Origin of the sequence: Bacillus sp. 165 (assembly GCF_017742235.1) — a bacterium.
GTDB lineage: Bacteria > Bacillota > Bacilli > Bacillales > Bacillaceae_G > JAGHKQ01.
The window spans coordinates 1-57283 of sequence record NZ_JAGHKQ010000008.1 but is presented as its reverse complement, the minus strand read 5'-3'; the positions used below and the strand labels follow the sequence as shown (position 1 = coordinate 57283).

Here is a 57283-nt window from a genome sequence, read left to right as displayed (position 1 = left end):
AAATGTGCGTACCGTTGGGACACGAAGTGCAACAAATATGACAAACAGGATAACGGCAAGGGCACCGCCCTTCATGATGAGAACAATAGGCAGACTTGTTGCCAAAATCAGAGACGTCACTGCGTAGGAAACAGGGATTAATCCCATTGAAGAAAGCATTAATAAGCTCATCACGCGACCCATCATGTTCTCTTGCACAGTGGTTTGAATGACAGCCATCAGAGGAATAGAGGCCATCGCCAATGTTATACCAAATACAGCGCCAGCGGTTAAGGCGTGCCACAGTTCATGGCTGAAACTCAGCAAGAAAAAGGAGATGCCTGATAAAAACAGCATAACAAGGCAAAATGCACCTCTTTTTTTGCGGACATTCAAAATTCCGACCAGCATGGCGCCAACAGCCATGCCGCCCCCGACAGCTCCTTCAAGATAACTAAAGTGCAGTGAGTTTCCATTCAATACTGTTTTAACGAAAATCGGAAAGCCGATTTGCATAGGTCCAATAATAAACAGATTTAAAAAGGCGCTGCATATGAGTAAGGTTGTCAAAAAGGGAGACTTTTTGACATACAAAATACCTTCTTTAATAGAGGTAAGCATGCCGGATTGATCTTGTTCTTGTTTATCTGCATGTGTCGTTTGAATTTTTTGAACCAATAGGGCTGCCAAGATGAGAAATACAATGGTTAAGGCAAAAACTGTTTCGTAGTTGCTGAATTTGATAATAATTCCTCCGAGCATGGGCCCTAGAATGAGCGACGATTGATTTGTCATTTGGGTAATGGAATTTGCTTGTGTTAGCTGTTCTTTTTTTACAAGCTCTGGTAAAATGGAGCCGTCCGCTGACCAAAAAAACGCATCGGATATACCGAAAAACAATGCAAACAGAACAAAGGTGTGCAACGTAATATCTCCTGTCAGCAGCCAAATGAGTATGGAGGCGACAAGGAGCACCCGCATCATGTTGGAATAAAACATAATATTTTTTTTCGGAAACTTGTCCGCAAGTGCACCGCCTAAAATCATAAATAACAGTCTAGGAACACTCGAGGCAATAAAGACAAGACCAAGAGACGCTTCTAAGTCCAGCTTTTTGACAATATACCATGTTTGCGAGAAGGTAAAAAAGGCAAGAGCAATACTTGAAAATAGCGTGGCTGTCCATAAATACAGAAAGTGCACGTTTCGAAACAGTGTTGGCCCCTCTTTTGTCATCTGTAATGTTTTATTTCGCTGCAAGTCCTCCATATTTGAACCTCTCTTAAAGAAAATCTGTTAACCATTCTTGTTTATTCCGATTTTTTTAAACAATTTCTCATTAATTTTATAAAAAAAGACAGGGTTTGCCCAGCGTGTTTTTGGTGTGAAAAAAGTGCTTGCTGCAAAAAAAAGGAGCACGAGAAATCCTCGTGCTCTCTTTTTCATTAAAACATGCTGGAGCTGTGCATAGGTTGGAGCTTTGCTTTCGGATCCATATATGCTTTGGCGTTATTTACTGCTGTTGGTGCCTCACCGAAGCCGCATGCAATTAATTTTACTTTACCGTCATATGTACAAATATCTCCAGCAGCATAAAGCCCTGGAATGTTTGTTTCCATTTTTGAGTTTACTACGATGCTATTTTTTTCGATTGTTAGACCCCAGTCTTTAATTGGGCCTAAAGAAGAAACAAAGCCATAGTTTACGATAACATCGTCCACATCGATGGTGATTTTTTCTTCTGTTTTCACATCTTGGATGACAACCTGTGTAATGTTGTCATTGCCGATAAGCTCTACCGGGATGTAAGGAGTTTTTACGTTGACTTTGGAGTTCATTAGTGTTTCTACGCTGTGTTCATGTGCGCGGAACTTGTCGCGTCGATGAATAAGTGTTACTTCCTCTGCGATTGGTTCCAGCATCAAAGACCAGTCAACTGCGGAGTCACCGCCGCCGAATACTACAACTTTTTTGCCTGCAAATTTGTTCATGTCATCTACGAAGTAATGAAGGTTTTTCTTTTCGTACTTTACAGCGTCTTCAAGCTCTAGGCGACGTGGTTGGAATGCTCCATTGCCGGCTGTGATAATCACTGTTTTAGAATAATGAGTATCTTTATTTGTTACCAGCTTGAATATGCCATCCGCTTGTTTTTCTAATGTTTGAACAGCTTCTTCTAAACATACTGTAGGCTCAAACTTTCTCATTTGCTCTTTTAAGTTGTCAATAAGTTCTTGTGCGCGCACTTTTGGAAAGCCTGCTACATCATAAATGTACTTTTCTGGATACAGTGCGGATAATTGACCGCCAAGCTGCGGCAAGCTTTCAATAATTTTGACGCTTGCTTGTCTCATGCCGCCATAGAAAGCGGTAAATAAGCCTGTTGGGCCGCCGCCAATAATTGTAATATCATACACTTTCTGGTTTTCAGTCAACGCCTATTCCCCCTAATTGGTACGAATTCTTATATAAGAAATGATAACATATTTTTCAGAAAATACACTAGTAAATGAAGCGTGGCTACCGTAAGATTGCATATATTTGAGAAAAGTACGAAAAATATAGGACAGGAATAGAAGAGAAGATATTGTTTTTTCTAAGAATACTGACAATTCGCGATGTGCTTGAAAAAAGAATAAAAAAAGACTAATATAGTGTAGGGATTATTTTAATTTTTTATGACAAATTTCTTACATTTTTTTAAACTTTATCTCGAAATAAAGTCGAAATTCGGAAGTTTGTAGGTATGTTCGTGATAAAGTGAACAATGTTTTATTATTCCAATTATCATAAATTATAAAAAAGGGTTGTGATTAAGGGTGAGAAAGCCAAAAATCGTTATTCTCGGTGCAGGTTACGGTGGAATGATTACTACTGTACGTCTTCAGAAAATGTTATCAGTAAATGAAGCGGACATCACATTAGTGAACAATAACAGCTATCATTATCAAGCAACGTGGCTGCATGAAAACGCAGCGGGAACATTGCATCACGACAAAACTCGTATTGAAATCCGTGAAGTAATCGATTCAAGCAAAGTAAATTTTGTACAAGATACGGTAGTGGATATTAAATCGCAAGAAAAGCGCGTAATTTTATCAAACGGCGAATTAGAGTATGATTACTTAGTAGTAGGATTAGGATTCGAATCCGAAACATTCGGCATTAAAGGTTTGAAAGAGCATGCATTCTCTATCGCAAACATCAATGCTGCTCGTCAAATCCGTGATCACATCGAGTATATGTTCTCACAATATCCAACGCAAAGAAGTGAAGAGCTGTTGACAATTGTTGTCGGCGGTGCTGGATTTACAGGAATCGAGTTTGTGGGTGAATTAGCGAACCGTGTTCCTGAGTTATGTGATGAGTACGACATTGATCGTGAAAAAGTACGTATCATCTGTGTGGAGGCTGCGCCAATGGTACTGCCTGGATTTGATCCAGAGCTAGTAAACTATGCGGTGAGCCACTTGCAAAAGAAAGGCGTAGAATTCCGTATTGGTACAGCAATTAAAGAATGTACAGAAGAAGGAATTATCGTTGCTAAAGATGACAACGTAGAAGAAATCAAAGCTGCAACAGTGGTATGGGCTGCAGGTGTTCGCGGTAATGCGATTGTGGAGCAATCTGGTTTTGAAGCAATGCGCGGCCGTGTGAAAGTAGACGAGTTCATGCATGCACCTGGTTATGATGATGTGTTCATCCTAGGGGATGCAGCGTTAATCTTCAATCCTGAAAACGATCGTCCTTATCCGCCTACTGCACAAATTGCGATTCAACAAGGCTATACTGTTGCACATAACCTTGCAGTACTTGTTCGCGGTAAAGGCGATATGGAAAAATTCACGTTCGATAACAAAGGTACAGTTTGTTCTTTAGGCCATGACGATGCAATCGGCGTTGTATTTGGCAAAAAACTGACTGGCTGGAAGGCTTCCTTCATGAAGAAGGTAATTGATAACCGTTACCTATTCTTACTTGGCGGACCTCTGTTAGTATTGAAAAAAGGTAAATTAAAAATGTTCTAATAACCATTAAGAGCAGAAGCAGTGCATACTGTTTTTGCTCTTTTCTTTAATATGCGGACAACGGTGTTTCGTCGATAAAAAGGGTGAACTCGCCGATATGCTGAGAGTTATACCGATAAATGAGGCAAGCACGCCGATATAAGGAAAACTGTGCCGATATCAGGGTGGGTGTCGCCGATATGCTGAGAGTTATACCGATAAATAGAGTAAGCACCCTGATAGAATTGAAATCGCGCTGATAACATGATAAAACAGGTGAGACGATGAGTAAACGAGGAAATGTATGGTTGGCCGTCAGTGGATTGGTGATAGCAGAAGATGGACGTTGGTTGGTTGTAAAGAAGAAATACGGAGGATTGAAAGGGAAGTGGTCGCTTCCGGCAGGCTTTGTAAATGCCAATGAAACGATTGACCAAGCGGTTCTGCGGGAAGTAAAAGAAGAAACAGGTATTGAAGCGGATGTGCTTGGTGTCATTGGCATTCGATCTGGTGTCATTCGGGATGAAATCAGTGATAATATGGTGGTATTTTTATTAAAGCCACAGCATGAAAATATTTCACTGCAGGAACGAGAATTGTCTCATGGGGCATTTATGAAGCCGGAAGAGATTATCGATGACGAACAAGCATCGGTATTACTCCAGTATTTATTGAAAGCGGTGCCAAAGCAAGCGTTTCATATGAAAACAGATGTGAACCCGGGTGACCATTTTGGCTATACTTCTTACCATTTATTTCTTCCGTAAAGAAGAATTGACGATGTCTCATATGGTCTTGTACACTTAAAGGGAGTTCAAGTAGGGGGAAAAGAAATGAGTATACCGGTATTATTGATTTCCATGATGCTATTTTTAGTTCTGTTCTTCGGAATCGGATTTTTGTTAAATATGATTTTGCGTGGGACTTGGGTGATGGTTGTGCTATATCCTCTTGTATGTGCTTTTATTATTGATAAAGTAAGCATTACTGATTACTTTTTTGATACAAACCACGCATTCTCGTCGCTGAAGGCTGGTTTTATGCACCTTGGACAAGCCGACATCCTTATTTTAATGACGGGTTTAGTCGGGGCTATACTGGCAGGCGTTACAATTAAAATGCTTCGTCAAAGAGGATATCAAATGTTTTAAACTCCCTAGAATAGGGAGTTTTTTTATTGTAAGCAGAGTAGCATAATTTGTCGTTGTGTTTTGCTTGACTCTCTCTATAAATAAGTATAACGTCGTAATTAATTAACAATATAAAATTTACTATTTTGAACAGTACTAAATAGTATGGTACGAATATGAACAGAAAAGAGGTGATAGGAATGAATGAAAAGCATGAAAAATCAGAGAAAACAGCGGAGGTGCTGCGGTCCTTTTGGAAAATTCAGCGATATTTTCGCAAGTGGGCGCAGGAAAGTATAGCAAGCAGCGACTTGAGTATACCGCAGTTTTGGATTTTACAGATGGTACACACAGGGAAGGTTGTGCCGCAAAAGCACTTGGGTGAGCGTTTGATGTTTCCGAAAAGCACGGTGAGTACGAGTATCGAGGGTTTAGTAGAGTCAGGATTATTAAAGCGAATCATTCCTGAAGAAAATCGCCGGGAGGTACAGCTGCAATTGACAGAAGAAGGGAAACAAAAAGTACGGCTTATTCATGAGGATCCAAATGGAATATATCAAAAAATGAATCACGTATTAGCGCAGATGTCTGAAGAAAGAATCGATATGATATTGGCACTTCAGCACCAGTTATATGAAGCGATGATACAGGAAGAAGGAGGGGATAAGCGTTGTTAAAATTATTTCGAAATTTGAAACCATTCACGGGACTTATTGCTGTTGTTGTTACCTTTGTCTTTATACAGTCGATGGGTGATTTGTATTTACCGACATTAATGTCGGATATTATTGACACCGGAGTGATAAAAGGGGACACGGATTATATCTTGAAAATTGGTGCCTTTATGCTACTTGTGGCTGCCGGTGGAGCTGTTTGTGCGGTATTTGCCAGCTATTTCTCGTCTAAGGCGGCCATGGGATTCGGAAGAAATTTGCGCAATAAAGTCTTTTCACGTGTAGAGTCATTCTCACTTCAGGAGTTTGATACGGTCGGGACGGCTTCGTTAATTACTCGGACTACCAATGATATCACGCAAGTGCAGCAAGTGCTTATGATGCTGATGCGGATGGTAATTAGTGCGCCCATCATGTTTGTCGGCGGAGTTATTATGGCGGTGACAAAGGATGCCAAATTATCGCTTATCATTGTGGCAATCGCTCCGATTTTAGTGCTTACTATTTTCTTAATTATGTTTAAAGCATTGCCTCTTTTTAAAGCGATGCAAATCAAGATTGATAAACTGAACTTGATTTTACGCGAAAGCTTGACCGGGGTTCGAGTGGTCCGCGCGTTTAATCGGGATCCTTATGAACAAACGCGCTTTGAAAAAGCAAACTATGATTTAATGGATGTTTCTATTAAGGTCAACAAAATTATGGCATTTATGATGCCAATGATGATGTTGATTTTAAATTTAACAACAGTTGGGGTGTTATGGTTTGGCGGAATACGTATTGATACAGGTCATATGCAAATTGGTGATTTGATGGCATTTATGCAATATGTAGCACAAATTATGTTTGCGCTTATTATGGCTTCGATGATGTTTATTATGGTGCCGCGTGCCTCGGCTTCGGCAGCCCGTATTAACGCAGTTCTTGATATGAATCCAAGTATTTCTGATGCAGCTGTTACAACAACAGCTGAAGCCAATCGTGGCTACCTTGAATTTGATAGTGTGACATTCAGCTATCCGGGTGCTGAAATGCCAGCATTATCCAATATTTCGTTTCGTGCTGCACCTGGCCAAGTAACCGCTGTTATTGGAGGAACAGGTTCCGGTAAATCTACGATGGTGAACTTGATTCCACGATTTTATGACATTGATGCAGGAACAATTCGTGTAAACGGTATTGATGTGCGAAAAATGAAGCAGAAGGAATTACGCTCCTATATTGGTCTTGTTCCGCAAAAAGCAGTACTATTCTCCGGAACAATTAGTGAGAACATTCGCTACGGCAAAGAAAACGCAACGGATGAAGAAGTTTGGCATGCTGCTAAGGTAGCACAGGCAGCAGACTTTATTGAGGGAATGAAAGAGGGTTACGACTCACAAATTACACAAGGCGGAACAAACCTTTCCGGCGGCCAAAAGCAGCGCTTATCGATTGCGCGCGCGCTCGTGCGCAAACCGGACTTATATATTTTAGATGATAGTTTTTCTGCACTTGATTTTAAAACGGATGCGAAGCTACGAGCTGCGTTGAAAAAAGAAACGCAAGAAGCCACGGTACTTATTGTTGCTCAACGTGTAAGTACAGTACGGGCCGCTGATCAAATTATCGTACTTGATGAAGGGAAAATAGAGGGAATTGGAACGCATGAACAATTGCTAGAAACATGCAGTGTATATCGTGAAATTGTCCAGTCGCAATTGTCAGAGGAGGAAATTGCATGAGCCAAGAAAAACAACGGCCGCCTCAAGGAGGCTTCAGCCCCGGGTTTGGACCTGGCGGGGGCAATATGATGATGCAGGGCGCGAAGGTGAAGAATTTTAAAGGGACGCTGCGCCGTTTGCTTACTTACTTGAAGCCGAGACGGATGAAGTTAATCGCTGTCTTTTTTACTGCTATCTTAAGTACGATTTTCTTGATTGCCGGCCCAAAGTTGATGGGGAAGGTGACGACAAAGTTATTTGAAGGCGTCATGATGAAGCTTCAAGGTGTGCCCGGTGCAGAGATTGATTTTGGTTATGTTGGGAACATCGTACTTTTATTGATTGGACTTTATGTTATTAGCTCATTGTTTAGTTACGTACAGCAATACATTATGTCAGATGTTTCGCAAAAAATTGTATATGATTTACGGACGGAAGTAGATGAAAAGCTGGCACGGCTGCCGCTGAAATATTATGATGAAAACCCTCACGGTGACACGCTTAGCCGGGTAACTAACGATATTGATTTGATTGGTAGCACATTGCAGCAAAGCATTACGCAATTTATCACTTCTATTATCACGATTATTGGAATTATTATTATGATGCTAACTATCAGTCCTACTCTGACATTAATTAGTATAGCAGCGATGGCCCTTTCCATCTTTGGTTTAAAGCCGATTATGATGCGTTCGCAGAAGCATTTTGCTAATCAGCAAAAATCACTCGGTCAATTAAATGGTCATATTGAGGAAATGTATACAGGACATCACATCATTAAAGCCTTCGGGCACGAAGAGAAGGCCAAAGTGCAATTTAATGCAGTCAACGATCGGTTATATGATGCCGGGTGGCGCGCGCAATTTATTTCAGGTGTCATTATGCCAATGATGTCATTTGCGAGCAATCTCGGCTATGTATTGATTTGTATAGTTGGGGGCATTTATGTAACGAAGGGTTTTATCACAGTAGGAGATATTCAAGCCTTTATCCAATATTCAAGACAGTTTTCACAGCCAATTGCCCAAACAGCAAATATTGCAAATATTATTCAATCCACAATCGCTGCAGCAGAACGTGTTTTTGAATTGCTTGATGAAACAGAAGAAGTAAAAGAAACAGCAACTGTAACGAGATTGCCGCAAGTAAAAGGGGAAGTGACATTTGAATCTGTTGACTTTGGCTATAAGGACAGTGCTTTAGTTATTCAAGGTATGAATATTGATGTAAAGTCGGGGCAAACTGTAGCGATTGTAGGGCCAACTGGCGCTGGAAAAACAACCTTGATTAACTTGCTGATGCGTTTTTACGAAGTGAACAGCGGCACTATTAAAATTGATGGGATTAATATAACAGATATGCCCCGAGAAGCCTTGCGTAAAACCTTTGGGATGGTGCTACAAGATACATGGCTCTTTAACGGTACAATAAAAGATAATATCGGTTACGGCCGTCTAGAGGCAACAGATGATGAAATTATAGAGGCGGCTAAAGCTGCTTATGCTGATCATTTCATTCGAACATTGCCAGATGGGTATGATACCGTGCTAAACGAGGATGCATCGAATATTTCGCAAGGACAACGCCAGTTGCTGACGATTGCACGTGCCATTTTGGTAGATCCTGCTATTATGATTTTAGATGAAGCGACAAGCAGTGTTGATACGCGGACGGAAGTGCATATTCAACAAGCAATGAACGCAATGATGCAAGGGCGCACGAGCTTTGTTATCGCGCATCGTCTATCAACGATTAAAGACGCGGATTTAATCTTAGTGATGAACCAAGGGACGGTAATTGAACAAGGGACTCATTCTGAGCTACTTGCTCAAAACGGGTTTTATGCAGAGTTGTATAACAGCCAATTTGGAGAAGAAGCGCCGGCTGTATAGAGGGGACATTATCAGTAGTGGAAAAAGGTTTGGCTAATATTCTATCACAAAAAAGGAGATGCGAGGCATCTCCTTTTTTGTGATACTTTCTTTGTGGTACTCACTAACAGTATGCTTTTCAGAAAAACTGAGCACGGTTAGTTTTTCGTGCTCAGTTTTTTGTTAATTCTTCGGCTCAAGACCGATTGAATTCAAGAAGTACTTTAAATCTTTTTTACCGATTGTTTCTTGTGGCTGCTGTATGCTTAACGCATCAGGACCTTTTGATAAGAAGTTTTTCTCAATAAAGCGAACATCTGTCTCGTTTACAACACCATCTTGGTTAATGTCTTGCTTAACAATGGATGCATCTTGAGTACCATATGCATTAACAACACTTTGTATATCTCGGATATCTATTACTCTATCTCCATTCACATCGCCGGCAAGGCCGAGGTTTAGAAGTCCACCAATGAATTTACCATAATAAGAACCTTTAAGCGGGACTCCAGGATACACGTGTGCATATGTTTTTAAATGCCCTGGTACGTCTACAACAACTGTATATTGTTCGTCAGTTGCCGGTACGCCTAAAATTGTGAATTTTCCGCGGTTGTCGATAGTTCCTTTATATTTCTCGCCGCTTGGAGATACTGCGTATACCTTTGCACCGATTTTGGAGTAATCATGTGGAAATGTTAATGTCAGACCCCCTGCCAGAGTGGTTTTTGTAAATGCTTCTGGTAAAATGTTGCCTTCTATTTTTGTATGCTTCGATACAAAATCAAAGGTAGCTGTACTGTAATATGGGAGAGATGTCGTCGTTGATTCGCCTGCTTTCGTATAAGTGGATGTAGTCACTTTAAAGTCCGCATATCCGTAATACCACTCATCTCCTGTTACTTTAAACGTCACATCTAGGAACGGCATATCTCCGTTCAGGCCGGCAAATTCGTCCCCGTTTAATGAAGCTCCTACTGTTACAGAGGAAATAAAACCAGATCCTTTCAGCACCGGCTCGTTCACTACTGCTTCTAATCCATTTTGTTTCGCGTATGTTACTGCCGCTTTATTTAATTTTACATTTTTGAATGTGAATAGAGTAGCATCATATTGTACACCATATGCTCCTGATACAAGGTCCTTCACATTATTGAGGCTGAGTGTCATCTTGACGGTATCGCCCATTTGCGCTTCTTGCTTGTTGTAGCTAGAAGTAAGATACTCTGTTCCTTCTTTCACGTAAATATACTTTTGATAATTTACGTTCAGTGCTACGTCAGAAGCAGCAAAACTTAAATACAACGGACCATTTTCGATATCAGTTGATTCTATGCCGAACTCTACATCTCCGTTTTCTGCTACTGGCGGCCATACGGATCCATAGTACGGACGTGTTCCTACAGCTGTATACATTTTGTTAGCAGATTGATCGTACTTCAATCCTTTTGATTGTAATAAGGGGATAGAATCATCTGTTACTTTGCCATGTGTCCAGAACGCTTTCTTGCCGAATTCTTCTGTGTACATGGAATCATTGATTTCGTATACGCCAGGTTTGTTGTCAAAGCTTACTTCTGGTTTTGTGTTATCTACAAGCATAAGAGAGCCAGCTGTATATGATTTTCCTTGTGCATCATGTGTAATCATTTCAAGCGTATACTCTCCTTCAGGGACCTCAATCCATTCATCTGAAATTGGGTGGACCGGGTCGCCTGTAAACGGACGGACAATTCCTGTAAAAGCAGGTGCAATCGTGTATGGCTGATCAGGTTTCGCAGTTTCTATACTGAAGGATTGCACGAATCCAAACACATTTCCTGTTTTGTTGTCCTTCAAGATGATATCCGCTGTTTTCATTGGACTTTTTAGTTTGAATGGTGCATACACCATTGGAGTCCAGTACTGCCATTTTGGTGTATTATTCGACATTGCCGGTCTCTCTGTTTTGAAATACTCAATTCCGCGATCTGTTACACGGATGGCAAATGGAATTTGGTATGTTTCATCTGGGTTGCTTGCATTAGTCACATGAATGTATCCTTCATAACGACCTTCTGCCGCACTTTGAGGAACTGTGATCTTCGGCTGCATGCTTGCTGTTTTGCCGCTGGCAATTGTGATGCCGCTTGGCACGTCTAGCTTGATACCGTTAGCTGCTGCATCTTTAATCCCTGTGCGCTCCCCGTGATACTCCACTTCTACGTTGAATGTTTTGTCTTCTTCACCGCGGTTTTTGATAACCATCTTGCGGCTGTCTTCGATCGAGCCATTTTCCTCTTTGTAATGGCTTCCGAAAGAAATCGAACCTGTTTCATTTGGAATTTCTACGATTTGATTGTTTTCCACATTTTCTGTCGTATCCATGACTTTGATAGAGATATCGGTGTGCACTGCATTGTATGCATCAATGCGTCCCGCACCTTGCTCGAATACGGAGTTATCCCCTTTTAAGTCTACGGAAGTATTCATTAAAGCTGCTTTCACATCAAATGGAGAATATCCTGGATGCGCTTGTAAAATCAAGGCCGCTACCCCTGCGACGTGAGGAGTTGCCATGGACGTTCCTTGTAGACGCGCGTACGCATTCATGTAATCAACGCCATCTTCCGGGCTGTTAATATATTCAGGAATTGTAGAGAAGATGGCTACTCCTGGTGCCACAACATCCGGCTTAATATCGTACGTGCTGCCTACTGGGCCGCGGGAGCTGAAGCTTGCAAGGCTGTCGCCTTTTGTTTTCATGCTTGCTACTGTTCCGAATGTAAGAGAAGCGTTATCACCTAATGCTTTTAAGCGCCCTCCTTCTGCTTTTGTTAAGCGGAAGGATGGAATAAGCCCCATCGCTTCTCCTAAGTATGACGGGATTTCCCCCTCAATATTATTATAAATAATAACTGCTTTTGCACCTGCTTGTGCTGCGCTTTTGATTTTATCAACAAATGCAATTTCGCCGCGTTCGATTAAGGCGATTTTGCCAGTCAAGTCTTTTCCTGTAAAGTCTTCTGGTTTTCCAAGTCCTGCAAATTCAACAGGCAGAGATTGACTTTGCAAGTCTTCCAATTTATCTGAAAAACTTTTGCCTAACAGTTTGATATTTTCAAATGTTTGCTCACCTGCAGTCATAGTTGTAAATGTTGGAATGTCCATCGCAAAATCACTTGCGCCAACCGTAATACCAAGTGCGGATGTTCCTGGAGCATGTAACGTTTGTTCATTTGGACCATTGTTTCCTGCCGCTACAACCGCTATTACACCAGACAGCATCGCATTATTAATCGCTACAGATGTCGCATCTAGTGGATTATTTGCGCCACCACCTAATGAAAGGTTAATAACATCCATACCATCTGCCACTGCTTTATCGATACCAGCAAGAACACCGGAATTCGCTCCAGATCCGTAAGGACCAAGGACACGATAGCCGTATAGATCTACATCAGGGGCTACCCCTTTTACCGCATAGTCCACATTATTTTTTTGTTCTCCGGCGATTGTACCCGATACGTGTGTGCCGTGCTCTGTATAATAAGCAGAGCCTGAAGATGGATTGATTTCTGGTTTCCCAGAAGCTTTCCAATCTTGGTAGGTTGTCTCCATTGGATCTGCATCGTTATCAACAAAATCCCATCCCTTAACCATATCAGGTTCTACTGCTTTTGGATCACCAAAGCTAGAGCGGAATCCTTGATAGGCATATTTTAAATCTGGATGGTTGTAGTCAATTCCTGTGTCTAACACACCGACTTTAATGCCTTTTCCAGTTATTTTTTCTGCATGAAGCTTGTCCACCCTGATTTGAGGAATGCTGTCCATCATTTTAGACTCAGAAGCAGATTTTGTTTCTGCCGGAAGATCAAGCTGGATCGTATCGTCCTTCCATACGCGTTTCACTACGCCAGATGCCAATAAACTTTCAATTTCTGTTCCCGGGATGGCCATCGCTACCCCATTGAAAGCGGAACGGTATTCTCTCGTAATCTTAGATTCTTGTAACTGCGCGCTTGCATCTCGTTTGTTCTTTAATGCTTGGAAGCTTTGTTTAAACTCACTATGTGCTTGTTCGACTTTAGCAGCCGCTGCTTTCGTAGTCATGCGCAATCCTTTGGCAGCTTGCTTCATGACTTCTACTTTCGCTGGATCTTGATTAAATTCAACAATGACATTTTCTAGTCCGGGATTTTTTGTGTCAACGTTTGGAGCGATAACAAAGCCTGGCTTTATATCAGCCTGCTCTAGTGCTTTTCTTTGTTCCGGAGATAGATTCATAAGAACCTTTTCTACGTCTTTAACTTGATAAGGTACATTAGACGAACTTTTTGCGAAGACGTTATAAGGCATGCCAGATGTTACAATAAGACCGGCAGCCAAGGCGCCTGTCAGAACTTTAGTGGATGTATTCCCTTTCATGTGCTTCTTCCTCCTCTATTTACAGTACGGTTACTCCTGATTGCGGAATAACTTGTTTACAATATAAATTATAAGAAGGAATAAATAATCTGTTAATTGGGAAAATTCTTATCATTTCAAGTCGTATTTTGTTGTTTTTTCGAAAATAAATATGAATGTCGAACGAAATATGGGTGAAAGTGGGGAAAGACAAGGGTTTTAGGCTATTTATGAGGTTGGGAAAATTGTTGTGAAATTCTCTATATTTTATAATAAGCCTATATCAAGATTTGTGTCGGAAAAAGGTACCTATATCGAGCGGGGGAATTAAAAGGAAAAGCAGCTGCTGTTTACAGCTGCTTTTACATTTAGAGATACAAAAGTATAAAGGACGCCTGTCTAGCTTCCATGGTCTCCTCCCGTCTGCAGACTAACCTGGATAAAGGAAAAGCGCCTTTACCGATGAGGAACACTTCTTTGAATCTTCCTCGAAGGCCTTTTGTATGTGGGTTGTTCTGCCTAGAGAACCGGGCGGATCATGTCCCGTTTTCTTATTTACAAATTCTTTTTATCCTGCTTACGTAAGCTTTACATTGTTCCTTGACTATTAACATAAAAAGCTTTCTGTTAAAAATAATTATAACAGGTTTTTAATAATACATATTGAATGAGATAATTTTATAAACTATACGGATTTTCCATCATCAAAAACCATCCGTTTTAGAAGCCGGTTCGATACTTGAAGGTATTGGTTGGCAGAATCTAGTTCTCCCTTCTCTTGGTAGTGGGCTGCTATAATGTCAGCGTACTCGACTGCCCTGCGAAACTCCATGCATTGTTCCATTGTTGGCAATCCATGTTTGACTAAATATGGGATTAGTTTTTTTTCTTCGCCCATTGTTTGCAGATACAATATCATCAATTTAACATATTGAAGAGATTTTTGATCTGAGAAGGTATCTAGCTCCTGCTGTAGCAGATTAAGGGCCTGTTCGTTCTCTTTTAAATCTATAAGTGTCTGGATATAGTCGAGCAATGAATTATAATAGGTGATTGTATGCTTTTGTTTTAATTGAACAGATTGTGAGTAATAATTAAGCGCCTCTTGAAGATTGCCTTGTCGGTGATACAAAAATCCCAAATTGTGCGTGGTGATTGCCTTCGTATACGTATCTTGAAGAAGTTCCCCGTCGCTTAAAACAGGCAGTAGTATTTCCTCCGCTCTTTTAAACTCATTGCTGTATATTAAATTAAAAGCAAGAGTAATTTTGACATGCAAAATACGAAACATATTCCCGGTGTTTTGAAAGATCCGTAATGCTTTGTAGGCGTAGTGAACAGACAAGGAATAGTGATGCAATTTTCCGTGTATTATAGACCGAAAGTGATAATAATCAGTAACCTTTTCACTGTATTGCTCCGCTTGTTCTTCTAATATCCCCAATATTTCTAGTGCTTGTAAGTATTGTAGCTTTTGCCCGTGATAGACACCTTGGAGGAAATCCCATAGATAGCGCTCAAAAGGGGAGTACTTTGTTACTTTATTTTTCATAGCTTCGGATGCTTGTTCAAACTCTGTTATCCGGTTCAAAAATAATAAATAGCGAAGTGTATATAGTTCATACAAATAAATCATATCGGTACATAGAATATATTCCTTATGCAGCAGCAATTCGTTATATAAGGTGTCTGCTTTTTCCTTGTGTATTCTTTCTATAGCATCGTACAACTGATTGAGCTGGCTTTTTAACAATTGTGTTTTTTTATTTTCCTCTTCAATAGAGATTCCCAGCCGTTCACAAAGCAATTGTAATGTTTTGAGGTTGACCTCTTTTGAATTGTTTTCAATTTTACTCATGTGAGTAACAGAACAAATCCCCTTGCACAGTTGTTCCTGTGTTTTATTTTGTTTTTTTCTATGATAGTAAATGATTTTTCCGACCGACATCCAGTATCCCACCCCTTCGTTGTCCTATTTTTATAATGTATTATACTACCTTACCTGCGTATTTTTATAAATATTTGCAAATGAAAATATTTACATCTAAATTAACGCATCTTTTCTGAAAACCCTATATACAGCATAAGGGAAATGAGGATTGCTTGCTTATGAGGTTAATTTGAAGCTAATAGCTGCTACCGATAGCTTTGATTTAGGAGTTTTGTTGTTTGGATACTAGCTAAGTTTATATTAAAAAAATATTATATTTATTCATTATTTGTTGTGTAGACAGTCCTTTTGTTATTTGGTTTAAGTCGATAAATTTGCAATACAATTGCGCTTGACAAATGAAGAGGAGAGTAAGGTGTTTGCATTGTTTCATACCGAAACCGCTTGCCCGTTCTGTAAAATCCATATGGAAAGGAAAAGGTAAGGAGGCTAGGGTGAAAGAATATGTATAATTATGAACTATAAGAAGTAATGAAAAAGATATAACTTTCTACATATAGCATCTTTCGTTCAGATTGGTGCTGTAGTTCATGTAAGAAAGGGGGAATGGCACGTGAAACATTATTTAGCATTTGATATAGGCGGAACACAAATCAAGTACGGCATTGTAAGTGAAGAAGGAAAGGTCGTTACAAGCTTTCAAGCGGATACAGAAGCACATAAGGGAGGACAATCTGTCGTAGAAAAAGTGATCCGGCTTGGAAACGAGCTGATGCAAGCCTATTCGATAGAAGGGATTGGAATCAGTACACTAGGTTTGGTTGATGCAGATAACGGTGTCGTTTTAGGTGGATGCGAGAATATTCCTCATTATGCAGGAATACAGCTGAAACAGTTGGTAAGCGGAGCTCTCGATGTTCCTGTTGAAGTAGAGAATGATGTGAATTGTGTAGGGCTTGCAGAATCTTGGATTGGTGCAGGGAACAATGTAAACAATTTTATTGCGCTAACAATCGGAACAGGAGTAGGCGGTGCAATTATCATAAATGGTGAGCTGTATAGAGGAAGGGGATTCAGTGCGGGAGAATGGGGTTATATGATAGTAGAAGGAAAAGCATTTGAGCATGTAGCTTCCATAACAGGGCTTTGCCAACTGGCAGCCCACTATAAAGGAGAGAATGTGCAAAGCGGCAAAGAAGTATTTGATTTGTATGACCAAGGTGACGAGAAAATTAAACTTGCCGTACAATTATTTTTTAAGCATCTTGCTATTGGAATCAGCAATTTAATCTACATATTCAATCCAGAAAAGGTAATCATCGGCGGCGGTGTTACGGCGCGAGGAGAAGTATTTGTACAGGAATTGAATGTAGAAATAGAAAAATATTTACTGCCGGATTTTCAGAAGCAGACAGACATTGTGCTTGCGTCCTCTTCCAATCATGCCGGTATGATTGGTGGGGTACATCATTTTATCAATAAGCAAGCTCTGCAAGAAAAGACCCAGAGAAATGTCTAGGCTTTTTCTTCTTCCGGCTGTTTCTGTTGAGAAGCAGAAAGTTGTTGCTTTAATTGCTTGTTTTCACTTTTTAGCTGCATTACTTTTCTTAAATTCAGCATGAATGCAACAAGCCCTCCAAGTAAAGCTGAGACAAGGATAATCAAAATTAAGGGCCATTGCTGAGAACCGAATATATAATTGAATTGTACGGGATCACCATTGATGACAGCTAAAACAGCGATGATAAGAGCAAACACAAGTCCTAGAATAAAATAGCTTTGACCTTTCATACTTTTCGCCTCCTGTTGGTTTTAAATCCCATTATATACATTTTACATACAATAGGCTAATACATAACTTTATCTATAAGCTGTTATACCAATTTTATTATGGAAGAGTGAGAGATATGAGAAAACCTCGAATTGGAATGATTGGGCTAGGAAATATCGCACAAAAGGCATATTTACCGATTCTTACAAAGGAGACAGATTGGACGTTTACCGGTGCCTATACTCCTAATAAGGAGAAAAGAAAGCGGATTTGTGAGCAATATCGTATCCGAGATTTTGAAAATTTACCGTCATTAGCACAGGAGTGCGATGCTATATTTGTACACAGCTCTACAGATTCACACTATGATGTGGTTTCAGAGCTTCTTAAGAAAGGAAAGGATGTATATGTGGACAAACCATTAGCCGCCTCGCTGTCTGAAGCTGAAAAACTGGTAGAACTCAGTGAGAAATATGGAAGAAGACTTATGGTGGGGTTCAATCGCCGCTTTGCTCCTATGTATGTTAAAGCGAGGCAACAGGCGGATAAAATCAGTTTAATCCGCATAGAGAAACATAGAATGAATAGCGTGGGACCATATTCTTACGACTTTACAATGTTGGATGATTACTTGCACCTGGTGGATACAGCCCGCTGGTTAGGAGGGGACCTTGCGTTATTGCATGGTACGGCTCATGTGAATGATAAAAAGCAATTGGTATATGCACAGCATTTATATGAGTCCTTAAATAATTTGTCAGTGTTTACAAACATGCATCGTCGAGCAGGGACAAACTTAGAGCAAATAGAGATTGTAACAGAGGGGGCTGTAATTCGTGTGAAAAATATGCACACGATGGAAGTAGAACAAGACAATGCAATATCTACAGCACTTGCTCCATCCTGGGACACAACATTAAAGCAGCGGGGATTTGAAGACGCAGTAGGGCACTTTATTCAATGTGTAATAGGTGATAGCCGCCCTCAAGTGGATGGAGAAGAAGGGGTGAAGTCACAACAACTGCTGCATCAGATGCTACACCTTATGCATGTAAAGGGTAAATAAAAGTTTTTTTGAATAATTCACTGTCATTCTGGTCAACACTAATGATGAAGGAGTGTTGAAAACGAGAATGACCATTTTGAAAACGTTCTTTATTCGTATTGTAATGACAATATTATTTGGTATAGCTCTTCTTTCCACCTTTCAAGGCGTTTCAGGCGTACAACCCGTCGATTTACAGCGGTGGTATAACGATAAAGGATACAAACTATGGGAGTACATGAAGGAGCTTCCACTTTTTAGTATGGATGGACATACGACAGAATTAGTTGCACGAGCAGCGACGATGGAGCAAAGTGCAATGCAAACTACAAGAGGTCCTACCTTAGAGGAAAAAGATTGGTCGAAGTATCGATCGGTAACTGTTACAGCGACTGGATATACAGCAGGAGCGGAATCGACAGGAAAGCACCCCAGTCATCCGAGCTACGGTGTTACGTATTCAGGAGTAAAGGTCAAACGGGACTTATTTTCAACTATTGCTGCAGATTTAAAGGTGTTTCCCATTGGAACCATTTTATTTATTCCCGGATACGGGTACGGAGTAGTTGCAGATAAGGGTGGAGCCATCAAAGGAAACGCACTTGATTTATACTACGAAACGGTGAAAGATGTGTATCAGCAATGGGGCAAACGCCAACTGAAGGTCTACATCATAAAAATAGGAGATGGACGATTGACAGAACAGCAATTGCTGCAGATGAATGAAGATGAAACTATGCAAGTATTTCGTCAACAATACCTAAAGAAAAAGTAAGAACAGAACGCCTGCGTTCTGTTCTTTTAGTGTTTACGAGAAAGTAAGAAGTCATGCACAGAATATGGAGATTAGTGCAATGACTGTGGAACCGATGCAAAAATCGGTGGGAACGGTGCAAATACCAGTGGGAATGGTGCAAATACCGTGGAAACGGTGCAAAAACCGTGAAACCGTTGCAGTTATTGCAAGTTTGCTGTAGTGCGAGTTATTCAGTGAAGAAATCAATGGTTTGCAATATAGATCTCAGGCCTTTTTTGGTATAATTTCATAAAATATTTGTGAAAAAGGTGAGGAGATGGAGGAGTATCCTGCAGAGTATTATGAGTTTTTTATCAAATTTAATGAAGGTGATTATTATACATGTCATGATCTGTTAGAAGAGATGTGGCTTGTAGAGAAGGATAATTACTTTTTAAAAGGATTACTGCAAATGACGGTGGCGCTCTATCATTACGGATATGGGAATGTAAAAGGAGCACGTTTAATGATGGGAGCGGCTCATCGTTATTTGCAACCGTATCTTCCGAAGTATTGGTCATTAGAGCTGGGTCCTGTCTATACCTTTATTGAAACATGCTTATCTCGTATGCCAAAAAATATTGATCGTGTACCGTTTGAACAGGTATGTGAACTTCCCTCATTACCTGAGTTGTTTTTGTATATGGAAGAATCGTAAATTGTCGCAAATATCTTGAAACGGGACTATAATGAAAAAGAACTAATTTGGAGGTGAAGTTTGATGTTTCAAGTAAAACAACAAACAGAAAATCAAGCATATGAAGCTGTGATTATCGGTCTGTTTGAAGGTGATGACCGCAGCGAAGCGTTTCGTACAGTGGATGATGCGCTAGAAGGTCAACTGCAAACATTGATCGACGAAGGTGATGTATCTTCTAAAAAGAAGACTATTTCCAAAGTACATAGCTTAGGAAAAACAAATGTAAAGCGTTATTATTTTGTCGGTCTCGGCAAGCAAGAAAGCTGTACAACAGAAACGATGCGCCAATCCCTCGGAAAATTGTTTAAAACATTGAAGAGTGCAAAGCTGGTACATGCAGCTGTTTTACTAGACTCCTTTGTAACGGATAAGATTGACACATTGGATGTCGCTCATCTATTCGCGGAAACATTTGCGCTTGGAACGTATGAATTAGAGACATATAAAACAAACAAAAAAGAGCGTAAAGAGTTAGAAAACATCACTGTTATCAGCCAAGAAGATAGCGAAGAGCTACAAGCAGCGCTAACAGTAGGGTATGTACATGGCCGTGCAACTAACTCTGCACGTACTCTTGTGAATTTGCCACCGAACAAATTAACGGCAACTGACTTAGCAAACTATGCAGTGCAGCTTGCAGAAAAATATGACATGGATTACAAAGTGTTAGATAAAGAAGAAATGGAAGAGCTGGGCATGGGTGCTTTACTTGCGGTGAACCAAGGCTCTGCAGAACCGCCGAAAATGATTGCTTTACTGTATCAAGGAAAAGAGGAATGGACAGATGTAATCGGGTTTGTCGGAAAGGGTATCACATATGACACCGGCGGTTACTCGCTTAAGCCTCGCGAAGGCATGGTTGGTATGAAATCAGATATGGGCGGTGCAGCAGCTGTTCTCGGCGCGATGGAAATTATCGGTGAATTGAAGCCGGAGCAAAACGTGGTTGCGGTTATCCCGGCAACGGATAATATGGTAAGTGGAACAGCATTCAAGCCAGACGATGTAATCACGTCTATGAGCGGAAAAACAATTGAAGTATTAAATACAGATGCAGAAGGACGCCTTGCGCTGGCAGACGGCATTGCGTATGCGAAAAAGCTTGGCGCTAATTACTTAGTAGATGTAGCGACGTTGACAGGAGGCGTAATTGTAGCTCTTGGTAATCACACAACTGGAGTTATGACAAATAATGAAGCATTTTTTGAAAAAGTATTAGAAGCAGCGCTTGAAACAGATGAACCGATGTGGCAATTACCGATTTTTGAGCGCGATAAAGAGCGTGTACGAAACAGCAAATTTGCAGATTTGAATAATTCCCCTGGACGCGATGGTCACGCAATTATGGCAGGCGTATTCCTAGGTGAATTTGCGGAAGATACTCCTTGGGTGCATTTGGACATCGCAGGTACGGCAACATCTAATGGTGCTCATGATTTAGGTCCTATTGGTGGGACGGGAGTCATGGTTCGTACATTGGCCACGCTTGTAGAATACTTTGGAGAATAAAATGAAAGCTGATGGCTCATGCCATCAGCTTTTTTAGTGTGTCATCGTTACGCCGATATATTCAAAGCTTTGCCGATATACCGAATTATGGAATCAGTCGTTGACAGTCGCGCGGAAATGCGCTGGCCTCACGAACGTTGGACAGATTCAGAAACTTATACACCAAGCGTTCTAAGCCGATAGCAAAGCCTCCATGAGGAGGAAAGCCGTATTGGAATGAGTTGATATAAGCACTGAACTGCTCTGGCTGCAAGCCTTTTGCTCGAAATGATTCTGTCAGCATGCCGTATTCATGAATGCGCTGCCCCCCTGATGTGATTTCCATCCCTTTGTACAATAAGTCAAAGGAATCGGTTAAAGCAGGGTTGTCTTTATTGGGCATGGTGTACATCGGTCTTGTTTCGGTTGGATATCGAGTAATGAATACAAATTCACTGTTGTGGTTCTCTTGTACGTACTTCCCAATCAGCTTTTCTCCTTCAGAATCTAAATCCCCAACCGGTGATTCTTTTTTATAGATCGTTTTCAGCAGCTCTTGTGCTTCGGATAACGTGATTTGTGGAATCTTGTTGATGTCCGGAGTTTCTATGCCGAGCTGCTTCAGTTCCTTTTGAAAATGAGATTGAACGGCCTCGAACATATGGCGAAGCAAGTTCGTTTCGAGATCCATCAGCTCTTGAAATCCTTCAATAAAGCCAACCTCTGCATCTAACGAAATATATTCATTTAAGTGCCGCGAGGAATTATGTTCTTCCGCACGATATACGGAAGCAACTTCAAAAACACGTTCAAATCCTGATGCTACCATCATTTGCTTATAAAATTGGGGTGATTGAGCCAAGTAGGCCTCTTGACCGAAATAATGAAAACGAAAGACATTAGCACCGCCTTCTGCACCTTGAGATACGATTTTCGGTGTGAAAATGCGAGTAAAGCCTTGGTTTGTCAAATATTCGCTGAATGCTTCGGCAAACTTGGACTTGATTTTGAAAATAGTATTGATCCGTTCATGGCGAAGTGAGAGCACACGATGATTCAATATGTGATCTAAACCAGCGGCTAGTGAGTTTTTATTTAACTCAAATGGCAGAGGAGCAGAGGAACTTACAGTTTTTATGTCCTGAACAAGCAGCTCTATGCCAAATTCTGTTTGCTTTGCAGGCACAATTTTACCAGTAATCTCTACTACACTTTCTGTATCCACCTTATATCCTGCAAATTCCTGCTCTAGAACACATTGTATAACACCCGTTCTGTCTCGTAATAAAAGAAAGCTAATGCTGCCAAGGTGGCGGATTCGTTTCACCCAGCCTTTCACTAGTACTGTTTCTTGCTCTTTGCACTCCATAATGAGCGACCGTTTCATACATAACTCCTCCTATAGTTGAAATGGTTAAAACATCGTTAGCATCATCGTCATCATCCACGGCCGCTCACCTCCTTCAAAATATAAAAACCCGTCCCCTAAAAAAGGGACGGGATAACCGCGGTACCACCCAAATTGTCAATTTGACCACTTAGCCCTGTAACGGCGGGAACCGGCTGCCTCTACTTCATGTTCAAAACAGCACTCACAGGTGTCGTTCAATCATTCTGCATCACGGCCTTTTCAGCTTCCGGCCGCTCTCTGAGGAGCAGGGGATGATTTACTCTTCCTGTTCAACGCTTTTAATATTTATATAACATTTTATTTAGTGTTGATGAAAAATGCAATAGAGAAAAGTGTTTTTTTTCAGAATATTTCAGCGGAAAATACGGATTATAAAAAGTTTCCTTATCGTCCGAATTGTAAACCCCCGTGTTTGTTCACGGGGGTTCGTATTATGCAATATTGCGAGATTGATGTAAGCTTGAACGTGTAATAGCGCGGTACAGACGAGGTGCAAGCACTGCTCCGAAAACAGTGAAAGCCAAATCCTTTACAATAAACCACATCATGATTTTCCATGCAGCACTATAGCTCATATTACTGCCGATCCAAGTATTTACTGCAAAGTACATATAATTTGTGCCGATTACGTAATTTAAGGTAATTCCGATAAGAGAGGCAAGTAAAAATGTACCGAATGTTGGCTGCTTTTTTTGTTCTACTACTTTACCGACAATGAAAGCTACCGCGATAAAGGAGAGTAAAAATCCGCCGGTCGGTCCCATAATTACACCGATACCGCTTTTAAATTGCGCAAAAACAGGTAATCCTACTAGACCTGCTAATACATATACAAACATAGATAATGACCCGAGACGGCTTCCTAATAAGAGTCCTGCTAAAATGGAGAAAAATGGCTGCATAGAGAGCGGAATGCCCGCTACTTGTAAAAACGGTGCCCATGATGTGATATTAGCTCCTACGGCCATAAGTGCTACGAACATTGCTGTCACTGTTAAATCCAGTGTCCGGAGTCTAGATGTACGCATATCCTTTGTTAACCCCCTTGTTTGTTTTGGTTAACAATATCGTAGCTAATTTCCCCCTTAATTGTCAATTAAATTCTGACGATATTTTGGTTTTAATTCCGAAACGAGTAGCGTATAAGGAATTCGGAACTGTGAAATGCCGCTAGAATAAGGCGCAATAGAATATAAGGAAAAGTACACCGTAAGATATTCCGGCTCTAAGAAAAATTGAAAATCCTTTGTTTTATTTACCTGCTCGATTGCATCCGGAAAATAATTTTCTTTATTTTGCTCAATCTGCTTGGTGATTTCCGACTGAAGGATAGCCTTATAGGAGCTGTTTTTTTTAAATAAGTCATCAAGCATCAATTCCTTAGCAAGTGATATATCGAATGTGTTTGCTTTCCACATATACATACCGTGTGCTCCGCCTGTATACTGGTAGTAGTTAGTATACAGGCTAAGCAACGGGCTTTTATTATAGGTCAGTTTGTAGTCTGCGTTAGCTGTATAGGGGAAAACGGTCCAACCGTTTTGCAGAGCAGATTCATAGAACTTTTTTGCCTCTTTATCTAATTTTGTTTTAAAGTGCGTCATCTGATTTTTATAATACATGTTCAACTGTTTTTGGAATTCCTTATTTGCTACTCCTGTAAAAACAGGAATAGTTAGTTTATATTCAAAGTAGTCGTTTTTTTTCTGTTTTATTTTGGACTCAATCGTTACAGCTTTACTTGGTTCAGAATGCCCTGCAAATACGTATTTGGGAACCAGCACTGTACAGAAGTAAATTGCCATAGCAATATACAGTAGTTTTTTCATCGTTGTTGCCTCCTTCAGTATTTCTATTGCTATTTTGAATAAAAATAGGGAAATTTATACAATTATTAGCGATAAAGGAGGTTAGGCGCAAGTAGAGAAATAGTATAAGAGAGGAGGAGAGACATTATGCCAAAAACAATGATGGAAGCATTAGGAATGGAAATTGTGGAGCTTTCACCTGAAAAGGTCGTAGCCACTATGCCAGTCAACGGAAGTACACATCAGCCGTTCGGCTATCTGCACGGAGGTGCATCTGTAGCATTAGCGGAAACAGTAGCAAGCGTAGGTACATATAATTTGATTGATCAAGATAATGAAGCATGCTTCGGTTTAGAAATCAATGCAAATCATATTCGTTCAAAACGTGATGGTATTGTGACGGCAACTGGTACGCCGCTTCATAAAGGAAAAAGTACTATGGTGTGGGACATTAAACTGACAGATGAAGAAAACAAGCTCATCTGTATCTCCAGATGTACTGTGGCAGTCACGCCAAAACGAAAGTAAGAGAGTATTTTTATTAACATAGTGTACTAGTTTTTACTTAAGTGTTATTTTATTTAAAGTTCATAGCAGCAGGAAAAGGACCCACCCAATTTTTAAAATTGAGTGGGTCTTTGTAATCTAAAAGGGATTCTTTACACGGTTTCTCCGATTCTCTGTCTGTACATCAACTTGCTTTCACACTAGCATGAAACTAGTTGTTAGTCTGTAGCTCTTGCAGAAACGTGGAATTCCCCTATTATTAATATAAAGTGAAGGTTACCTTGCTTTTGCCTTCGCTACAGTCTGGGAGCGGGATAAAAGTATATTAAGAGTAATATTCATAGTAGAGAAGGGGGTGCAGCATGCTTTTCTTTCGCCGCTTAATCCATACGGTACAGCATTTGAATAGCTGGATTATTTTAGGATTAACCATATTGTTTGTATGTGTAAGCTCTAATATCATTTATTTGTTAGAACGGGAAACATTTCCCACTTTATTTGACGGTGTGTGGTGGACAATGACGACAATGACGACAGTAGGGTACGGTGATTTTTTTCCAATCTCAGTTGCCGGACGGATTTGGGGAATGGTCGTGTTCATTGTTGGAGTGTCACTATTGGGTGTTGTGCTTGCTAAGGTGACAAATGTATTTACACGTTATTATTTGTTAAAGGAGAGTGGGAAGTTGAAATATAATGGGAAGGGTCACATAATCATTATTGGGCATTCACAAAAAGCAATATATGCAATTGAGCAAATTGTATCTACACAGCCAAAGCAAGAAATTGTTTTAATAGATGATGCAGAAAAATCCCCGGTTTCCCATCCACATGTTCACTATGTGCGTGAAAACCCAATTTTAAAAAATGGCCTGGATGAGGCATTAAATCAAGCAAATGTCCAGCAGGCCGCTTCCGCCATTATTTTTGCTGACGATGAAGTGTCCAATCCGTTGTTGGCAGATGGTAAAACATTATTGATTACATCCTTTTTAGAAGCAAAAGTACCGCACATTACAACGATTGTAGAAATTCAAAACGAAGCATTTAAAGATGCGTTCAAGCAGTGCAAGGTCGATCAGTTTTTACTTCCGAATGAAATGATTGCCGATATGGCAGTACAGCGGGCGTTTCAACAAACATAATAAAAACGGGCTGCCGATAGATGTGCAGTCCGTTGTTATCTTAATTAATTGCTTTGTAATTGTGCTGTAATAGTTTGCAGTTGCTTCAAAAGCTGCAAATATTCTTCTTGTGTCAGATGAAACTGAGGTGCGATTCGTTCGGGAACGCACGCAATAGCTTCTTTAAGCGCACGTCCTTTTTTTGTTGGTGTGATAAGAACCTTTCTTTCATCCTCTTTTAAGCGTACGCGCTCTACCAATTGCACAGCTTCCATTCGTTTCAGCATAGGTGTCAATGTTCCTGAATCCAAAAACAGATGCTTGCCAAGTTCATTGACTGTCAGCTTTTCATGCTCCCACAGCACGAGCATGACTAAATATTGAGGAAATGTCATATCAAAGCGTTCCAGCTCTGAACGGTATAATTTCATAACTTCTTTTGAACAAGCATATAGCGAAAAGCATAGTTGATTTTCCAATTTTAAATATTGTTCTTTATCCATATAGACAGCTTCCTTTTATATTTAATTGTGCACAATACAAGTATAGGGTAAGAGAGTTAGAAAAGCAATCGGATCAATTAGATATGGAATAGGAGCAATTATCGGTGAAATCGGATCAATTAGGCGTAGAATCGAAACAATTATCAGTTGAATTAGCTCAAAAAAACTCCCGCAAGGCCTGCTTGCGGGAGTTTTCCATTAAAATTCGATTTTGCTTTCTAAGAAGCTGCGAAGCTCACTGATTGGCATGCGAACCTGTTCCATTGTATCGCGGTCGCGAACTGTTACTTGGTTGTCTTCTAATGAATCGAAGTCAAATGTGATACAGAATGGCGTACCGATTTCATCCTGGCGACGGTAGCGTTTACCGATAGAGCCTGTTTCATCGAAATCTACCATGAAATGCTTAGCAAGCTCAGCATACACTTGACCTGCACCTTCAGACAGCTTTTTCGATAACGGAAGAATCGCTGCTTTAAAAGGTGCGAGAGCAGGATGGAAGCGAAGCACTGTCCGCGTTTCGTTCTCTAATTGCTCTTCTTCGTAAGCGTCGCATAAGAACGCTAATGTTACGCGGTCTGCGCCAAGGGATGGCTCGATGCAGTACGGCACATAACGCTCGTTCGTTTGTGGATCTACATAGTTGAAGTCTTCGTTTGAATTCTCCATATGACGCTTTAAATCAAAATCTGTACGGTCGGCAATGCCCCAAAGTTCGCCCCAGCCGAATGGGAATTTGAATTCGATATCTGTCGTTGCATTACTATAGTGAGATAATTCATCTTCACCATGGTCACGAAGGCGCATACTGTTTTCTTTCATGCCTAAAGCCAGCAGCCAGTTTTTGCATGTTTCACGCCAGTATGTGAACCACTCCATATCCTCACCAGGCTTGCAGAAGAATTCTAACTCCATTTGTTCGAATTCGCGAGTACGGAATGTGAAGTTGCCCGGCGTAATTTCATTACGGAAGCTTTTACCGATTTGGCCGATACCAAATGGCAGTTTTTTGCGCATAGAGCGCTGTACATTTTTAAAGTTTACGAAAATACCTTGTGCCGTTTCAGGGCGAAGATAAATTTCGTTAGAGCTTGATTGTGTAACGCCTTGATGTGTTTTAAACATTAAGTTAAACTGACGGATTTCAGTGAAATCGGCACTGCCGCAGTCTGGACATTTAATCTCATGCTCTTGCATTAAAGCAGTCATTTGATCGAAAGTCAGACCGTCAACTACCATTTCGATTCCTTTAGCATCTAGAGCATCTTCAATTAATTTATCCGCACGATGGCGGGCCTTACAGTTTTTGCAATCGATCATTGGATCGTTGAAGTTGCCGACGTGACCGGAAGCTACCCATGTTTGCGGATTCATTAAAATCGCTGCATCTAATCCCACGTTGTATGGAGATTCTTGGATGAACTTTTTCCACCAAGCCTTTTTTACGTTATTTTTTAATTCGATGCCAAGTGGACCGTAATCCCATGTATTAGCCAGACCTCCGTAGATTTCAGAACCCGGAAATACGAAGCCACGGTGCTTTGCTAAGTTTACGATTTGTTCCATTGAAGACATTGTTTGTTCCTCCTTTAATTTTACAATAGTATCTGTTCCTGTGAAGGGTAATAAAAAAACGCCCATCCCATAGACCGAAGTCTAGGGACGAGCGTATACTCGCGGTTCCACCCTAGTTGATGCGCAAAAGCACACCCACCTTGAAACATGTATGGCTCAAGACTGCCGTTTCCTTGCATATTTCAGGCTCTCACCATTCCTGAATCGCTGCTTGCTGCAAGTACTTATTTGTCTGTCATCGCTACCATATGAAAATAGATGTTCATATTCTATCATGTCTGTTGAAAAATGAAAAGTGTTGTATATAGTATATGAACGGGATTACAGTATGTACTTATTTAAAATACCCAAATTATAGATTTTTATTCTTTATATGCTTTAAAGCTTCTCGTTTACTTAAGGGAGCTAGATGATGTGTTTCTGCAAATTGCCATACAGCTGCAGCATTGGTTTTTGCGTATTCACGAAGAGCCCACCCGATGGCTTTTTGGATAAAAAATTCTTTTGAATCGCTGAGTTGTTCAATAAGAGAAAATAGCAGTTCTGTGTCGGTATTTTGTTTATATCTGAGCTGGAACAAAAGGCAGATACGCTGCAGCCACATGTTGCCAGAAGCCATCCACTTTGAAATATATTTGCTGATGAGGTGCGGGTGTGCAGCAAATAAAACACCCACATCACGCGTAGCGATAGTATCGACAGAATCCCACCACGAGTTTGTTGTAATTATATATTCAAGCAGGGGGACAATCGATTCATCTGCTTTTTTTATCGACTTCTCCAGCAACCCTAGTGCTATGTAATGATACTCTCGTTCCGGAAAACTCCACAGTTCACGGACAATCGTTTCGAGCTCTTCATTGTCTGGTTTGCCATTTTCTTTTAAAAATTCACGTAGCAGTATGGTCCGTTCCGGCATTGAAATACCGAGGAACGGAAAGTGATTTTTCATATATTTTTCCATTGGAGCTGCTTTTTCTGCGTTACGATGGGGTTCAAATTGCGCCTGCAATGCTTGGACATAAAGGTGCATGCTATGTTCTCCTTTTAAGTTAATGGATATTTTCATTGTATCCTAACCTAGACATTCAGTTTCTCTTTGATGAAGGATTTATTTTATTGTGTATTTAGTGTTAAGACAGTTTCACAGTGCATATTCATTAAATGTGAAACGAAAAGAATGGAGGTTGGAAGCCAGTTCAGCGCAGTATTCACTTCTTAAGAGGAGGCTTTCAAATGAGTGATCAAGCGGCAGTAGACAGCTTCTTGGCATTAAGTGCAGGGGTTATGGTAGTCGCATTTATTTGGGGAGTTATTGCATATCTTTTCACTGCTTTTGCATTGTATAAGATGGGAAGGAATCAAGGATTTGATGATGCCTTCTTTGCCTTTATTCCTGTATTGAATTATAAAACGTGGGGCGATTTGCTTGAAACGAAAGCACCAGACTTTTTAAAGCCACAAACAGGATGGAAGGTTTTTGGGGTGTTCATAGCGCTGATTATTTTGAATCTCATTCCTCTATTAAATATTATTGCTGTTATTGCAGGAGCTGTACTAGGCGTATGGATGCTGTATGCGTTATTAGATCGCTATACGGTGAATGCAGGTGTGTGGACGGTCGTTCATATTATCACAGGCTGCTTTTTCTTTCCGATTCACCTGTTTGTTATCCGGAACAACCAACCGAGATAATGTAATAAAAGAAAATAAGACTGATTCAGAAAAAGCGCGTGCTGGTCTGAGTCAGTCTTATTTGTATTTTCAATTTTGATTGCATTTCATTTGTTTAGTTTGGAGCAATTATCCAAGATTTTATATAAACCCATTGAACGTGGCAAAAAAAGTAAAAATTATTCGCGATTTCATAATGTGAAATTGTTTGATTGTTTAGAATTTTTATTTTATTTATAGTGGTAATAGAGTTTATATGGAGGTGGAGGCATGGATGCAAGAGAGTTAAGAAATTGTTTTGGTAGTTTTGCTACAGGAGTTACAGTTGTAACATGGAGAAATGACGATAATGAACGAAGCGGTATTACGGTTAATTCGTTTACGTCTGTTTCGCTTAATCCGCCGCTTGTGCTCGTTTCTATTGATCAAAAGGCTAAGGCGTGTGAGGCACTGCAAAATAGACCTTTTATCATTAATATTTTATCTGCCGACCAAGAGGCAATAGCTTGGCAGTTTGCAGGACGTCCGCAGGAAGGGCTCCAGCTTGAATGGGAGGATACAGAAATCGGACCGAAGCTGAAGGGTGCGTTGGCTGCTATCGAGTGTACTCCTTGGAAGGCTTATGATGGCGGTGACCATGTTCTTTATATTGGCGAAGTACAGAATTTTTCTCATAACCAAGGAGATGCTCTCATGTTTTATAGAGGAAAGTTTCTAAAAACAAATGAAATCGAGAATACGCTCATCGAGCAAAAATAGGAGGGATTTCAATGGGAATTAGAACAGGGGAACAGTATATTAATGGTTTAAAATCCAGACAACCGGAAATATGGCTCGGAGGAAAAAGGGTAACAAATTTAGTGGAGGAATCGGTATTTAAACAGCCAATCTGCGAAATTGCCAGGCTGTATGACTTACAGCATGACCCAAAATTTCAAGATAAAATTACGCATATTTGTGAAGAAACAGGAGAGCGCGTGAACAATGCGTTTTTAAATCCTAAATCAGAGGAAGATTTAAAAGCGCGCAGCACGTTGTTTGAAGTGTATGCAAGAGAGACATTCGGATTAATGGGAAGAACACCTGATTTCTTAAACATTGTTCTCACTGCAATGGCAAGTAATCCATGGTTCTTGGATAAGTATAATCCTGAATGGTCAAAGAACGTGCGTAATTATTATCGATATGTGAGAGATAACGATTTATTTTTAACGCATGCCATTATCAATCCTCAAAATGACCGCAGTAAAGCATCGCATGAGCAGCAAGACATGTTTACTCATTTAGGTACTGTTAAGGAAACAGAAGAGGGCTTAATTGTACGTGGAGCAAAGATGCTTGCCACACTTGCACCGATTACGGATGAAGTAATCATCTATTCGTTCCCAGGCTTCCAGCCAGGTGATGAACGGTATGCTTTGGCGTTTGCTCTACCAATTGACACGCCGGGGCTGCGCATTCTTTGCCGCGAGCCGATGCAGGATGGAACCCGTTCCTTGTTTGATCACCCACTTGCGTCAAGGTTTGAAGAAATGGATGCAGTCTTGGTATTTAACGATGTGCTTGTTCCTTGGGATCGTGTATTCCTTTATAACAATGTTGAAGCTGCGAATTTATTATATCCAAAAACAGGAATTGCTCAGCAACCTGCGCATCAATCGGGTGTAAGAGGATATATAAAGCTAGCTTTTGCGACAGAAGTAGCTTGCAAGCTAGCAGACTCAATCGGAGTAGATTGCTATTTGAATGTTCAAAATGACTTAGGAGAGCTTGTGCAAGCAGTAGAGACTATCCGTGCGCTGCTACGCGTTGCTGAATACGAATATGAGGTTACTTCTGATGGCGAAGTAAGACCTGCTGCGGCTCCGCTTGAAACGATTCGAGGTCTGCTGCCAAAAATGTATCCGCGTGCTATTGAGGTCATCCAAACCATTGGTGCTGGGGGATTATTGATGTCGCCAAGCGGTGATGATTTTGATAATCCGGAGCTGAGAGAGGATTTAGATAAGTACTATGTCGGTCGTTCTGGTGTATCTGCGGAAGATCGTGTGCGTCTCTTTAAGCTAGCTTGGGATTTATCGGGTGAAGCATTTGGGCAGCGATTGCTGCAGTACGAGCGCTATTATACAGGAGATCCGATACGCAAGAGAGCTATTTTCTATAATCAATACAAGCGCAGTCACTCGTTTTCTATGGTTGACAAAGCATTAAATACTGAGTGTGAGGCTGAAAAGAACTTAGTATGATGCTCTATCGAACGAAGAAGGATATTTATCGAAACTCCTAGAAAAATGTTATAAAGGAGGCGAAGAATATGATTTCCTCTGTTCGTAAAATTGCTAGAATTCTTGATTGCTTTACAGAAGATGATCCGGTGTTAGGCAACCAAGAAATCGCCGAAAAGCTGGGTATGAATACGAGTACCGTTCATCACCTTGTTAGTACATTATGTCAGGAAGGGATTTTAATTCAAGATAGCCGGAAGAAGTACAGGCTGGGCTGGAAGCTGCTTGAATGGAGCAATCATGTGATGTACCAGCAGGATATTTACAGTGAAGCGACTCCCCTGGTTGATGAACTGGTGCGAAAATATAACGGAACTGTCCATATTGGAATGTTTGATGCGGGTGAGGTCCGATTTGTTTTAAGGGTGGCATCAAAGGATTCCGTTCCTGTTCCTACATACGTCGGTGGGAGAAAACCAGCATACTGTACAAGCACAGGAAAGGTATTGCTTGCTTTTAACCCGTCCTTTACGCAGCCAACTATTGCGAAAGGGTTATTGCAGCGTGCGCCTAATACCATTACGTGTGTGCAAAAGCTAATGGAAGAGCTGGAAGATATCAGAAAACAAGGATATTCTACCAGCGATAATGAAAATGAACTTGGATTATATGGCATTGCTGCACCTATTCAATCCTATACAGGTCAAACTGTTGCAGCATTAAACATGGTCGGCCCTGCTTCATATATGCGCGGAAAAGACAGCGGCGCCATCATTCAACATGTTGTAAAAACCGCCCGGCTAATTTCAAAAAAATTGGGCTATATCAGCATGAGTTGATAACGCTTACAATTATTTGTATACATTTATTTAAAAGAAAAGAGGAGGATGGAAAATGACTTTACAAACCCGCTCATTTAATATCATGCAAATTATCGAGAACAATAAAGAATTTTTAAAACCACCTGTGAACAATAAGGTATTATGGGAGGATTCAGAATTTATTGCAATGCTTATCGGTGGTCCAAATCGTCGAAGAGATTTCCATGTAGACCCTTCTGATGAATTTTTCTACCAAGTAAAAGGGGACTGTTATGTGGAATGTATTAATGAAAATGGAGATCGTGAAATTGTAACGGTTCGTGAAGGTGAAATGTTCATGCTGCCGGCGAATGTTCCGCATTCTCCTCACCGTGTTGCTGATACTTACGGAATTGTTATCGAGCGGAAACGGGCAGAAGGCGAACTTGAAGATTTTGTTTGGTTCTGTGATCAATGCAACCATGAAATGCACCGTACAACATTACAATTAACAAATATCGAAACACAGGTGAAGGAAGCAATTGAACAGTTTAATGGAAGCAGGGAGCTTAGAACGTGCCAATATTGCGGACATATCATGTCTGAGGAAGTAGCTGAGTGGACATGCGAATAGACTTTCATACACATATTATCCCGCACGATCTCCCTAATTTCGTAGAAAAATATGGACAGGAACACTGGCCGATTTTACAGCAAACATGTACATGTGGAGCGAATATCATGGTTGGTGGAAAGGTATTTCGGGAAGTAACTGACCAAGTATGGTGTCCGCAGAAAAGAATTCAAGACATGGATCGTGAAGGCGTCGACATCCAAGTATTATCTCCTATTCCTGTCACGTTTTCTTATTGGGCTCCGATTGAAGAAGCTCTGATTATGTCCCGCATTCAAAATGATTTTATAGCAGAGACAGTCAAAGAAAATCCTCGCCGCTTTATCGGACTTGGAACAGTTCCTTTGCAAGACACCGCAGCCGCTATCAAAGAGATGGATCGCTGTATGCATGAACTGAATTTGGCTGGTATAGAAATTGGAACAAATGTAAATGGAAATAATTTGGATTCCCCTGAATTAACAGAGTTTTTTAAAATGGCTGAGTATTGGAATGTTCCTTTATTTATTCATCCGTGGGAAACAATGGCGAAAGATCGTACCCCTAGACATAACTTCATGTATACCATCGGAATGCCAAGTGAAACAGCCTTGGCTGCGGCAAGTCTTGTATGGAGCGGCGTAATGGAAAAGTTTCCGAATCTGAAAGTGTGCTTTGCACATGGAGGAGGTTCATTCCCATTCCTTCTACCGCGCCTTGATCAAGGCTGGAATGTATGGCCTCATCTTAGATTAACAACTCACCCGCCGAGTTATTATGCTAAAAACTTTTATTTTGATTCTCTCAACTATGACTCTCTTAATATTAAATATTTAATCGATCGTTTTGGATATGAAAAGGTCATCATGGGCTCCGATTATCCGTTCTTGCTAAGAGAAATTCCACCGGGCAAAGTAATTGATGATACAGCTGGATTGACAGAGCAGCAAAGAAAGGCATTGCTCGGAGACAATGCATTACAATTCTTAAATAGAAAGGAGCGGACAGACTATGGAAAAGATGTTGTTAACTCCAGAGGAGAGATTGCAAAGATTGGGAATTAGTTTATCTTCGGTACGTCCGGCGGCTGGACATTATGTTAGTCATGTCCGAGTTGGAAATTTAATCTTTACATCCGGTCAAGGAGTAGATGAATATCACGGTAAGCTTGGACGTGATTTGGATTTGGAGACAGGTTATAAAGCGGCACAGCAATCGATGCTGAATCTATTAAGTGTATTGAAGCAGGAGCTAGGAGAATTGAGCCGAGTGAAACGAATTGTGAAGCTGCTTGGGTTTGTAAATTGTACAGAAGATTTTACGGACCAGCCTAAAGTGATGAACGGGGCATCTGATCTTTTAGTAGAGATATTTGGCGATAAAGGAAGGCATGCGAGATCAGCTGTAGGGATGGCACAGTTGCCGAATAATACAGCGATTGAGATTGAGATGGTTGTGGAAATTGAGAATAATTGATCCTGCCGTTGCAGCAGGTAAACATATGGTGACACTTATGTCACCATATGTTCTTTCATGATACGGATTTTAATATAAGAAAGGGAGATTTGTTCATGCAGCTAAAAGAAAAAGTAGTAAAAAAGATTCAGCCGATTAATTGCCGGCATTTTATTGACGGACAATATGTAGATTCTATTCATTTCAAAACCTTTGAAAATATAAATCCAGCAACAGAAGAAGTATTAGGGACAGTTGCTGAAGGAGGAAAGGAAGACGTAGATTTAGCAGTAGCGGCGGCGAAACGAGCTTTAAAGGGACCGTGGAAAACCTTCACCACTAAAGAGCGCTCTAATGTTTTGAGACGGATTGGTGATCTTATTTTGGAGAGAAAAGAGGAGCTAGCAGTACTAGAAGCACTAGATACAGGTAAGCCGTATGAGCTGGCGTTGGAAGTTGATATCACTCGCTCTGCTTATAATTTTCATTTTTTCGCTGATTTTCTTACATCCATGGGAACGGAAGCATATCAGCAAGATGACAAAGCCATCCACTATGGTATTCGACGTCCTGTAGGGGTAGTCGGCATGATTAATCCTTGGAATTTGCCGTTGCTTTTATTGACTTGGAAGTTGGCACCTTGTCTTGCAGCGGGTAACACAGCGGTCATGAAGCCTGCAGAGTGGACTCCTATGACAGCGACAGTATTAGCTGAGATTTGTAAAGAGGCTGGAGTACCGGATGGTGTGGTTAATCTTGTTCATGGCTTTGGTGCAAATTCAGCAGGTGCTGCTTTAACAGAACACCCTGATGTAGATGCTATCACCTTTACAGGAGAGACGAAAACAGGTACAGCCATTATGAAAGCTGCTGCGCCAACGTTAAAGAAGCTTTCCTATGAACTGGGCGGTAAAAATCCAAATATTATATTTGCAGATTCAGATTTGGATGAGGTAGTGGAAACAACGTTAAAATCGAGTTTTATGAACCAAGGAGAAGTCTGTCTGTGCGGTTCTCGCATTTATGTAGAGAGCTCTGCATATGAAGCATTTTTAGAAAAATTTGTGGCAAAGACAAAGGAGCTGCAAACAGGAGACCCATTTGATGCAAACACTACAGTAGGCGCCGTCATTAGTAAAGAGCACTACGAGAAGGTAAATGGATATATTCAAGTGGCTATTGAAGAAGGCGGGAACATTTTAACGGGCGGGGGACGTCCGAAGGAAATGGAAAAAGGCTTCTTCATCGAGCCGACTATTATAACAGGATTGGATAAAAACTCACGTTGTGTGCGAGAAGAAATTTTTGGGCCGGTTGTGACTGTTATTCCGTTTGAGACAGAAGAGGAAGTAATTGAGCAGGCTAATGATACTCATTATGGATTAGGCACATCTATTTGGACGAATGATTTGCGAAGAGCGCATCGCGTTGCTCATCAAATTGAGGCAGGAATCATTTGGGTCAATACGTGGTATTTACGTGATTTACGGACGCCGTTTGGTGGGATGAAGCAAAGTGGACTTGGACGAGAAGGCGGCATGCACAGCTTTGAATTTTACAGTGAGTTATCAAATGTAACCATTAAATTGTAAAGAATACGGAGGCGTTCATTTTTGAATATACGAGTGAAGGAGTTTTCAGATTATCTTGAGAGTGCACAAGAGAAACGTCAAGGAGTTCAGCCGTTGACGAAGCTGGACCCTGCTTTTGGGATTGAAGATGCATATCAAGTGCAATTGACCACTATTCAAAAGAAAGTAGCAGCCGGACAGTGTATTGTCGGAAAAAAAATCGGCCTTACCTCTTTAGCAATGCAAGAGTTGCTTGGGGTAAACGAGCCGGATTACGGGCATTTGCTGGATGGGATGATTGTTGAGAATGGAGGAAGTATTTCCTTTGATCGTGTGCTGCAGCCGAAAGTGGAGGCTGAAGTCGCATTTGTTTTAAAAAAGGATTTACAAGGACCCAATATAACGATTGAGGATGTACTAGAGGCAACTGATTATGTGCTGCCGGCACTTGAAATTGTCGACAGCAGAATCGAAGATTGGAACATTACTTTATCTGATACAGTTGCGGATAATGCTTCTTCCGGCCTTTATGTTCTAGGAACTACTCCTGTACGAGCAGAAGAGGTGAACCTTGCTGAAATCGGGATGGAGCTTTATAAAAATGGTGAGCTCATGAACACGGGTAGGGGCTCAGCGGCACTAGGTCATCCTGCCTCTTGTGTAGCCTGGCTTGCGAATAAGCTTACAGAATTCGGTGTCACTTTAAGAGCTGGAGAAGTGATTTTATCAGGTGCATTATCAGCTGCGGTGAATGCAGAGCCTGGTGATGTGTTTCGTACAAAAATAGATGTATTAGGAGAAGTGAGTGTACGGTTCCTGCCATAATAAATAAGGAAGTGATAAGATATGGAAAAAGTGAAGGTCGGTATTATTGGCTCAGGAAATATAGGAACGGATTTAATGCTGAAGCTGCACCGTTCTAACCTCTTAGAAATGACGACAATGATTGGGATTGATCCTCAATCAGATGGATTAAGACGTGCAAAGGCATACGGTCATAATGTAATTGTGAACGGCATTGAGGGGTTTTTGGAACGCCCGGAGTTAGCAGATATTCTGTTTGATGCTACGTCAGCGAAAACGCATCAACGTCATGCTGAATTATTGAAAGGTACCGGAAAACAATTGGTGGATTTAACGCCGGCTGCAATAGGCCCATTTGTTGTACCGCCGGTTAATTTAGGGGCTCATATCGACGAGCCTGTTGTCAATATGATTACGTGCGGAGGACAAGCAACGATTCCAATTGTTCATGCGGTCAATCAAGTAAGTCCAGTAGAATATGCGGAGATTGTCGCAACTATTGCGAGTAAAAGTGCAGGTCCTGGAACACGTGCTAATATTGATGAATTTACAGTTACAACAGCTCGAGCGATTGAAGAAATCGGTGGTGCGAAGAAGGGGAAAGCCATCATTATTCTGAATCCTGCAGAGCCGCCAATTATCATGAGGGATACAGTGTATTGTCTTGTGGAAGAAGGTGCATTAAAGCAAAAAGAGATTACGGATTCCATTCATAGCATGGTCAAAGCAGTACAAGAATACGTTCCTGGTTATCGTTTACGTACTGAGCCGCTTTTTGAAGGTAATAAAATAACAATTTTTCTTGAAGTAGAAGGAGCGGGAGACTATCTGCCTAGCTATTCTGGAAACTTAGATATTATGACAGCATCTGCTGTTAAGGTTGTGGAAGAAATGGCAAAGCGCAAGCTAGCTCAAAAGACTCAGTCTGTAAAAATGGTGTAATACAAACAGAAAGGAGAATAATCATGACAAAACGTGATGTACTTATTACTGAAGTCGCGCTGAGAGACGGAAGTCATGCCCTCGCTCACAGCTACACTATCGATCAAGTGGTGAGCATAGCAAAAGGGTTGGACGAAGCGAATATTCCATATATTGAAGTGTCTCACGGAGATGGATTAGGCGGATCTTCTTTACAATATGGGTTATCTCGAACAGATGAAATGGAATTGATTAGTGCGGCTGTATCCGCATGTAATCACGCAAAAATTGCAGTATTGCTTCTGCCGGGGATAGGGACTGTAGAACATTTGAAAGAGGCTGCAAAACGTGGTGCAAAAATGGCGCGTATTGCGACCCATATTACAGAAGCTGACGTTTCAAGGCAGCATCTTTCCGTAGCAAAAGAATTAGGAATGGAGACAGTCGGATTTTTAATGATGGCCCATATGGCTCCGGTGGAAACATTAGTGGAGCAAGCTGTCTTAATGGAAAGTTATGGTGCTGATAGCGTTTATGTTGTAGATTCAGCCGGCGCATTATTGCCGCATCAGGTAAAAGAGCGTATACGAGCTTTGCGGAGCAGCTTGAATATTCCAATTGGCTTCCATGCACATAATAATCTTTCATTGGCAATGGCGAACACACTTGCAGCCATTGAAGAAGGAGCTACCCGGATTGATGGGAGCGTACGATGCTTAGGAGCGGGAGCGGGTAACACACAAACGGAGGTGTTAGCTGCTGTTCTGGATCGTTTAGGTATTGAAACCGGTATTGATGTATACAAAATGATGGATGTTGCAGAGGAATTGGTCGCTCCTATTTTGCCAAAGCCCCAGGAAATTACGAAAGGAAGTCTTGTATTAGGGTACGCAGGTGTGTATTCCAGCTTTTTATTGCACGCTAATCGGGCCGCTAAGCACTTTGGTTTAGATCCTCGCGATATTTTAGTAGAGCTTGGAAAGCGTAAAGTAGTCGGCGGGCAGGAAGATATGATTATAGACGTAGCAAGTGAAATTGCAAAAAAACAAGCAGCAACAGTTTAGAGAGGAGAATATATAGTGACTTTACAGCAAATTGCAAATCAAGTTTTTGTTCATCAGCAAACAGGTCAGGAAATGGGGAAGGTTACGCTTGCACATCCAACATTGAATGTACAGGATGCTTATGAAATTCAAAGATTGTGTATGGAGCAAGCTATAGCTAATGGAGATCGTCTGATTGGCTGGAAAATGGGATTAACAAGCAAGGCAAAGCAGCAATCTGTAGGGGTAGAAGAAGCAATCTACGGAAGGCTTACAGCGTCGATGGAATTAACAGAGCCTGTATTGAATCTCGAAGGATTGATTCATCCTCGTGTAGAGCCGGAATTTGCTTTTGTTATCAATAAAGAATTGAAAGGCGAACAGGTGACACCTCGTGATGTTTGGTTAGCTACGGAATGTATTTTTCCAGCTCTGGAAGTGATTGATAGCCGCTATAAAAACTTTTCCTTTACCTTGGTTGATGTTGTCGCTGACAATGCTTCTTCCTCCAAGTTTTTGCTCGGTAACCAGGCATTCTCACCATATTCCGTCTCTTGGGATAAAGTAGGAGTGGCTATGTACCGTAATGGCGAAAAAGTGCAATCGGGAGTAGGGGCCGCTGTGTTAGATCATCCTGTACGATCTATTGTAGAGCTCGTTAAAATGTTAAGCAGAAGCGGACTTTCCATTCAGCCAGGGATGGTAGTGCTGGCTGGGGGGATTACAGAAGCTATCAATGTTTATAGAGGTGATCATATCGAGGTTCAGTATGATCATATCGGCTCGTTAAGTCTGCAAGTCGGGTGACGGATATGCCTATTGCAAATATTCACATTCTAGAAGGAAGAAACGTAGAGCAGAAACGTCATCTTATAGCGGAAGTAACGGATGCAATCAGCCGCAGTCTTGGTGCAGATCCAAGTACTATAAAAGTACTATTAATTGAAATTCCGAAGGAAAATTGGGCTACAGCAGGTGTAACAAAAGCAGAAGAGAAAATCTGAAAAAGTGGTACTCATAGAATGGGGATCAAATGATGCAAGTACATATAGCACAACCTCCAGCTTTGACGGGTTCAGTTATCACTATTGGTGCGTTTGACGGAGTACATAGAGGGCATCAAGCAGTTATTCGCTTTCGTCTACTAGAATAAGAGAATTGGTGTCCCGAGGAGAGAATCAAAATTCCTTTTTTAGGATGACCTGTATAAGAGCAGGATAACAAACGCCCATGCTGATATAGGAGCATGGGCGTGAAGTATATAATTTTTTACATTAAATAGCGTAAGTAAATGTACACATGGGCGATAATCAACGAGACAATCGTAATAGGCGCGCCAAGCTTTAAGAATTTCATATAGCTGAAGCCATGGCCTTCACGACTTGCAATGCCTGCCACAATTACGTTTGCGGAGGCTCCGATAAGAGTGCCGTTTCCGCCAAGACAAGCACCGAGAGCCAATGACCACCATAGTACATCTATCTCAGCTGAAGAAGGTGTTAAGCCAAGTCCCACTGCCATATCGTTAATTAATGGAATCATTGTAGCGACAAACGGTATGTTATCGATAGTAGCAGAAGCGATTCCGGACACCCAAAGAATCAGAACTGATGCGAATTTAATATCTCCGCCAGTAATATCCAATACCTTTTGAGCCAACGTTTTAATTAAGCCGATATCTATTAAGCCTCCAACTAGTGTGAACAAACCTGCAAAGAAGAAAATAGTTACCCATTCTACGTGAGCGAATACTTCCTCAATGTCATGTTCCTTCACAGCAATCAGCATCAATACGGTTGCTCCTGTAATAGCAACCAATGCTGCATCCAAATGAAAAACGGAGTGGAGCACAAATCCAAGAATGGTAGCCCCTAATACAGCAAGTGATTTTTTCATTAGCACATGGTCTTTAATATATTGTTTTTCATCTAATCCCATTAGCTTTTGAATTTGAATCGCATCCGTTTTCAGCTGTTTGCGATAAAATAAGTAAATCATCACTGCTGTTACTGCAATAATGATTACTACAACCGGTGCAAGGTTTAATAAGAACGCATTAAAGTCCAAATGTTTATTGGCAGATCCAATCATAATATTTGGTGGGTCTCCGATAAGGGTTGCTGTACCCCCGATGTTAGAAAAAATGATTTCTGACATTAAATACGGCACAGGATTGACATTTAGGATTCGTGTGATGGATAAGGTGACCGGAACAACGAGCAAAACGGTTGTAACATTATCCAAGAAAGCGGATCCGACTGCAGTCAAAAGGGATAAAATGATTAAAATGTTAATAGGATTTCCCTTTGCCATTTTTGCAGACTTAATGGCTACGTATTGAAATACACCAGATTTACTCGTGATGTTCACTAAAATCATCATACCAATTAGGAGAGTAATAGTACCCCATTCAATATGATGGGTAAAGGCATTATGTAAATCAACAACGCCAATGATAACCATTAAGGAAGCGCCGAGAAGAGCAATTACAGCACGGTTTATTTTTTCTGAAATGATGAAGGCATAGGTGATTAAGAAGACAGCTATGGCTCCATAGTATTGTAAGTTAGAAACTTCATGAGTAGCTTCGTGCAAAGTGTTCATCTCCTTCCATATTTGTAGTGTGCACTTGTATCTGAAAATACAACCAGAGGAATTGATTGCGGTTTCAATTATATGATGAGACAGAGGATTCGACAAACGCACATACTAATTCATTATAAAAGAGATGATAGGGTATGTAAATGGAAACACATACGAATAAAACTTCTGAAGTGTGCGTGCAGAGGAAAAGAGAGAAAAGGCTTGGGGCAGCCCGGTAAAGGCCTCCTCATTATGCAATAGACATAAATTTAGAAATATTTTTTATTTCTGTCCTTGTCATTCTTGTTTTATGCAAATATTTGTCTAGATATCACATATACATAAGATACATAGTATATAACCTAAAGGGATTTGCTTGTGGGGAAGGTTCGTCTTGCCTGATATTTTGGGAATTTAAGGTCATTCATACAGGATTCTCATGTTATAATAATGCAAAAGACGGAACGAAAAATCATAAGGGACGGGATTGCATGCATGAACATCAATTTTTATTTCTAGATTTTGAGTTTACGATGCCGGAGAATAAGCATAAGCCAGCGGGATTTTACCAAGAAATTATTGAGGTCGGCATTGTGTCTGTTATTGCCGATAAGATTTGTGATACATTTTCTGCGTACGTAATGCCGGAGAAGTTTCCGAAGTTGACGGAAAGATGTAAAAACTTCTTGCACATTCCACAAGAGGAAATTGATATGGGCATTTCGTTCAAAGAGCTGACAGCGCATTTGGCGAAGTATGATGAAGCGTGTCCTAGCACTGTTGTGACGTGGGGGAATATGGACACGAAAGTATTACGGCACAATTGTGAAAAAGCAAAGATACCTTATCCGTTTAAAGGAAAGCATCGTGATTTGTCGCTTGAATATAAGCGTTTTTTCGGTGATCGCAATCAGACCGGTTTATGGAAAGCAATTGAAGCCTATGGAAAGGCGGGAACAGGAAAGCACCATCGAGCATTGGACGATGCATTGACGACATACAATATTTTTAAATTGGTAGAAAAGGATAAACAATATTTAGTGAAGCCTGCACCGGCGAAAATTGGAGATTTGGTAGATTTTTCGAAGCTGATGAAAAAAGTAAGTACGAATTAAAAGACCAAATTACTTGAATACAAGTAATTTGGTCTTTGTTTTTACAGCCTATAGTCTTGCTTTAGGCCTTCTAGGTTTTGTATGCACTTTTTTGCCCAAGGAGAACCGTCTGCATGCAGTTCCTCTATTTGTTTTTCGAGTGCAACTTGTAAAGAATACATATATTCCGGGATTTCCCCTTCAAATGGTTTGACCATCTGTGCAGGAATATTGGTTTGTTCACGAAATGCAAGAGCGCGGCGCTCATGAAACAGAGGGACATCTGTTTCTTTTGGGTTATGTAAATCGCCTTGTGTCGGATGCTTTAAAACCGCAAGTACCTTTACTAAATAGTGCTGCGGGCGAATATTAGTGATTTCACCAATATATTTTCCTGTTTTATATATCCCTGTGACAATGGTTCCTATTTTCAAATCTGGCATGTAATTTCCTCCTTTTTCTCCATGGTAAGCAAATATAAGCGGAAAAGTCAAAATGGAACCTTTCCCAAATCTTCCATGAAGCCTAGTTCCGTTTTTATTAGCAATTGTTTGGTACATTCTCTATAATGAGAATGGGATAACTTGTTCGACCGAAAGAAAGGGTGTGAAGTGCAATGATGCCATTTTTATATTTTCCTGAAAATAAATTGGAGTATATTCCAGCCGGTATTACATGCTTACTATTTATTATCGGCGCGTTTTTAACGTGGCGTGCATTTATGAGAGCGTCCAAACGGGAGCTGAAACAATTTCAGGAAATGGAACAGCGTATTGATCAAATCAATGGAACAGCAGAAAGTAATTCAAATCTGTTGAAGTAGAGCTTGCTTACGGGCAAGTTTTTTATTTTTATAGTAAGAAAATATGGAGGAAGCAGCTTCATGAATCCTGCAACTCTGAAATACAATATGTTTAGTCTGGAAAAAACAGGACAACCTAATAGTTGACTTTAGTGTTGGAGGTTCAGTTCATGAGAAAGCAGCTGGCAGGTGTAATGTTCCTCTGTCTTATGATAGGCGGATGTGACCAAGGACACCCCAAAAAAATGGAGGTTAAAATACGCAATGCAGATGGAGATGAAATTGGAACGGCAGATATAGCACAAGCTCCGCAAGGGCTGAAGATAAAAGTAAAGGCAGAAGGACTCGAGCCCGGAGTGCACGGCTGTCACATTCATGAAATCGGAGTGTGTAAGGGACCTGATTTTATTTCGTCAGGCAACCATTTCAACCCTGATAATAAAGAACATGGCCTCTTGAATCCAAAGGGAGCGGAGAATGGGGATTTACCTAACCTCATTGCCGACGACCAAGGTAAAGTGGATGCAGAAATTGCTGCTCCGAGTGTATCTCTTAAGGAAGGCAAAACATCCTTATGGCGTAAAGATGGAGCTTCTCTGATTATTACAGAAAATCTAGATGATGGCATGTCTCAGCCTTCTGGCGAATCAGGTAAGAGAATCGCCTGTGGTGTAATTGTCGACAAATCTACCAAAAATAAAACAAAATAAAGCGTGAGGACACCCTCACGCTTTATTTGTTGTTAAACATTCAACTGCATATTGTAATCTTTCAAGAGCAAGCTCTAGTGTTTGTCGAGGGCAGCCGATATTAATACGAATAAAGCCTTCGCCTCCCTGCCCAAATTTTTCACCCGGTTCAACAATAATTTTTCCTTTTTCACGAAGGAGCTGAAGACGTTCCTCTGATGATAGGTTAAGCTTGGAACAATCTACCCATAATAAGAAGGTTCCGTCTGGGTTATGGGCAGTAAGCTCAGGGATTTTATTGTTAATATATTCGTATGCGTATTTTGCATTTTCCTCTAGATAGCCAAGCAGTTCATGCAGCCACTCTTCGCATTTTGTATACGCTGTTTCGATAGCGAGTGCTGCAAATATATTGAGTGAACGAAATCCTTGACGGTGCTGTACGGCAGTGAACTGCTGACGAAGGGTTTCGTTTTTTATAATGACTGCCGATGCCTGTAGTCCCGCGAGACCAAAGGTTTTACTAGGTGCGATGAAAGTAATAGTACGATTTGAAAGCTCGTCTGAAAGGGATGCTATCGGAAAATGGGTATGTCCAGAAAAAATAATGTCACTATGAATTTCATCAGAAACGATTAAAACGTCATATGCTTCACAAAGCTGTCCGAGTAGTGTTAATTCCTCTTTGCTCCATACTCGTGCGATTGGATTGTGAGGGCTGCATAAAACCAAAAGCTTTACCCCTTGCTGAAATTGTTGCTCAAGCTGGTCAAAATCCATGTGGTATGTTCCGTCTCGCAGCAAGAGAGGGTTGTTGACTACTGTTCGCTTGTTGGAAGTAATCATCTCGAAAAACGGTGTGTACACTGGAGTTTGTACAAGTACTTTATCTCCTTCATTTGTAAAAGCTTGGATAGCAGTGCTTAAAGCCGGGACGATGCCAGCACTGAAGAGTATCCATTCGTTTTCAATGCTCCATTGATGCTGATGCCCCATCCAATAGCGGATAGCGTCTAACGTAGAGTCGGTACTGTATGTGTATCCGTATACATTATGATTAAGTCTATCTTGAAGCACTTGTTTAATTTCCTCTGGTGCCTGAAAATCCATATCGGCAATCCAAAGTGGAAGCATGTCCTGATCGTTATGAGTATCCCATTTTACTGAATTGCTTCCGTGGCGATTAATGACTGTATTAAATCTGCTCACTTTTTCTCCCCCTTGATAGTCGTTCTCTTTTAATATAGCTCACATGTCAAAAGAACTAAAGATATGATTTTATCCATGCGTTACATATATGAACAAAAAATCTTATTATTGGAATTTTTCATTTTGTTTCTTATGATTCAATCTCATGGTTGTCTTAGGTTATGTGGTAAGATAATAACAAACTTTAAAAATAAGGAGATATTTTATGGACAGTGCGTACGTGAAGATGATTAATCGAGTTAAAGAGTGGGATCCTCTTGGGTTCGGTATCGATTTTTATGAAACAGAGGCATGTGATGTAGTGAGTGTTGCTAGTGCGTTTGATGACGCAGATTATATTGCTAAAAAAATTCAAAACATTTATTTAGTATCCTTCGAAGAGCGAATTGCCATTGAAAAATGTAAGGCCCTCGCTTGTGAGCTTTTAGTTTTGAAAGAAGGAGGAAGTTGTGAGCTGTAACTAATAGCTATCCTCAGCAGGAGGGGCTAATCAATCCCTAGTTAGATTTGTAGCATAAAAGGAGAGACGGTATTCTACCGCTCTCCTTTTATGCTTTTGCAAATTCCATAATATTTTCAAAAATATGCTGTGGCTTTTCTTCTGGCAGCAAATGTCCTGTGTTTTTATAGGATATGAAGGTCGAGTTTGGCAAATCCCGATGAAGTCGTTTGCCGACGTTAATCGGTACGACACGGTCTTCTTCTCCCCAAATAAGAAGAGAGGGTGTTTGAATTTGCTGCAGATCAGAAGTAGGAAGATCTCCTTCCCGATCTCGTATCATGCGCGTCAGGGATTGAAAAATACGTTCATCATAAAATGGTTTTGCATAGCCCTCCATCATTTCATCATCAATTAACGAGTGATCGTATACTACATTTAAAAGATTGTGCCGTATGCCTTTTCTCGTAATCCAGTTCTTCACATAAAGATGGAAGAAGGGTAAGTATGATGAATAAATAAGAGGAAAGTTAGCTTTCGATAGATAGCCGGAGCTGCAAAGCAACACGGTTTTCTCAATCAAGTCTTGGCGTAATTTATTTACATACAGCGAAATTTGGCCGCCCATTGAATGGCCGATAAGCACGACATTAGAAAGCTTCAGATACTCAATCAATTCTATAACGATAGTGGCCATATTTCGGTATGAGTGAATGAAGCGAGTCGTTTTCTCGCTTTTTCCAAAGGGAGGCAAATCTAAGGCTACTACCGTATAATGCTTGGAAAGCAGCGGGATTAAATGCCGGAAGCTGAATGTGGAAGATAAAAATCCATGAATCAATACGAAGACCGGCTTTTTCTTATTCATTTCATAATTGTACAATTCATAATGAACTGTAATACCATGAGTGGTAAATGTGAAGTGAGAAGGGTTAGTTTTTACAGTCATAATCATCACTCCATGAGGTTTTTTCATATGTTGTCCATTCGCATTGTGAATATGCCTGCAGGAATAAGTTACCGTTTTACAACAGGATGAGGGAATCAACAAACAGCAAAAAGGCTGCTGATATTTGTCAGCAGCTATTTAAGTTCTTCTACAATATTAGGAGGAGTTTCACCGTGCAGCCCTTTTACAAGATTTTGTGCGGCAGTCATGGCCATGTTCACGCGTGTTTTTAATGTGGCTGAGCCAATATGGGGAAGAGTGACAACGTTTGGTAATGCTAGCAGTTGATTATCTTTTTCGATAGGCTCTTGTGTAAATGTATCGATACCTGCACCAAAAATCTTTCCTTGCCGCAGTGCTTGAATGAGTGCTTGTTCATCTACTGTTTGTCCACGAGATGCATTAATGAAGATGGCTGTGTTTTTCATTAAGGAAAATTCGTGTGGTCCGATAAGATGATAGGTTTCTGGTGTAAGGGGTGTCATCAGCACAATAAAATCCGATGCTTGCAGCAACTCGTCCAAAGAACAATACACAGCTCCAAAAGTCTGTTCGGCTTCTTTCTTCCGGTTTCGATTACAGTATAATACATTCATATCAAAGCCAAATTTCGCCCGTTTCGCTACAGCTTCTCCAATCCGGCCCATCCCGATAATCCCAACCGTCGCATGATGAACATCCAATCCGAAGTGTGCCCGTCCCATCTCTTTTTCCCAGCGCCCTGCTTTTACGTACGTATCCAGTTCACAGATACGGCGCGACACTGCTAGCATTAATCCGAAAATTAAATCTGCTACTGTGTCGTCCAATACATACGGGGTGTTTGTGCCGATTACATTATGCGCCTTCATAGCTTGTACATCAAAATTATCGTATCCGACTGAGATATTACTGACTACTTTTAGATGCGGTGCATGGGTCAATAATTCTTCGTCGATTTGTGCTCCGAAATTGAGTAGCCCTTGCTTATTTTTTACTTTCTCTAATAATACATCACGAGGAATTTTTCCTTGCTCATCCCATTTTTCATACTCAGCATGCTCCCCTATGTAAGCTTCGACATGTTTTGGTATCCGTTCTGCAATATATACTTTTGGTTTCATTCTATCTCCTCCTCGTATTACTCCACATGTTTGAAAAATAACCATCACTGAATAATCTTCTGACGGTTATATTTTCCCACAACAAAAGAAGCGGTTCAAATGATAATGTGTTTCCTTTGCTAAAGAAGAAGTTTGATGGAAGCAATCAAGCGCATTGACCGAGTTGTATCTAATGTGAAATGAGATCTACCCCATGCAGAATTTCATGCGCGGGGTATTTTTTATTAAAAATTAATTCAAGAAAAATGAAAAAGAGACTTGAACCTTACGCTGTGTCAGGGTGTATAGTGAAGGTGCCGGCAAATATCATTCGTACGAAATGAAGGGTTGATTGTGAGTCAAAGAAATTGGAAGGTAGGAGAGCTACCTAAACAAACAGGACTTACTGTGCGGATGCTCCATCACTACGATAAGATTGGATTGTTTTGCCCTTCACAGTATACAGATACGGGGCATAGGCTTTATACAGAAGCAGATATTGCCAGGCTTCAGCAAATTGTATCACTGAAGCAGCTCGGCTTCGGTTTGGAAGAGATTAAAAAAATCATAAATAAGTCAAATTTCAATCCGCTTGAAGTCGTTAAAGTACAGTTAGAGAGTGTAAAAGAACGTATTCGAGTGCAAGAGCAGCTATATGATCGATTAGAGAAAATATATGAACTGCTTAATTGTGAGCAGCAGGTAACACCGGAGCAATTTATTAATGTTATAGAGGTGATGAACATGAAGATAGACGGCTATTTTTCTCCTGGGCAATTGGCAGAGATGGCAAGACAGATGGGGGATTTAATAGAGCCTGAAAAAAGAAAAAAGTATGTACTAGAATGGTCGCAGTTGGTGAAACAGATGCGTGCAGAAATGGAAAAAGGGACGCCTGCTGAAACGTTGGATGTCACAAGGCTAGCTGAATTAACAGAGATGTTGACCGGCAGCGGAAGTCCACAAATAGTCTAAAGAGAACGCCGTATGCAGGATGTTAAGCATACGGCGTTCTTGTACGGTATACATAGATTTCGTGTTGGGCACAAACCAAGAGAAGTGGTGCAATAAATCATTGCATTATCTCAAGTTGTGTAAATAAAAAAGGACAAAGTGGATAAACACTTTGTCCAAAAAGGGGGGGAATACTAGAAAGCCATGTGTTAGTATTTTATCCTTTTGTTGCAAATAATATACATAAAAGCTAGAATACTTTTCTCTTTGTATCCACAGTTAGACACAAAATGTCTTTTTGAATCGGAATTCAAGTCGTGGTATAATTTACTAATATTAGAAAAAGGTAAACATATGGGAGTGTTTGTATGTCTGATAAATATCATAGAGGAACGATTGTGAAAGGAAAAGTGACGGGTATTCAAGGATATGGAGCTTTTGTTGCGTTAGATGAATCTACACAAGGGCTAGTGCATATTTCAGAAATTACGAACGGATATGTAAAAGATATTCATGATTTTTTAAAGATTGGAGAAGAAATTGAAGTTAAGGTGCTGACAGTGGATGAGCAGTCAGGCAAAATCAGCTTATCATTAAAAGCGACTAAGAATGAACCCCTAAGCAGATTCGAAAAAAAGCAAGCTACTATGAGAGTGCCAAAACCTGCTTCTGACGGGTTTAACACCTTGCAAAACAAACTTGAAGAATGGATTGCGCAATCCCAACATAGGGGAAATGCAGCGAAGTAAAGAGAAGGGACAAACCTTCTCTTTTTTGTTTAAAAGCCTTCCTCCTCATTAGTTCAATAATAGCGGGAAAGAGAACACTTTCTCGCTGTACGGCTAAGCTCATTAATAATCGAGTCGGTATCATCGCTTGATGATGTGTGATTAAGGCAAGAAAAAGTGCAGGGACGAGTAATGTCATAAAAAAAGATAAAAAGCGTAATAAGCGTAAAAATGCCCCTACAAGATACCGTTGGTAATAATCATCTAGTGATTGAAAAAACATTGGCAATGTAGTTGGGAGCACCAGCGCAACAGGTGTACCATCAATGAGAACCCCTATACGTCCTTCAAGCATATTGGCAGCTACTAGATCAGGACGCTCTGTATCTAAAACTGTAGGGAAAGGACTATAGATATTTGTTTCAATGAGAGATTCGATATAGATAGATTCCATTTATATTTTGAATTTTTTGTTTAACATTATCCAATATCTCGCGATTCACCTTGTTATCAACATAGGTAATAACTATGTTAGTGTGGGAGATATCTCCTGCCTTTTGCATTTCCATTTTCAAATGCGAATTTCGGATACGGTTGCGCAGTAAAGACATATTAGTTGCGATAGATTCAGTAAAGCTGTCTTTCGGTCCTCCAATAATTGTTTGTGCGGTTGACTCAGAAACAGAGCGGAATTGTCCACCTTTTGTATCAAGGAGAAGAACCTTAGAAATATGGTCCACAAAAATAGCAGTGTCCCCATTGAGGATTGCTAGCATCATTGCGTTCCATTCGGTTTCTGCTTGTACGTGAGATACACGAAAAGTATTCATCTTTAGTTCATCCCATAGAAATGATTCTTCTACCTCATCCATATTTTGAAGTTTCCATTTTTGTAATAATGGATTCATAACATTAAAACTAATGGATTCATTGCCAGAAATGCCTTGTATATGGATTAATGCAGCTTTTCTTTGCTTGGTTTGTCCCAATATTACATCTCGGATAATCAAGTCTGAACAGTATTGAAGATCCTCCTTCACATGCTGTAAGTTTGTCTGCAAGTCATACGAGATTGCTGTATGGGCCTTTGTTGTGCCTGACTGCTGTTTTCGACCGTATAATCATTTCATCTTTATCACCATACAAGTTTATTTAGTTGTACTATTTAAATCGAGTAACTATCGAGTTGTCGGCACAACCGTTCGTCAAAGTAATACATTACACAGCGATTGTTGTTTACTTCCATCAAAGTCTCAAAGCTGTTGTGATATCAACAAAAATGACGTGCCGATTTGCACGTCATTTTAACTGTTGTCCCAAATTTCAAATCAAAGCCGCGTGTTAACAATATTTATGGATGCTTAGTGTACATCTCTTGTTTCTGGATGAGTGCCAAGCTCTTCTGAAGGCTTGAATAATAACCCGAGATTAATGAGAGCAGAAAGTCCTACAATGCCGTATACAATTCTTGATAAGGCTGCATCTTGTCCACCGAAGATAGCAGCTACTAAGTCAAATTGAAAAAAACCGATAAGTCCCCAGTTTAATGCGCCAATTATAGTAAACACTAATGCAATACGTTGTAAAGTGCTCATATAGAATATCCTCCTTGCAATGAATGCTTCATTTATAGAATGCATGGAATGTAAAGTTATTATGCAAATTTTTTTGGAAAACAGAAGTTTTTTGATATGGTAAGGATATAAATCTCAAAAAGGAGTGAACAGATTGCAAAATTTCTCGTTTTATAACCCTACAAAATTGATTTTTGGAAAAGGTCAATTAACAGAACTAAAAACGGAGATCGTCAAGTATGGAACAAAGGTGCTGCTTGTATATGGAGGCGGCAGTATTAAGAAAAATGGTATTTATAATAATGTAATGTCTATTTTACAAGAGCAAAGTGCCGAAGTTTGGGAATTGAGCGGAGTGGAACCGAATCCGCGTCTGTCAACTGTTAAAGAAGGGGTTTCTATCTGTAAAGAAAATGGAATAGAGTTCTTATTGGCAGTTGGAGGCGGCAGTGTAATCGACTGTACCAAAGCTATCGCAGCTGGAGCTAAGTATGACGGGGATGTATGGGATTTTATGACGCGAAAAGCAGTCGCTCAAGAGGCGCTTCCCTTTGGAACAGTGTTGACATTAGCAGCGACAGGATCTGAAATGAACGCAGGCTCTGTAATTACAAACTGGGAAACAAAAGAAAAGTATGGATGGGGCAGCCCTGCGGTGTTCCCGAAATTTTCTATTTTGGACCCTGTACATACGTTTACGGTTCCGTTAAACCAAACAATTTATGGTATAGTTGATGTCATGTCTCATGTATTAGAATCGTATTTTCATCAAGGTACAAATACGCAGCTGCAGGATCGTTACTGTGAATCTTTATTAAAAACAGTAATCGAAACCGCACCAAAGCTGGTAAATGATTTAGAGAACTATGAGTATCGCGAAACAATTCTATATTGCGGTACCATGGCACTAAACGGTATTTTAGGAATGGGAGTACGCGGTGATTGGGCAACTCATAATATTGAGCATGCGGTGTCTGCTGTATACGATATTCCTCATGGGGGCGGTTTGGCCATTTTGTTCCCAAATTGGATGAAGCATGTGTTAGATGAAAATGTGGCCCGCTTTAAGCAATTTGCTGTTCGTGTCTTTGAAGTTGAAACAGAAGGCAAGACAGACCATGAGATTGCGATGGAAGGAATTGAGGCACTTCGTAATTTCTGGAACTCTATTGGAGCACCGTCCCGTCTAGCTGACTACGATATCGGCAGAGATAAGTTGGAAGTGATGGCTGACAAAGCGGTAGTATACGGCCCATTTGGTAACTTCAAAAAACTTGATAAAGAAGATGTGCTTGCGATTTATGAGGCGTCGTTATAAAAAAGAAAGGGTCAATGCTGCTGCATTGACTCTTTTTGTCGTTTTATGACCGTTTATAGAATTATTTATTTTGATGACGCTTTCAAGTAGCCGCCTTCTTGATTTACGTGCTGTGTTTCGTTAAAGTGTATACAGAATAAGGATTTTTGACCTAAATGGCCTAAATGGAGGGAAAAAGATGAGTACACATGTAAAGTTTGATTATTCCAAAGCATTATCATTTATTGGCGAGCATGAGCTTACATACCTGCGTGATGCTGTGAAGCTGTGCCATCACGTGATTCATGAACAAACAGGAGCAGGCAGCGACTTTTTAGGATGGGTTGAACTGCCGAATGACTACGACAAAGAAGAATTTGCACGTATTCAGAAGTGTGCAGAAAAGATTAAAAATGATTCTGACATTTTGCTAGTAATCGGAATTGGTGGCTCTTATTTAGGAGCACGTGCTGCTATCGAAATGTTAAATCATTCCTTTTACAATGTGCTGACGAAAGAACAGCGGAATACGCCGCAAGTTATTTTTGTCGGACAAAATATTAGCTCTACATACATGAAAGACTTATTGGATGTGTTAGAAGGTAAAGATTTCTCCATCAATGTTATTTCCAAATCTGGCACAACAACGGAGCCGGCGCTCGCGTTCCGTATTTTCCGTAAAGTATTAGAAGAGAAATATGGAAAAGAAGAAGCGAAACAGCGTATTTATGCAACAACAGATAAAGCGCGCGGAGCATTGAAAACATTTGCTGATGAAGAAGGATACGAAACATTTGTCATTCCTGACGATGTTGGCGGACGTTTTTCCGTATTAACAGCAGTGGGTTTGCTTCCAATTGCGGTAAGCGGTCTGAGCATTGAAGACATGATGAAGGGTGCTCAAAAAGCATATGAAGATTTTGGAAAGTCAGAGTTAGAAGAGAATCCTGCCTATCAATATGCAGCGGTTCGCAACGCCCTATATAATAAAGGGAAAACAATTGAAATGTTGGTGAACTATGAGCCGGCATTACAATATTTTGCAGAATGGTGGAAGCAATTGTTCGGTGAAAGTGAAGGGAAGGATCAAAAAGGTATTTACCCTTCTTCGGCAAACTTCTCTACGGATTTGCATTCATTAGGACAATACGTACAGGAAGGCCGCCGCGACTTATTTGAGACGGTTTTGAATTTAGAAAAACCTCGTCATGAACTGGAAATCCAAGCGGAGGCTACAGATTTAGACGGACTGAATTATTTAGCAGGGAGAACTGTAGATTTCGTAAATAAAAAAGCATTTGAGGGTACATTATTAGCTCATACTGATGGCGGAGTGCCTAACTTGATTGTGAACATTCCAGAGCTAAACGAATATACATTTGGTTATCTTGTATATTTCTTTGAAAAAGCTTGTGCGATGAGCGGCTACTTGCTTGGCGTGAATCCATTCGATCAACCAGGCGTGGAAGCATATAAAAAGAACATGTTTGCTCTTTTGGGCAAGCCAGGTTTTGAAGAATTGAAAGCACAATTAGAAGAGCGCTTAAAATAAGCGCAAAAAGACTTCGGTTTCTGCCGAAGTCTTTTTGTTTGCTAAAAATATCTATAGTAGGGAAAGCTACAGCATAGTAGCTCTCAAGCAGAAAGGAAGGAACAAAATGATACCAATTAAATCAAAAATTGAAGGAGAAGTATTTCAACTTTATAAATTGGAGCAGTTGTTAAAGCCACTTGGATATGTGATCGGCGGCAACTGGGATTACGATAAGGGAATGCTGGATTATCAAATTGATACAGAAAATGGATACCAGTTTTTACGTGTCCCGTTTGAAGCGGTAGATGGACAACTAGACTCTAAAGGGACAGTTGTGAAAATCGGTACACCGTATGTCTTATCTCACGAATATCAAGACAATCTTGATGATAATGTGAATACCTTAGCGGCAGGGCTTACTTCTCTTGATCAATTTTCTGAACCGAAAAACCCAGATGCTAAAGTTGCACAAAAATATGTGGATATCGGGCGAGCGTTGGTTCGAGAACTTGAGGAAACACTTCTTACCCCTTAAGAACGATAAACTTGTCCGTGCTTGACACAGTAAATGGATGAGGAGGATTAATTAAATTTTGTCCATTTTTTTTAACTCCAATAACAATCATATGTTGCTCAAGCAACTGCTGACTACAATCTCGGAATAGCCTCCCATCCATGCTATCAGAAACATCTACGAGCTGTATTTTTGTTGTACTCAATTGATTATAAATCTCTAAAAAGGTGGTCGATATTGTGGGGAATAACAATGATGTTGTTAATATATGACCTGTTATTTGATTAGTTTGCACAATCTCATCTGCTCCTGCCCGTTTTGCATTTTCTACTTGCTCCGAAGTGGTCATTTCTACAATACAATATAGATTTGGATTGATTCCTTTTGCTGTTAATATTGTTAAAATCGAGTGTGTATCGGCGGTACTTTCATTTTTTTCTTGATCAGCGGTAATTAAAATTGTGCTTGCATGAGCAATATTTGCTTTTTCAAAGGTTGCATCTTGATGAGGAGAACCTTTAATAAAAGGCAAGTATGCAAATGCTCTTGGAACATTTGGGAGTGTCTCATCTACTAAAATCAGTTTATGAGCAGAATTTAAGTGCTGCATTTGAAGAACGATATTTCTTGTGCGCTCGTTCCAACCGACAATAATAATATGGTCTGTAAACGAAAAGGCTTTTTCTCCTTTTATCTTAGAGTATTGCTGATTAACTAATTGTGTAGCGAAAGAAATCATATAATAGGAGCCTAGACCTGTGCCTGCTAAAATCATAATGATAGCAAATATTTTTCCGCCGAAGCTAAGGGGGACGTAATCTCCATAGCCAATAGTAAAAATTGTAACGATGGCCCACCAAATTCCATCAAAAAAAGTAGGAAACACTTTAGGTTCCATATAATGCATGATGATTCCGCAGAGAGTGACAACACTTCCCATTATAAGAATAATGCGAAGCAGAATAGAACTGCGAAATACCTCAGTGAATGTCGGGTTAGAGTTCAAAGGCTTTTCCTCCTGCTAGCTGTTGACTACCTCTTATTTTGTCCATATTCATCATCTAAAACACAGGAGAAAAGGAAAATTATAAACTTTCTACCTCTGTACCTTTAACATTGGTGATTTTATGGATAGCATAATAAATGTCTGTTGTGTGAAGCTTTTGGTTAACAGAAAGCTTTGCTTGGACAAAATGCTCGCCGCTTTCTAGTGTTTTAATCTTCATATTTTTGAGGCGGATATCCATGCTTTTGATTTCTTCAATCACTTTAGGGATGTTTTCCATATCATTTATGATAAGCTTTAATCCTATATCACGCTGCTGAAGAGATTTTGGTCCGATTACTCCTAGAATTAACGGGATAAGCTCCACGCTAACTATTAAAAAAACCATACCTGCTATCGCTTCAGCATAAAAATTTGCTCCTACTGCTATACCTATACCAGATGCCCCCCAAATCATAGCGGCTGTTGTCAATCCTGCAATGCTGTCGTTTCCCCTTCGCAGAATAACTCCGCCTCCTAAAAAGCCAATACCGCTTATAATTTGAGCGGTCAGACGCATAGGATCTGTACGGATTTTAGCATCATCAGGAACCATATAGGCAGATTCAATAGAAACAATCGTAAGAAGACAACTGATGATAGAAATAACCAAGCAGGTTTTTAGTCCAAGAGGTTTTCTTCTTAATTCCCTTTCTAGTCCGATAACCAATCCGAGTACAGCAGAAAGACCGAGTTTTATTAATATGTCTGTATAATCCATAACTAATCTCTCCTTTATCAATGTGCCAAAAGGTGTTGTTACTAAATATATGGGTCAGAGGAGGAGATAGTATTAGAAAGTGAAATCAAGGTACAGGTTATTTTTATTAGATTTATGAAAGCTTTTGGGCTTTAGAGCAAGAAAGGCAGGGAGAAGGAGTGAACGGTGAATGAGTTAGAATACACAAGGGGATTAATTCTCTTATTAGGAGCTATGGACGATGGTGTTTTTGAAAATATATTGAAATATAATTTTTTTTGAAAATAGGGTTGTGTTTTAAAAAAGTACATGGTATATTAATGTTCGTCGGTTCGACAGCAACGAAAAAAAGAGATGAAAACAGTAGTTGACATCGGATTGATGAAATGATATATTAAAAAAGTCGCTTTGAGCGGCACAGTGGTTCTTTGAAAACTGAACAAAACAAGAAACAAACGTCAAGTTTTAAATGAGCAAGTCAAACACTTTTATGGAGAGTTTGATCCTGGCTCAGGACGAACGCTGGCGGCGTGCCTAATACATGCAAGTCGAGCGAACTTCTTCGGAAGTTAGCGGCGGACGGGTGAGTAACACGTGGGTAACCTGCCTGTA

General features: G+C 40.4%; 59 protein-coding genes, 1 rRNA gene and 1 other annotated feature (1 of these 61 cut by a window edge). Of the genes, 38 read left to right on the top strand and 22 right to left on the bottom strand.

Annotated elements, in window-relative coordinates:
* A protein-coding gene (locus tag J7Q84_RS13345) for an MFS transporter (RefSeq protein WP_209095065.1) crosses the window boundary here: on the bottom strand, positions 1-1248 show its 5' portion. The gene continues 6 nt to the left of window position 1, outside the view; only the first 1248 of its 1254 coding nucleotides appear in the window; it begins with the start codon at positions 1246-1248; its stop codon lies beyond the left edge, outside the window.
* Positions 1249-1424: 176 nt separating this feature from the next.
* Positions 1425-2414: an NAD(P)/FAD-dependent oxidoreductase gene (locus J7Q84_RS13340; RefSeq protein WP_209095064.1), complete on the bottom strand. Its 990-nt coding sequence runs from the start codon at positions 2412-2414 to the stop codon at positions 1425-1427.
* A gap of 384 nt (positions 2415-2798) precedes the next feature.
* On the opposite strand from J7Q84_RS13340, the gene J7Q84_RS13335 reads away from it, so the two are divergent.
* The 6 genes from J7Q84_RS13335 to J7Q84_RS13310 all read left to right on the top strand — a co-directional run bounded on the left by J7Q84_RS13335 (position 2799) and on the right by J7Q84_RS13310 (position 9385).
* Entirely contained in the window at positions 2799-4007 is a 1209-nt protein-coding gene (locus J7Q84_RS13335; protein ID WP_209095063.1) for an NAD(P)/FAD-dependent oxidoreductase, read from the top strand.
* A 263-nt stretch (positions 4008-4270) separates the two neighbouring features.
* A complete protein-coding gene (locus J7Q84_RS13330) occupies positions 4271-4753 on the top strand; it encodes an NUDIX domain-containing protein (protein WP_209095062.1) in 483 nt (160 codons plus the stop codon).
* A 66-nt stretch (positions 4754-4819) separates the two neighbouring features.
* Positions 4820-5137, top strand: coding sequence for a YuiB family protein (locus J7Q84_RS13325; RefSeq protein ID WP_209095061.1), 318 nt, complete (start codon positions 4820-4822; stop codon positions 5135-5137).
* A gap of 179 nt (positions 5138-5316) precedes the next feature.
* Positions 5317-5793, top strand: coding sequence for a MarR family winged helix-turn-helix transcriptional regulator (locus J7Q84_RS13320; RefSeq protein WP_209095060.1), 477 nt, complete (start codon positions 5317-5319; stop codon positions 5791-5793).
* Positions 5787-7514 carry an ABC transporter ATP-binding protein gene (locus tag J7Q84_RS13315; RefSeq protein WP_209095059.1) on the top strand — a complete coding sequence of 576 codons (1728 nt, stop codon included), beginning with the start codon at positions 5787-5789 and terminating at the stop codon, positions 7512-7514. The genes J7Q84_RS13320 and J7Q84_RS13315 overlap by 7 nt, the downstream gene beginning before the upstream one ends.
* A complete protein-coding gene (locus J7Q84_RS13310) occupies positions 7511-9385 on the top strand; it encodes an ABC transporter ATP-binding protein (protein ID WP_209095058.1) in 1875 nt (624 codons plus the stop codon). The genes J7Q84_RS13315 and J7Q84_RS13310 overlap by 4 nt, the downstream gene beginning before the upstream one ends.
* A 162-nt stretch (positions 9386-9547) precedes the next feature.
* On the opposite strand, the gene J7Q84_RS13305 is transcribed toward J7Q84_RS13310, so the two are convergent.
* Together J7Q84_RS13305 and J7Q84_RS13300 are read right to left on the bottom strand one after the other, a co-directional pair.
* On the bottom strand, positions 9548-13774 hold the full coding sequence (locus tag J7Q84_RS13305; protein ID WP_247739260.1) for a S8 family serine peptidase: 4227 nt from the start codon (positions 13772-13774) through the stop codon (positions 9548-9550).
* Positions 13775-14438: 664 nt separating this feature from the next.
* A complete protein-coding gene (locus J7Q84_RS13300; RefSeq protein ID WP_209095057.1) occupies positions 14439-15701 on the bottom strand; it encodes a helix-turn-helix domain-containing protein in 1263 nt (420 codons plus the stop codon).
* A gap of 556 nt (positions 15702-16257) precedes the next feature.
* Here J7Q84_RS13300 and J7Q84_RS13295 point away from each other — a divergent pair.
* Entirely contained in the window at positions 16258-17163 is a 906-nt protein-coding gene (locus J7Q84_RS13295; RefSeq protein ID WP_209095056.1) for an ROK family protein, read from the top strand.
* Here J7Q84_RS13295 and J7Q84_RS13290 read toward each other — a convergent pair.
* Complete coding sequence (locus J7Q84_RS13290) at positions 17160-17435, bottom strand: LapA family protein (RefSeq protein WP_209095055.1); 276 nt, start codon at positions 17433-17435, stop codon at positions 17160-17162. The two genes, J7Q84_RS13295 and J7Q84_RS13290, sit on opposite strands and share 4 nt — an antisense overlap.
* A 116-nt stretch (positions 17436-17551) precedes the next feature.
* Between J7Q84_RS13290 and J7Q84_RS13285 the strand changes: the two genes are divergently transcribed.
* The 5 genes from J7Q84_RS13285 to J7Q84_RS13270 all read left to right on the top strand — a co-directional run bounded on the left by J7Q84_RS13285 (position 17552) and on the right by J7Q84_RS13270 (position 21465).
* Entirely contained in the window at positions 17552-18481 is a 930-nt protein-coding gene (locus J7Q84_RS13285; RefSeq protein WP_209095054.1) for a Gfo/Idh/MocA family protein, read from the top strand.
* A gap of 67 nt (positions 18482-18548) precedes the next feature.
* Positions 18549-19235, top strand: coding sequence for a 3D domain-containing protein (locus tag J7Q84_RS13280; protein ID WP_209095053.1), 687 nt, complete (start codon positions 18549-18551; stop codon positions 19233-19235).
* A gap of 79 nt (positions 19236-19314) precedes the next feature.
* The gene (locus J7Q84_RS18615) at positions 19315-19437 is read left to right on the top strand and encodes a hypothetical protein (RefSeq protein ID WP_280635593.1); all 123 of its coding nucleotides are present in this window, start codon (positions 19315-19317) and stop codon (positions 19435-19437) included.
* Between the two features lie 96 nt (positions 19438-19533).
* The gene (locus J7Q84_RS13275) at positions 19534-19914 is read left to right on the top strand and encodes a DUF309 domain-containing protein (protein WP_209095052.1); all 381 of its coding nucleotides are present in this window, start codon (positions 19534-19536) and stop codon (positions 19912-19914) included.
* Between the two features lie 63 nt (positions 19915-19977).
* The gene (locus J7Q84_RS13270) at positions 19978-21465 is read left to right on the top strand and encodes a leucyl aminopeptidase (protein WP_209095051.1); all 1488 of its coding nucleotides are present in this window, start codon (positions 19978-19980) and stop codon (positions 21463-21465) included.
* A gap of 85 nt (positions 21466-21550) precedes the next feature.
* Here J7Q84_RS13270 and aspS read toward each other — a convergent pair whose 3' ends face one another.
* The 4 genes from aspS to J7Q84_RS13255 all read right to left on the bottom strand — a co-directional run bounded on the left by aspS (position 21551) and on the right by J7Q84_RS13255 (position 24684).
* Positions 21551-22813, bottom strand: coding sequence for an aspartate--tRNA(Asn) ligase (aspS, locus tag J7Q84_RS13265; protein ID WP_348519858.1), 1263 nt, complete (start codon positions 22811-22813; stop codon positions 21551-21553).
* Positions 22740-22892 carry a hypothetical protein gene (locus J7Q84_RS18700; protein ID WP_348519856.1) on the bottom strand — a complete coding sequence of 51 codons (153 nt, stop codon included), beginning with the start codon at positions 22890-22892 and terminating at the stop codon, positions 22740-22742. The genes aspS and J7Q84_RS18700 overlap by 74 nt, the downstream gene beginning before the upstream one ends.
* A 41-nt stretch (positions 22893-22933) precedes the next feature.
* Positions 22934-23137, bottom strand: a binding site (T-box leader).
* A gap of 149 nt (positions 23138-23286) precedes the next feature.
* Positions 23287-23883: a biotin transporter BioY gene (locus J7Q84_RS13260; RefSeq protein WP_209095049.1), complete on the bottom strand. Its 597-nt coding sequence runs from the start codon at positions 23881-23883 to the stop codon at positions 23287-23289.
* Positions 23884-23940: 57 nt separating this feature from the next.
* The gene (locus J7Q84_RS13255) at positions 23941-24684 is read right to left on the bottom strand and encodes a DUF3298 and DUF4163 domain-containing protein (protein ID WP_209095048.1); all 744 of its coding nucleotides are present in this window, start codon (positions 24682-24684) and stop codon (positions 23941-23943) included.
* A 126-nt stretch (positions 24685-24810) separates the two neighbouring features.
* Between J7Q84_RS13255 and J7Q84_RS13250 the strand changes: the two genes are divergently transcribed.
* Both J7Q84_RS13250 and J7Q84_RS13245 read left to right on the top strand, forming a co-directional pair.
* Positions 24811-25191: a hotdog fold thioesterase gene (locus tag J7Q84_RS13250; protein ID WP_209095047.1), complete on the top strand. Its 381-nt coding sequence runs from the start codon at positions 24811-24813 to the stop codon at positions 25189-25191.
* Positions 25192-25532: 341 nt separating this feature from the next.
* On the top strand, positions 25533-26315 hold the full coding sequence (locus J7Q84_RS13245) for an ion channel (RefSeq protein WP_209095046.1): 783 nt from the start codon (positions 25533-25535) through the stop codon (positions 26313-26315).
* Between the two features lie 44 nt (positions 26316-26359).
* Here J7Q84_RS13245 and J7Q84_RS13240 read toward each other — a convergent pair whose 3' ends face one another.
* The 3 genes from J7Q84_RS13240 to J7Q84_RS13230 all read right to left on the bottom strand — a co-directional run bounded on the left by J7Q84_RS13240 (position 26360) and on the right by J7Q84_RS13230 (position 29405).
* A complete protein-coding gene (locus tag J7Q84_RS13240) occupies positions 26360-26797 on the bottom strand; it encodes a MarR family winged helix-turn-helix transcriptional regulator (protein ID WP_209095045.1) in 438 nt (145 codons plus the stop codon).
* A 198-nt stretch (positions 26798-26995) separates the two neighbouring features.
* The gene (locus J7Q84_RS13235) at positions 26996-28372 is read right to left on the bottom strand and encodes a glycine--tRNA ligase (protein ID WP_209095044.1); all 1377 of its coding nucleotides are present in this window, start codon (positions 28370-28372) and stop codon (positions 26996-26998) included.
* Between the two features lie 352 nt (positions 28373-28724).
* Positions 28725-29405 (bottom strand): DNA alkylation repair protein, encoded by a 681-nt coding sequence (locus J7Q84_RS13230; protein ID WP_209095043.1) that lies wholly within the window; start codon positions 29403-29405, stop codon positions 28725-28727.
* A 203-nt stretch (positions 29406-29608) separates the two neighbouring features.
* Between J7Q84_RS13230 and J7Q84_RS13225 the strand changes: the two genes are divergently transcribed.
* The 14 genes from J7Q84_RS13225 (at position 29609) to J7Q84_RS13160 (ending at position 40631) form a co-directional block, all read left to right on the top strand.
* On the top strand, positions 29609-30067 hold the full coding sequence (locus J7Q84_RS13225; RefSeq protein WP_209095042.1) for a hypothetical protein: 459 nt from the start codon (positions 29609-29611) through the stop codon (positions 30065-30067).
* Between the two features lie 249 nt (positions 30068-30316).
* A complete protein-coding gene (locus J7Q84_RS13220) occupies positions 30317-30805 on the top strand; it encodes a flavin reductase family protein (RefSeq protein ID WP_209095041.1) in 489 nt (162 codons plus the stop codon).
* Positions 30806-30816: 11 nt separating this feature from the next.
* Positions 30817-32292 carry a 4-hydroxyphenylacetate 3-hydroxylase family protein gene (locus tag J7Q84_RS13215; protein ID WP_209095040.1) on the top strand — a complete coding sequence of 492 codons (1476 nt, stop codon included), beginning with the start codon at positions 30817-30819 and terminating at the stop codon, positions 32290-32292.
* Positions 32293-32360: 68 nt separating this feature from the next.
* Positions 32361-33110 carry an IclR family transcriptional regulator gene (locus J7Q84_RS13210; protein ID WP_209095039.1) on the top strand — a complete coding sequence of 250 codons (750 nt, stop codon included), beginning with the start codon at positions 32361-32363 and terminating at the stop codon, positions 33108-33110.
* A gap of 55 nt (positions 33111-33165) precedes the next feature.
* A complete protein-coding gene (locus J7Q84_RS13205; protein ID WP_209095038.1) occupies positions 33166-33705 on the top strand; it encodes a 3-hydroxyanthranilate 3,4-dioxygenase in 540 nt (179 codons plus the stop codon).
* Positions 33696-34748 carry an amidohydrolase family protein gene (locus tag J7Q84_RS13200; RefSeq protein ID WP_209095072.1) on the top strand — a complete coding sequence of 351 codons (1053 nt, stop codon included), beginning with the start codon at positions 33696-33698 and terminating at the stop codon, positions 34746-34748. The genes J7Q84_RS13205 and J7Q84_RS13200 overlap by 10 nt, the downstream gene beginning before the upstream one ends.
* Positions 34696-35160: a RidA family protein gene (locus J7Q84_RS13195; RefSeq protein WP_209095037.1), complete on the top strand. Its 465-nt coding sequence runs from the start codon at positions 34696-34698 to the stop codon at positions 35158-35160. The genes J7Q84_RS13200 and J7Q84_RS13195 overlap by 53 nt, the downstream gene beginning before the upstream one ends.
* Positions 35161-35255: 95 nt before the next feature.
* Positions 35256-36731, top strand: coding sequence for an aldehyde dehydrogenase (locus J7Q84_RS13190; RefSeq protein WP_209095036.1), 1476 nt, complete (start codon positions 35256-35258; stop codon positions 36729-36731).
* 27 nt (positions 36732-36758) lie between these two features.
* Entirely contained in the window at positions 36759-37535 is a 777-nt protein-coding gene (locus J7Q84_RS13185; protein WP_481747554.1) for a 2-keto-4-pentenoate hydratase, read from the top strand.
* Positions 37536-37556: 21 nt separating this feature from the next.
* Positions 37557-38456 (top strand): acetaldehyde dehydrogenase (acetylating), encoded by a 900-nt coding sequence (locus J7Q84_RS13180; RefSeq protein WP_209095035.1) that lies wholly within the window; start codon positions 37557-37559, stop codon positions 38454-38456.
* Between the two features lie 23 nt (positions 38457-38479).
* Entirely contained in the window at positions 38480-39499 is a 1020-nt protein-coding gene (dmpG, locus tag J7Q84_RS13175) for a 4-hydroxy-2-oxovalerate aldolase (protein WP_209095034.1), read from the top strand.
* A gap of 15 nt (positions 39500-39514) precedes the next feature.
* Positions 39515-40285, top strand: coding sequence for a 2-keto-4-pentenoate hydratase (locus tag J7Q84_RS13170; RefSeq protein WP_348519855.1), 771 nt, complete (start codon positions 39515-39517; stop codon positions 40283-40285).
* A 5-nt stretch (positions 40286-40290) separates the two neighbouring features.
* Entirely contained in the window at positions 40291-40482 is a 192-nt protein-coding gene (locus tag J7Q84_RS13165) for a 2-hydroxymuconate tautomerase (protein WP_209095033.1), read from the top strand.
* Positions 40483-40511: 29 nt separating this feature from the next.
* Positions 40512-40631: a hypothetical protein gene (locus J7Q84_RS13160; protein WP_247739258.1), complete on the top strand. Its 120-nt coding sequence runs from the start codon at positions 40512-40514 to the stop codon at positions 40629-40631.
* 116 nt (positions 40632-40747) lie between these two features.
* Here J7Q84_RS13160 and J7Q84_RS13155 read toward each other — a convergent pair whose 3' ends face one another.
* Entirely contained in the window at positions 40748-42073 is a 1326-nt protein-coding gene (locus tag J7Q84_RS13155; protein WP_209095032.1) for an ArsB/NhaD family transporter, read from the bottom strand.
* Positions 42074-42552: 479 nt separating this feature from the next.
* Here J7Q84_RS13155 and kapD point away from each other — a divergent pair, with 479 nt between their 5' ends.
* Positions 42553-43176 carry a 3'-5' exonuclease KapD gene (kapD, locus tag J7Q84_RS13150; protein ID WP_209095031.1) on the top strand — a complete coding sequence of 208 codons (624 nt, stop codon included), beginning with the start codon at positions 42553-42555 and terminating at the stop codon, positions 43174-43176.
* Between the two features lie 41 nt (positions 43177-43217).
* Here kapD and kapB read toward each other — a convergent pair whose 3' ends face one another.
* The gene (kapB, locus tag J7Q84_RS13145) at positions 43218-43598 is read right to left on the bottom strand and encodes a kinase-associated lipoprotein KapB (RefSeq protein WP_209095030.1); all 381 of its coding nucleotides are present in this window, start codon (positions 43596-43598) and stop codon (positions 43218-43220) included.
* A 173-nt stretch (positions 43599-43771) separates the two neighbouring features.
* Between kapB and J7Q84_RS13140 the strand changes: the two genes are divergently transcribed.
* The gene (locus J7Q84_RS13140) at positions 43772-43978 is read left to right on the top strand and encodes a hypothetical protein (RefSeq protein ID WP_209095029.1); all 207 of its coding nucleotides are present in this window, start codon (positions 43772-43774) and stop codon (positions 43976-43978) included.
* A gap of 149 nt (positions 43979-44127) precedes the next feature.
* On the top strand, positions 44128-44667 hold the full coding sequence (locus tag J7Q84_RS13135; RefSeq protein ID WP_209095028.1) for a superoxide dismutase family protein: 540 nt from the start codon (positions 44128-44130) through the stop codon (positions 44665-44667).
* A gap of 15 nt (positions 44668-44682) precedes the next feature.
* Here the strand turns inward: J7Q84_RS13135 and J7Q84_RS13130 are convergent, their stop codons facing one another.
* A complete protein-coding gene (locus tag J7Q84_RS13130) occupies positions 44683-45855 on the bottom strand; it encodes a MalY/PatB family protein (RefSeq protein ID WP_209095027.1) in 1173 nt (390 codons plus the stop codon).
* Positions 45856-46060: 205 nt separating this feature from the next.
* Here J7Q84_RS13130 and J7Q84_RS13125 point away from each other — a divergent pair, with 205 nt between their 5' ends.
* Entirely contained in the window at positions 46061-46315 is a 255-nt protein-coding gene (locus J7Q84_RS13125; RefSeq protein ID WP_247739257.1) for a DUF1871 family protein, read from the top strand.
* An 88-nt stretch (positions 46316-46403) separates the two neighbouring features.
* Here J7Q84_RS13125 and J7Q84_RS13120 read toward each other — a convergent pair whose 3' ends face one another.
* Both J7Q84_RS13120 and J7Q84_RS13115 read right to left on the bottom strand, forming a co-directional pair.
* The gene (locus J7Q84_RS13120) at positions 46404-47243 is read right to left on the bottom strand and encodes an alpha/beta fold hydrolase (RefSeq protein WP_209095026.1); all 840 of its coding nucleotides are present in this window, start codon (positions 47241-47243) and stop codon (positions 46404-46406) included.
* Positions 47244-47377: 134 nt separating this feature from the next.
* Positions 47378-48391, bottom strand: coding sequence for a 2-hydroxyacid dehydrogenase (locus J7Q84_RS13115; protein ID WP_481747553.1), 1014 nt, complete (start codon positions 48389-48391; stop codon positions 47378-47380).
* A 288-nt stretch (positions 48392-48679) separates the two neighbouring features.
* Between J7Q84_RS13115 and J7Q84_RS13110 the strand changes: the two genes are divergently transcribed.
* Both J7Q84_RS13110 and yugI read left to right on the top strand, forming a co-directional pair.
* Positions 48680-49300, top strand: coding sequence for a MerR family transcriptional regulator (locus J7Q84_RS13110; protein ID WP_348519854.1), 621 nt, complete (start codon positions 48680-48682; stop codon positions 49298-49300).
* A gap of 347 nt (positions 49301-49647) precedes the next feature.
* Entirely contained in the window at positions 49648-50028 is a 381-nt protein-coding gene (gene yugI / locus J7Q84_RS13105; RefSeq protein ID WP_209095023.1) for a S1 domain-containing post-transcriptional regulator GSP13, read from the top strand.
* On the opposite strand, the gene J7Q84_RS18610 is transcribed toward yugI, so the two are convergent.
* The 3 genes from J7Q84_RS18610 to J7Q84_RS13090 all read right to left on the bottom strand — a co-directional run bounded on the left by J7Q84_RS18610 (position 49958) and on the right by J7Q84_RS13090 (position 51602).
* Positions 49958-50461, bottom strand: coding sequence for a spore germination protein (locus J7Q84_RS18610; protein ID WP_209095022.1), 504 nt, complete (start codon positions 50459-50461; stop codon positions 49958-49960). The two genes, yugI and J7Q84_RS18610, sit on opposite strands and share 71 nt — an antisense overlap.
* Positions 50430-51047, bottom strand: a complete 618-nt coding sequence (locus J7Q84_RS18605) for a spore germination protein (RefSeq protein ID WP_348519857.1) — start codon at positions 51045-51047, stop codon at positions 50430-50432. The genes J7Q84_RS18610 and J7Q84_RS18605 overlap by 32 nt, the downstream gene beginning before the upstream one ends.
* Before the next feature lie 321 nt (positions 51048-51368).
* Positions 51369-51602 (bottom strand): DUF378 domain-containing protein, encoded by a 234-nt coding sequence (locus J7Q84_RS13090; protein ID WP_209095020.1) that lies wholly within the window; start codon positions 51600-51602, stop codon positions 51369-51371.
* A gap of 133 nt (positions 51603-51735) precedes the next feature.
* On the opposite strand from J7Q84_RS13090, the gene J7Q84_RS13085 reads away from it, so the two are divergent.
* The 3 genes from J7Q84_RS13085 to J7Q84_RS13075 all read left to right on the top strand — a co-directional run bounded on the left by J7Q84_RS13085 (position 51736) and on the right by J7Q84_RS13075 (position 54947).
* Positions 51736-52899, top strand: coding sequence for an iron-containing alcohol dehydrogenase (locus tag J7Q84_RS13085; protein ID WP_209095019.1), 1164 nt, complete (start codon positions 51736-51738; stop codon positions 52897-52899).
* Between the two features lie 178 nt (positions 52900-53077).
* Complete coding sequence (locus tag J7Q84_RS13080; RefSeq protein WP_209095018.1) at positions 53078-54430, top strand: glucose-6-phosphate isomerase; 1353 nt, start codon at positions 53078-53080, stop codon at positions 54428-54430.
* Positions 54431-54536: 106 nt separating this feature from the next.
* Positions 54537-54947, top strand: a complete 411-nt coding sequence (locus J7Q84_RS13075; protein ID WP_209095017.1) for a YugN-like family protein — start codon at positions 54537-54539, stop codon at positions 54945-54947.
* Here J7Q84_RS13075 and J7Q84_RS13070 read toward each other — a convergent pair.
* On the bottom strand, positions 54937-55932 hold the full coding sequence (locus tag J7Q84_RS13070) for a potassium channel family protein (protein WP_247739256.1): 996 nt from the start codon (positions 55930-55932) through the stop codon (positions 54937-54939). The two genes, J7Q84_RS13075 and J7Q84_RS13070, sit on opposite strands and share 11 nt — an antisense overlap.
* 79 nt (positions 55933-56011) lie before the next feature.
* Entirely contained in the window at positions 56012-56692 is a 681-nt protein-coding gene (locus J7Q84_RS13065; protein ID WP_209095016.1) for an MgtC/SapB family protein, read from the bottom strand.
* A 466-nt stretch (positions 56693-57158) separates the two neighbouring features.
* Between J7Q84_RS13065 and J7Q84_RS13060 the strand changes: the two genes are divergently transcribed.
* A 16S ribosomal RNA gene (locus tag J7Q84_RS13060) occupies positions 57159-57283 on the top strand; the annotation flags it as partial.

Bases quoted from the DNA above. Each gene is read 5' to 3' on its own strand.
- J7Q84_RS13330 (WP_209095062.1), top strand. From the start codon at position 4,271: ATGAGTAAACGAGGAAATGTATGGTTGGCCGTCAGTGGATTGGTGATA.
- J7Q84_RS13325 (WP_209095061.1), top strand. From the start codon at position 4,820: ATGAGTATACCGGTATTATTGATTTCCATGATGCTATTTTTAGTTCTG.
- J7Q84_RS13320 (WP_209095060.1), top strand. From the start codon at position 5,317: ATGAATGAAAAGCATGAAAAATCAGAGAAAACAGCGGAGGTGCTGCGG.
- J7Q84_RS13310 (WP_209095058.1), top strand. From the start codon at position 7,511: ATGAGCCAAGAAAAACAACGGCCGCCTCAAGGAGGCTTCAGCCCCGGG.
- J7Q84_RS13305 (WP_247739260.1), bottom strand. From the start codon at position 13,774: ATGAAAGGGAATACATCCACTAAAGTTCTGACAGGCGCCTTGGCTGCC.
- J7Q84_RS13300 (WP_209095057.1), bottom strand. From the start codon at position 15,701: ATGTCGGTCGGAAAAATCATTTACTATCATAGAAAAAAACAAAATAAA.
- J7Q84_RS13290 (WP_209095055.1), bottom strand. From the start codon at position 17,435: ATGAAAGGTCAAAGCTATTTTATTCTAGGACTTGTGTTTGCTCTTATC.
- J7Q84_RS13285 (WP_209095054.1), top strand. From the start codon at position 17,552: ATGAGAAAACCTCGAATTGGAATGATTGGGCTAGGAAATATCGCACAA.
- J7Q84_RS13280 (WP_209095053.1), top strand. From the start codon at position 18,549: ATGACCATTTTGAAAACGTTCTTTATTCGTATTGTAATGACAATATTA.
- J7Q84_RS18615 (WP_280635593.1), top strand. From the start codon at position 19,315: ATGACTGTGGAACCGATGCAAAAATCGGTGGGAACGGTGCAAATACCA.
- J7Q84_RS13275 (WP_209095052.1), top strand. From the start codon at position 19,534: ATGGAGGAGTATCCTGCAGAGTATTATGAGTTTTTTATCAAATTTAAT.
- J7Q84_RS13270 (WP_209095051.1), top strand. From the start codon at position 19,978: ATGTTTCAAGTAAAACAACAAACAGAAAATCAAGCATATGAAGCTGTG.
- aspS (WP_348519858.1), bottom strand. From the start codon at position 22,813: ATGGAGTGCAAAGAGCAAGAAACAGTACTAGTGAAAGGCTGGGTGAAA.
- J7Q84_RS13260 (WP_209095049.1), bottom strand. From the start codon at position 23,883: ATGCGTACATCTAGACTCCGGACACTGGATTTAACAGTGACAGCAATG.
- J7Q84_RS13255 (WP_209095048.1), bottom strand. From the start codon at position 24,684: ATGAAAAAACTACTGTATATTGCTATGGCAATTTACTTCTGTACAGTG.
- J7Q84_RS13250 (WP_209095047.1), top strand. From the start codon at position 24,811: ATGCCAAAAACAATGATGGAAGCATTAGGAATGGAAATTGTGGAGCTT.
- J7Q84_RS13245 (WP_209095046.1), top strand. From the start codon at position 25,533: ATGCTTTTCTTTCGCCGCTTAATCCATACGGTACAGCATTTGAATAGC.
- J7Q84_RS13240 (WP_209095045.1), bottom strand. From the start codon at position 26,797: ATGGATAAAGAACAATATTTAAAATTGGAAAATCAACTATGCTTTTCG.
- J7Q84_RS13235 (WP_209095044.1), bottom strand. From the start codon at position 28,372: ATGTCTTCAATGGAACAAATCGTAAACTTAGCAAAGCACCGTGGCTTC.
- J7Q84_RS13230 (WP_209095043.1), bottom strand. From the start codon at position 29,405: ATGCACCTTTATGTCCAAGCATTGCAGGCGCAATTTGAACCCCATCGT.
- J7Q84_RS13225 (WP_209095042.1), top strand. From the start codon at position 29,609: ATGAGTGATCAAGCGGCAGTAGACAGCTTCTTGGCATTAAGTGCAGGG.
- J7Q84_RS13220 (WP_209095041.1), top strand. From the start codon at position 30,317: ATGGATGCAAGAGAGTTAAGAAATTGTTTTGGTAGTTTTGCTACAGGA.
- J7Q84_RS13215 (WP_209095040.1), top strand. From the start codon at position 30,817: ATGGGAATTAGAACAGGGGAACAGTATATTAATGGTTTAAAATCCAGA.
- J7Q84_RS13210 (WP_209095039.1), top strand. From the start codon at position 32,361: ATGATTTCCTCTGTTCGTAAAATTGCTAGAATTCTTGATTGCTTTACA.
- J7Q84_RS13205 (WP_209095038.1), top strand. From the start codon at position 33,166: ATGACTTTACAAACCCGCTCATTTAATATCATGCAAATTATCGAGAAC.
- J7Q84_RS13200 (WP_209095072.1), top strand. From the start codon at position 33,696: ATGCGAATAGACTTTCATACACATATTATCCCGCACGATCTCCCTAAT.
- J7Q84_RS13195 (WP_209095037.1), top strand. From the start codon at position 34,696: ATGGAAAAGATGTTGTTAACTCCAGAGGAGAGATTGCAAAGATTGGGA.
- J7Q84_RS13190 (WP_209095036.1), top strand. From the start codon at position 35,256: ATGCAGCTAAAAGAAAAAGTAGTAAAAAAGATTCAGCCGATTAATTGC.
- J7Q84_RS13180 (WP_209095035.1), top strand. From the start codon at position 37,557: ATGGAAAAAGTGAAGGTCGGTATTATTGGCTCAGGAAATATAGGAACG.
- dmpG (WP_209095034.1), top strand. From the start codon at position 38,480: ATGACAAAACGTGATGTACTTATTACTGAAGTCGCGCTGAGAGACGGA.
- J7Q84_RS13165 (WP_209095033.1), top strand. From the start codon at position 40,291: ATGCCTATTGCAAATATTCACATTCTAGAAGGAAGAAACGTAGAGCAG.
- J7Q84_RS13160 (WP_247739258.1), top strand. From the start codon at position 40,512: ATGATGCAAGTACATATAGCACAACCTCCAGCTTTGACGGGTTCAGTT.
- kapD (WP_209095031.1), top strand. From the start codon at position 42,553: ATGCATGAACATCAATTTTTATTTCTAGATTTTGAGTTTACGATGCCG.
- kapB (WP_209095030.1), bottom strand. From the start codon at position 43,598: ATGCCAGATTTGAAAATAGGAACCATTGTCACAGGGATATATAAAACA.
- J7Q84_RS13140 (WP_209095029.1), top strand. From the start codon at position 43,772: ATGATGCCATTTTTATATTTTCCTGAAAATAAATTGGAGTATATTCCA.
- J7Q84_RS13135 (WP_209095028.1), top strand. From the start codon at position 44,128: ATGAGAAAGCAGCTGGCAGGTGTAATGTTCCTCTGTCTTATGATAGGC.
- J7Q84_RS13125 (WP_247739257.1), top strand. From the start codon at position 46,061: ATGGACAGTGCGTACGTGAAGATGATTAATCGAGTTAAAGAGTGGGAT.
- J7Q84_RS13120 (WP_209095026.1), bottom strand. From the start codon at position 47,243: ATGACTGTAAAAACTAACCCTTCTCACTTCACATTTACCACTCATGGT.
- J7Q84_RS13115 (WP_481747553.1), bottom strand. From the start codon at position 48,391: ATGGTTATTTTTCAAACATGTGGAGTAATACGAGGAGGAGATAGAATG.
- yugI (WP_209095023.1), top strand. From the start codon at position 49,648: ATGTCTGATAAATATCATAGAGGAACGATTGTGAAAGGAAAAGTGACG.
- J7Q84_RS18610 (WP_209095022.1), bottom strand. From the start codon at position 50,461: ATGGAATCTATCTATATCGAATCTCTCATTGAAACAAATATCTATAGT.
- J7Q84_RS13090 (WP_209095020.1), bottom strand. From the start codon at position 51,602: ATGAGCACTTTACAACGTATTGCATTAGTGTTTACTATAATTGGCGCA.
- J7Q84_RS13080 (WP_209095018.1), top strand. From the start codon at position 53,078: ATGAGTACACATGTAAAGTTTGATTATTCCAAAGCATTATCATTTATT.
- J7Q84_RS13075 (WP_209095017.1), top strand. From the start codon at position 54,537: ATGATACCAATTAAATCAAAAATTGAAGGAGAAGTATTTCAACTTTAT.
- J7Q84_RS13065 (WP_209095016.1), bottom strand. From the start codon at position 56,692: ATGGATTATACAGACATATTAATAAAACTCGGTCTTTCTGCTGTACTC.